60 protein-coding genes (2 of these 60 running past the window's edge) are annotated in these 57,263 nt (G+C 46.5%); 51 read left to right on the forward strand and 9 right to left on the reverse strand.

Annotation, left to right across the window (positions count from 1 at the left end):
* Together LCM00_RS10250 and LCM00_RS10255 are read left to right on the forward strand one after the other, a co-directional pair.
* Positions 1-481, forward strand: the 3' portion of a protein-coding gene (locus LCM00_RS10250; protein WP_224901123.1) for a hypothetical protein. 128 nt of this gene lie to the left of the window's left edge; only the last 481 of its 609 coding nucleotides appear in the window; its start codon lies beyond the left edge, outside the window; the stop codon is at positions 479-481.
* 130 nt (positions 482-611) lie between these two features.
* Positions 612-1,511 carry a 5'-3' exonuclease gene (locus LCM00_RS10255; protein ID WP_224901125.1) on the forward strand — a complete coding sequence of 300 codons (900 nt, stop codon included), beginning with the start codon at positions 612-614 and terminating at the stop codon, positions 1,509-1,511.
* 54 nt (positions 1,512-1,565) lie between these two features.
* Here the strand turns inward: LCM00_RS10255 and sspL are convergent, their stop codons facing one another.
* Complete coding sequence (sspL, locus tag LCM00_RS10260) at positions 1,566-1,703, reverse strand: small, acid-soluble spore protein L (RefSeq protein WP_022544111.1); 138 nt, start codon at positions 1,701-1,703, stop codon at positions 1,566-1,568.
* A 118-nt stretch (positions 1,704-1,821) separates the two neighbouring features.
* Here sspL and LCM00_RS10265 point away from each other — a divergent pair, with 118 nt between their 5' ends.
* Positions 1,822-2,319, forward strand: coding sequence for a divergent PAP2 family protein (locus LCM00_RS10265; protein WP_224901127.1), 498 nt, complete (start codon positions 1,822-1,824; stop codon positions 2,317-2,319).
* A 29-nt stretch (positions 2,320-2,348) separates the two neighbouring features.
* On the forward strand, positions 2,349-2,618 hold the full coding sequence (locus LCM00_RS10270) for a DUF6123 family protein (RefSeq protein WP_224901130.1): 270 nt from the start codon (positions 2,349-2,351) through the stop codon (positions 2,616-2,618).
* A gap of 112 nt (positions 2,619-2,730) precedes the next feature.
* Here the strand turns inward: LCM00_RS10270 and LCM00_RS10275 are convergent, their stop codons facing one another.
* From LCM00_RS10275 to LCM00_RS10285, 3 genes are all read right to left on the reverse strand, one after another.
* Complete coding sequence (locus LCM00_RS10275) at positions 2,731-3,654, reverse strand: DMT family transporter (protein ID WP_224901133.1); 924 nt, start codon at positions 3,652-3,654, stop codon at positions 2,731-2,733.
* Positions 3,651-4,058, reverse strand: a complete 408-nt coding sequence (locus LCM00_RS10280; protein ID WP_224901136.1) for a reverse transcriptase-like protein — start codon at positions 4,056-4,058, stop codon at positions 3,651-3,653. The genes LCM00_RS10275 and LCM00_RS10280 overlap by 4 nt, the downstream gene beginning before the upstream one ends.
* 140 nt (positions 4,059-4,198) lie before the next feature.
* A complete protein-coding gene (locus tag LCM00_RS10285) occupies positions 4,199-4,900 on the reverse strand; it encodes a queuosine precursor transporter (RefSeq protein WP_224901139.1) in 702 nt (233 codons plus the stop codon).
* A gap of 193 nt (positions 4,901-5,093) precedes the next feature.
* Between LCM00_RS10285 and LCM00_RS10290 the strand changes: the two genes are divergently transcribed.
* Both LCM00_RS10290 and LCM00_RS10295 read left to right on the forward strand, forming a co-directional pair.
* Positions 5,094-5,750, forward strand: a complete 657-nt coding sequence (locus LCM00_RS10290) for a ribonuclease H family protein (RefSeq protein WP_224901142.1) — start codon at positions 5,094-5,096, stop codon at positions 5,748-5,750.
* A 41-nt stretch (positions 5,751-5,791) separates the two neighbouring features.
* Positions 5,792-5,968, forward strand: a complete 177-nt coding sequence (locus LCM00_RS10295; RefSeq protein ID WP_224901145.1) for a zinc-finger domain-containing protein — start codon at positions 5,792-5,794, stop codon at positions 5,966-5,968.
* Positions 5,969-6,068: 100 nt separating this feature from the next.
* On the opposite strand, the gene cspD is transcribed toward LCM00_RS10295, so the two are convergent.
* Positions 6,069-6,269 carry a cold-shock protein CspD gene (gene cspD / locus LCM00_RS10300; RefSeq protein ID WP_009791749.1) on the reverse strand — a complete coding sequence of 67 codons (201 nt, stop codon included), beginning with the start codon at positions 6,267-6,269 and terminating at the stop codon, positions 6,069-6,071.
* A gap of 291 nt (positions 6,270-6,560) precedes the next feature.
* Here cspD and LCM00_RS10305 point away from each other — a divergent pair, with 291 nt between their 5' ends.
* From LCM00_RS10305 to mntR, 8 genes are all read left to right on the forward strand, one after another.
* Positions 6,561-7,538, forward strand: coding sequence for an HD-GYP domain-containing protein (locus tag LCM00_RS10305; protein ID WP_224901148.1), 978 nt, complete (start codon positions 6,561-6,563; stop codon positions 7,536-7,538).
* A 106-nt stretch (positions 7,539-7,644) separates the two neighbouring features.
* A complete protein-coding gene (locus LCM00_RS10310) occupies positions 7,645-7,932 on the forward strand; it encodes a hypothetical protein (protein WP_224901151.1) in 288 nt (95 codons plus the stop codon).
* Between the two features lie 196 nt (positions 7,933-8,128).
* The gene (locus LCM00_RS10315) at positions 8,129-9,052 is read left to right on the forward strand and encodes a metal ABC transporter solute-binding protein, Zn/Mn family (protein WP_224901154.1); all 924 of its coding nucleotides are present in this window, start codon (positions 8,129-8,131) and stop codon (positions 9,050-9,052) included.
* Between the two features lie 11 nt (positions 9,053-9,063).
* The gene (locus LCM00_RS10320) at positions 9,064-9,813 is read left to right on the forward strand and encodes a metal ABC transporter ATP-binding protein (protein WP_224901157.1); all 750 of its coding nucleotides are present in this window, start codon (positions 9,064-9,066) and stop codon (positions 9,811-9,813) included.
* A gap of 10 nt (positions 9,814-9,823) precedes the next feature.
* Positions 9,824-11,137, forward strand: a complete 1,314-nt coding sequence (locus tag LCM00_RS10325) for a metal ABC transporter permease (protein ID WP_224901161.1) — start codon at positions 9,824-9,826, stop codon at positions 11,135-11,137.
* Positions 11,134-12,015 carry a metal ABC transporter permease gene (locus LCM00_RS10330; protein WP_224901164.1) on the forward strand — a complete coding sequence of 294 codons (882 nt, stop codon included), beginning with the start codon at positions 11,134-11,136 and terminating at the stop codon, positions 12,013-12,015. The genes LCM00_RS10325 and LCM00_RS10330 overlap by 4 nt, the downstream gene beginning before the upstream one ends.
* 324 nt (positions 12,016-12,339) lie before the next feature.
* A complete protein-coding gene (locus LCM00_RS10335; protein WP_224901167.1) occupies positions 12,340-14,529 on the forward strand; it encodes a DNA topoisomerase III in 2,190 nt (729 codons plus the stop codon).
* Between the two features lie 240 nt (positions 14,530-14,769).
* Positions 14,770-15,198 (forward strand): transcriptional regulator MntR, encoded by a 429-nt coding sequence (gene mntR, locus LCM00_RS10340; RefSeq protein ID WP_009791612.1) that lies wholly within the window; start codon positions 14,770-14,772, stop codon positions 15,196-15,198.
* Positions 15,199-15,848: 650 nt separating this feature from the next.
* Here mntR and LCM00_RS10345 read toward each other — a convergent pair.
* Positions 15,849-16,058, reverse strand: a complete 210-nt coding sequence (locus LCM00_RS10345; protein WP_224901170.1) for a DUF3892 domain-containing protein — start codon at positions 16,056-16,058, stop codon at positions 15,849-15,851.
* A gap of 113 nt (positions 16,059-16,171) precedes the next feature.
* On the opposite strand from LCM00_RS10345, the gene LCM00_RS10350 reads away from it, so the two are divergent.
* Both LCM00_RS10350 and LCM00_RS10355 read left to right on the forward strand, forming a co-directional pair.
* Positions 16,172-16,852 carry a class I SAM-dependent methyltransferase gene (locus LCM00_RS10350; RefSeq protein WP_224901172.1) on the forward strand — a complete coding sequence of 227 codons (681 nt, stop codon included), beginning with the start codon at positions 16,172-16,174 and terminating at the stop codon, positions 16,850-16,852.
* 15 nt (positions 16,853-16,867) lie between these two features.
* Positions 16,868-17,560 (forward strand): AIM24 family protein, encoded by a 693-nt coding sequence (locus LCM00_RS10355; RefSeq protein WP_224901175.1) that lies wholly within the window; start codon positions 16,868-16,870, stop codon positions 17,558-17,560.
* A 72-nt stretch (positions 17,561-17,632) separates the two neighbouring features.
* On the opposite strand, the gene metA is transcribed toward LCM00_RS10355, so the two are convergent.
* Positions 17,633-18,538 (reverse strand): homoserine O-acetyltransferase MetA, encoded by a 906-nt coding sequence (gene metA / locus LCM00_RS10360; RefSeq protein ID WP_224901178.1) that lies wholly within the window; start codon positions 18,536-18,538, stop codon positions 17,633-17,635.
* Positions 18,539-18,701: 163 nt separating this feature from the next.
* On the opposite strand from metA, the gene LCM00_RS10365 reads away from it, so the two are divergent.
* From LCM00_RS10365 to LCM00_RS10460, 20 genes are all read left to right on the forward strand, one after another.
* A complete protein-coding gene (locus LCM00_RS10365) occupies positions 18,702-20,390 on the forward strand; it encodes a formate--tetrahydrofolate ligase (protein ID WP_224901180.1) in 1,689 nt (562 codons plus the stop codon).
* Positions 20,391-20,404: 14 nt separating this feature from the next.
* Entirely contained in the window at positions 20,405-20,929 is a 525-nt protein-coding gene (locus tag LCM00_RS10370; RefSeq protein WP_224901183.1) for a hypothetical protein, read from the forward strand.
* Between the two features lie 62 nt (positions 20,930-20,991).
* Positions 20,992-21,474, forward strand: coding sequence for a glutathione peroxidase (locus LCM00_RS10375; protein WP_224901186.1), 483 nt, complete (start codon positions 20,992-20,994; stop codon positions 21,472-21,474).
* A gap of 279 nt (positions 21,475-21,753) precedes the next feature.
* Positions 21,754-24,852 carry a GNAT family N-acetyltransferase gene (locus LCM00_RS10380; RefSeq protein WP_224901189.1) on the forward strand — a complete coding sequence of 1,033 codons (3,099 nt, stop codon included), beginning with the start codon at positions 21,754-21,756 and terminating at the stop codon, positions 24,850-24,852.
* Positions 24,849-25,709, forward strand: coding sequence for an amidohydrolase family protein (locus tag LCM00_RS10385; protein ID WP_224901193.1), 861 nt, complete (start codon positions 24,849-24,851; stop codon positions 25,707-25,709). The genes LCM00_RS10380 and LCM00_RS10385 overlap by 4 nt, the downstream gene beginning before the upstream one ends.
* An 81-nt stretch (positions 25,710-25,790) precedes the next feature.
* Positions 25,791-26,639: a DegV family protein gene (locus LCM00_RS10390; protein WP_224901195.1), complete on the forward strand. Its 849-nt coding sequence runs from the start codon at positions 25,791-25,793 to the stop codon at positions 26,637-26,639.
* 141 nt (positions 26,640-26,780) lie between these two features.
* A complete protein-coding gene (locus LCM00_RS10395; protein ID WP_224901198.1) occupies positions 26,781-27,425 on the forward strand; it encodes an HD domain-containing protein in 645 nt (214 codons plus the stop codon).
* Positions 27,422-29,302 (forward strand): ABC-F family ATP-binding cassette domain-containing protein, encoded by a 1,881-nt coding sequence (locus LCM00_RS10400; RefSeq protein WP_224901201.1) that lies wholly within the window; start codon positions 27,422-27,424, stop codon positions 29,300-29,302. Before LCM00_RS10395 ends, LCM00_RS10400 begins: the two co-directional genes overlap by 4 nt.
* 93 nt (positions 29,303-29,395) lie before the next feature.
* Entirely contained in the window at positions 29,396-30,526 is a 1,131-nt protein-coding gene (locus LCM00_RS10405; RefSeq protein ID WP_224901204.1) for a conserved virulence factor C family protein, read from the forward strand.
* A gap of 206 nt (positions 30,527-30,732) precedes the next feature.
* Positions 30,733-32,445 carry a dihydroxy-acid dehydratase gene (gene ilvD / locus LCM00_RS10410; protein WP_224901207.1) on the forward strand — a complete coding sequence of 571 codons (1,713 nt, stop codon included), beginning with the start codon at positions 30,733-30,735 and terminating at the stop codon, positions 32,443-32,445.
* Positions 32,446-32,520: 75 nt separating this feature from the next.
* Positions 32,521-32,955 (forward strand): BrxA/BrxB family bacilliredoxin, encoded by a 435-nt coding sequence (locus LCM00_RS10415; RefSeq protein WP_224901211.1) that lies wholly within the window; start codon positions 32,521-32,523, stop codon positions 32,953-32,955.
* 116 nt (positions 32,956-33,071) lie between these two features.
* Positions 33,072-33,848 (forward strand): class I SAM-dependent methyltransferase, encoded by a 777-nt coding sequence (locus tag LCM00_RS10420; RefSeq protein ID WP_224901214.1) that lies wholly within the window; start codon positions 33,072-33,074, stop codon positions 33,846-33,848.
* Between the two features lie 338 nt (positions 33,849-34,186).
* Positions 34,187-35,368, forward strand: a complete 1,182-nt coding sequence (locus LCM00_RS10425; RefSeq protein WP_224901217.1) for an LL-diaminopimelate aminotransferase — start codon at positions 34,187-34,189, stop codon at positions 35,366-35,368.
* Between the two features lie 28 nt (positions 35,369-35,396).
* A complete protein-coding gene (locus tag LCM00_RS10430) occupies positions 35,397-35,987 on the forward strand; it encodes a YpjP family protein (RefSeq protein ID WP_224901220.1) in 591 nt (196 codons plus the stop codon).
* Positions 35,988-36,091: 104 nt separating this feature from the next.
* Positions 36,092-36,673, forward strand: a complete 582-nt coding sequence (locus LCM00_RS10435; RefSeq protein WP_224901223.1) for a TerD family protein — start codon at positions 36,092-36,094, stop codon at positions 36,671-36,673.
* A gap of 82 nt (positions 36,674-36,755) precedes the next feature.
* Entirely contained in the window at positions 36,756-37,529 is a 774-nt protein-coding gene (locus LCM00_RS10440; protein ID WP_224901226.1) for a TerC family protein, read from the forward strand.
* 180 nt (positions 37,530-37,709) lie between these two features.
* On the forward strand, positions 37,710-38,906 hold the full coding sequence (locus LCM00_RS10445; protein ID WP_224901229.1) for an HpcH/HpaI aldolase/citrate lyase family protein: 1,197 nt from the start codon (positions 37,710-37,712) through the stop codon (positions 38,904-38,906).
* Positions 38,848-40,224 (forward strand): phosphoribosyltransferase family protein, encoded by a 1,377-nt coding sequence (locus tag LCM00_RS10450; RefSeq protein WP_224901231.1) that lies wholly within the window; start codon positions 38,848-38,850, stop codon positions 40,222-40,224. Before LCM00_RS10445 ends, LCM00_RS10450 begins: the two co-directional genes overlap by 59 nt.
* Positions 40,217-41,326 carry a cysteine protease StiP family protein gene (locus tag LCM00_RS10455; RefSeq protein ID WP_224901234.1) on the forward strand — a complete coding sequence of 370 codons (1,110 nt, stop codon included), beginning with the start codon at positions 40,217-40,219 and terminating at the stop codon, positions 41,324-41,326. The genes LCM00_RS10450 and LCM00_RS10455 overlap by 8 nt, the downstream gene beginning before the upstream one ends.
* Complete coding sequence (locus LCM00_RS10460) at positions 41,323-42,168, forward strand: HAD family hydrolase (protein WP_224901237.1); 846 nt, start codon at positions 41,323-41,325, stop codon at positions 42,166-42,168. Before LCM00_RS10455 ends, LCM00_RS10460 begins: the two co-directional genes overlap by 4 nt.
* Here the strand turns inward: LCM00_RS10460 and LCM00_RS10465 are convergent.
* Positions 42,128-42,394, reverse strand: coding sequence for a hypothetical protein (locus LCM00_RS10465; RefSeq protein ID WP_224901239.1), 267 nt, complete (start codon positions 42,392-42,394; stop codon positions 42,128-42,130). The genes LCM00_RS10460 and LCM00_RS10465 overlap by 41 nt on opposite strands.
* A gap of 257 nt (positions 42,395-42,651) precedes the next feature.
* On the opposite strand from LCM00_RS10465, the gene LCM00_RS10470 reads away from it, so the two are divergent.
* The 9 genes from LCM00_RS10470 (at position 42,652) to LCM00_RS10505 (ending at position 51,297) form a co-directional block, all read left to right on the forward strand.
* On the forward strand, positions 42,652-44,295 hold the full coding sequence (locus LCM00_RS10470) for a YceG family protein (RefSeq protein ID WP_224901242.1): 1,644 nt from the start codon (positions 42,652-42,654) through the stop codon (positions 44,293-44,295).
* 3 nt (positions 44,296-44,298) lie between these two features.
* The gene (locus LCM00_RS10475; protein WP_129611958.1) at positions 44,299-45,405 is read left to right on the forward strand and encodes a toxic anion resistance protein; all 1,107 of its coding nucleotides are present in this window, start codon (positions 44,299-44,301) and stop codon (positions 45,403-45,405) included.
* Between the two features lie 75 nt (positions 45,406-45,480).
* Positions 45,481-46,092 (forward strand): TerD family protein, encoded by a 612-nt coding sequence (locus LCM00_RS10480; RefSeq protein ID WP_148974344.1) that lies wholly within the window; start codon positions 45,481-45,483, stop codon positions 46,090-46,092.
* 53 nt (positions 46,093-46,145) lie between these two features.
* Positions 46,146-46,724, forward strand: a complete 579-nt coding sequence (locus LCM00_RS10485) for a TerD family protein (protein WP_129611956.1) — start codon at positions 46,146-46,148, stop codon at positions 46,722-46,724.
* A gap of 1,032 nt (positions 46,725-47,756) precedes the next feature.
* Positions 47,757-47,954: a hypothetical protein gene (locus LCM00_RS24755; protein WP_318247607.1), complete on the forward strand. Its 198-nt coding sequence runs from the start codon at positions 47,757-47,759 to the stop codon at positions 47,952-47,954.
* On the forward strand, positions 47,951-48,970 hold the full coding sequence (gene thrS, locus LCM00_RS10490) for a threonine--tRNA ligase (protein ID WP_318247608.1): 1,020 nt from the start codon (positions 47,951-47,953) through the stop codon (positions 48,968-48,970). Before LCM00_RS24755 ends, thrS begins: the two co-directional genes overlap by 4 nt.
* A gap of 308 nt (positions 48,971-49,278) precedes the next feature.
* Positions 49,279-49,983 (forward strand): anthrax toxin lethal factor-related metalloendopeptidase, encoded by a 705-nt coding sequence (locus LCM00_RS10495; protein ID WP_224901245.1) that lies wholly within the window; start codon positions 49,279-49,281, stop codon positions 49,981-49,983.
* 25 nt (positions 49,984-50,008) lie between these two features.
* Positions 50,009-50,803: a thymidylate synthase gene (locus LCM00_RS10500; protein WP_224901248.1), complete on the forward strand. Its 795-nt coding sequence runs from the start codon at positions 50,009-50,011 to the stop codon at positions 50,801-50,803.
* A complete protein-coding gene (locus tag LCM00_RS10505) occupies positions 50,800-51,297 on the forward strand; it encodes a dihydrofolate reductase (RefSeq protein ID WP_224901251.1) in 498 nt (165 codons plus the stop codon). The genes LCM00_RS10500 and LCM00_RS10505 overlap by 4 nt, the downstream gene beginning before the upstream one ends.
* Positions 51,298-51,461: 164 nt before the next feature.
* On the opposite strand, the gene LCM00_RS10510 is transcribed toward LCM00_RS10505, so the two are convergent.
* Entirely contained in the window at positions 51,462-51,680 is a 219-nt protein-coding gene (locus LCM00_RS10510; RefSeq protein ID WP_224901254.1) for a hypothetical protein, read from the reverse strand.
* 212 nt (positions 51,681-51,892) lie between these two features.
* Here LCM00_RS10510 and ilvA point away from each other — a divergent pair, with 212 nt between their 5' ends.
* The 6 genes from ilvA to LCM00_RS10540 all read left to right on the forward strand — a co-directional run.
* A complete protein-coding gene (ilvA, locus tag LCM00_RS10515) occupies positions 51,893-53,161 on the forward strand; it encodes a threonine ammonia-lyase IlvA (RefSeq protein ID WP_009795646.1) in 1,269 nt (422 codons plus the stop codon).
* A gap of 100 nt (positions 53,162-53,261) precedes the next feature.
* Positions 53,262-53,609 carry a DUF5658 family protein gene (locus LCM00_RS10520; protein WP_224901257.1) on the forward strand — a complete coding sequence of 116 codons (348 nt, stop codon included), beginning with the start codon at positions 53,262-53,264 and terminating at the stop codon, positions 53,607-53,609.
* A gap of 108 nt (positions 53,610-53,717) precedes the next feature.
* Positions 53,718-53,969, forward strand: a complete 252-nt coding sequence (locus tag LCM00_RS10525) for a YpmP family protein (protein ID WP_224901507.1) — start codon at positions 53,718-53,720, stop codon at positions 53,967-53,969.
* A gap of 147 nt (positions 53,970-54,116) precedes the next feature.
* Positions 54,117-54,959 carry a DegV family protein gene (locus tag LCM00_RS10530; protein ID WP_224901260.1) on the forward strand — a complete coding sequence of 281 codons (843 nt, stop codon included), beginning with the start codon at positions 54,117-54,119 and terminating at the stop codon, positions 54,957-54,959.
* A gap of 129 nt (positions 54,960-55,088) precedes the next feature.
* Positions 55,089-56,075 (forward strand): nucleoside hydrolase, encoded by a 987-nt coding sequence (locus LCM00_RS10535; RefSeq protein WP_224901265.1) that lies wholly within the window; start codon positions 55,089-55,091, stop codon positions 56,073-56,075.
* 152 nt (positions 56,076-56,227) lie between these two features.
* A protein-coding gene (locus LCM00_RS10540) for a spore germination protein (protein ID WP_224901268.1) crosses the window boundary here: on the forward strand, positions 56,228-57,263 show its 5' portion. Its footprint extends 488 nt past the window's final position; the window shows 1,036 of its 1,524 coding nt (coding positions 1-1,036); its start codon is at positions 56,228-56,230; the stop codon falls past the right edge of the window.

The raw sequence follows: 57,263 nt of genomic DNA on the forward strand, positions 1-57,263 counted from the left end.
GATTCTGTTTTCACCATCTGGCGAATGGTTCTTTGAACCCTTGAGGGCTGCTTATGGCGTTTTCATTGCCGGCCTGCTGCTGCTTGCAGCCATATGCATAACTGCAGCTGTACTGCTTAGCAAGCAGAAAATGACAACAGGATTGAAAGGGTTATTGGCAGTCAGTGCTGCTGTTGGAGTGCTGTTCATCCTGCTTAGTACGGATGGCTATCATTATGCAGACCAGAACGGCATAACAATCGACCCTATTTTTTCACTGAAGGAAAAAACGTACACGTGGGATGAAGTGGCAGCTGCAGAGCAGACAGCCAAACTATCAGGAGGAATAGCAACTGATGACAAATTCATTGTGACCTTCAAAGATGGAAAGAAATATTCCATGGTGCTGAATAACAATGTAGTCAAAGCAAGGGTCGCCATGCAGTATGTACTTAAAGAAAAGGGCATAGAGGTTGTCAAGAAAGATCCTCCGGCAGAGTAATGGAGCTGAAAGAGGAAAGGCCTGTCCAGGGCCTTTTTTCCGTTAAAGAAACCTAAATCTTAACAGGAAAGCCGTGCCTTCATTCATGTTATAATAGAGAAATATGAAAAGAGAAAAGGGGCTGTACAATATGAATGAAAATAAACCTTCGCTGCTGCTTGTTGATGGTATGGCGCTGTTATTCAGGGCATTCTTTGCTACGGCTGTCACCGGACAGTTTATGATAAATTCAAAAGGGGTTCCGACCAATGCGATTCAGGGATTCCTGAAGCATTTTTTCACGGCAGTATCATCTTTTAAGCCAACACATGTGGCAGTTTGCTGGGACATGGGCAGCAAAACCTTCAGGACTGAAATGTTCAGCGATTATAAAGCAAACCGCTCAGAAGCTCCGATCGAACTGCTTCCGCAGTTTGATCTGGTGAAAGAAGCTGTAGAAGCTCTGGATATCCCCAATATCGGGCTGGCTGGTTTTGAAGCCGATGACTGCATCGGCACGATTGCGAAAAAGCTACAGCCGGAGGCCAGGGTTTCAATCCTGACGGGCGACCAGGATATTTTGCAGCTCCTTGACGAAGATATTTCGGTCATTCTGCTTAAAAAAGGCTTTGGCAATTATCTTGTCCATACAGCAGACACATTTTATGAAGAAAAAGGGATTATGCCAAGGCAGATGATTGATCTCAAAGCTTTTATGGGAGATCCAAGCGATAACTATCCTGGTGTTAAAGGAATCGGCGAAAAGACAGCATTAAAGCTTTTGCAGCAGTTCGAACATGTGGATGGCGTCATCGAGAATCTTGATAAGCTTACAAAAGCGCAGAAAGCTAAGATCGAAGAGGGGCTGGAAATGCTCCATCTAAGCAGGCAGCTGGCAGAGATTAAATGCGATGTTCCAGTCGAATGCGTGCTGGAAGATGCTGTTTATAAAATCAATCGCCAGAAGGCAATGGAAAAGTTCAGTGATCTGGAATTAAGGGGGCTGTACAGGCATCTCGAAAAGCTTGAGGAAAGCAAGAGCTTTGCCTGAGTTCAGGATTATACAAGAATGGAGGAGCTGCTATAGCTGCAGCTCCTTTTGCTGTTATTTCGTGTTTTTCTTTTTTGCAGCATTCTCTAGCTTGCTTTTGGGCTCTTCAGCAAACTCGGCATCCTGTCCGTAGCCTTGGGGATTAACGCCAGGGGCTTTTTTCCCTCTGTTGGCATGGCCGTTTTTACTCATATACATTCACCTCCGGAAAAGTGGTGCAGCTGCTGATTTCTGCACCTGCAGCTTTAGTATTTGCCAAACGAATATTTAAACCCGCTCATCTTCACAATATAAAATGAGGTGATGGCCATTGAATAAAGGAGTCATTGTAGCATTGCTCAGCATCTTTCTTGCCCAGGGCATGAAAATACCGCTCCACTTTTTAAAAAAAAGGGAATGGAAGCCGGGTTTGTTCTTTCAGACAGGCGGGATGCCGAGCTCCCATTCAGCGGGAGTGTCTTCCCTGACTACGTTCATCGCCCTGAAACGCGGGCTGCCGACAATTGATTTTGCTTTGTCTCTTGTGTTCGGCCTGATTGTCATGTACGATGCCCAGGGAATTAGGAGGCAGACGGGCGAGCTGACCTTGAAGGTTAACTCTATGGAAGAGCTGATGGATAAAGTCCACAAAGATGAAGCTGTGGAATTCAGTGAAGAAAAACCGAAAAAGCTTAAAGAAATGCTTGGGCATCAGCCTCAGGAAGTGCTTGGAGGCGCCCTGCTTGGAATCCTGACCGGTTCGGCAGGCTATCTGCTTTCAAAAAAGGATAGAAAATTGTCGAAATTTAAGGTAAAATTTAGAAGATAGGATGACAAGATTCAGGGAGCTGCAGCATATTGAAAACAGTTGAAGAATATTTGAATCACCTAGAAAGCAAAGGCTTTCAATTCCGTGAGGACGCAAAAGGATTTGTATACTTTGGCAAGCAATATACGAATGCCTCGGATGAACTGGCGAATGCCGCTATCGAAATAACATTAAAAGCACAAAAAGCCTTTGATGGGAGCTTTTATGTGTCCCTGCTGGAAATGCTGATAGCAAATGGGATCACTACCCGCAAAGAAGCGCTCCATTTCATTAAACAAAGAGAGCTTTTGGCTATATAAGCCAGAAGGGAGGCCGAGGCCTCCCTTCTTTTTTAACTAATGGTACAAGCTGTTGCAGCTGTAGGGACGAATAAGCCCTGGCATACAGCTGGCCTTTTTGCTATTTTCTTTATTATGCTGATTTTTGCTCACAGGCAACTGCTTTTTTTTCCTTTCTCGAAGGCATTTCTGCATAGACCATCCCTGCAAAAATTAAGGCGCATCCAGCAAGAGCTGAAATCGTCAAGCGGTCCCCTGCCCAGAAATAGCCGGCTGCCGCTGCAAAGACTGGCTCCATTGCAAAGATAAGCGCGACTCTAGTGGGAGTGGTGAATTTCTGGAAGGCAGTTTGTGCCAAAAAGGCGAGAGCGGTGGCAAATATGGAAGTCACCAGCAAAGCTGTAACAACATTTCCTTCGAGGATGATATCAGGATTGAGGGCTGACTGCCAATCCTCGAATAACAAAGCAGAAACACTTGAAAGACCTGCCACAGTCAATATTTGCACAACAGTCAAAAGAAGGGCCGGATGGTGTTTGCTGAATTTGCCGGTGAAAATGATATGAAGGGCAAATCCTGCAGCACAGACAAAGGTCAGCATATCCCCTTTATTCAGGGAAGATGCATCTGTCATGGCAAGCAGATAGAGGCCGGCCGCCGCCGTTGCCACTCCGATGACACTGTTGCCGCCTGGCTTGATTTTCAAAAGAGCAAATCCCAATAAAGGGACCATCACTACACTTAAGCCTGTAATGAAGCCTGCTTTTGAAGAGGTTGTATAAAGGAGGCCGGCTGTCTGGAAGGCATATCCTGCAAACAGCCAAAGGCCTATAAATATGCCGGAGGACACGAGCTTCCAATTGAGATGGACCAGCTGCTGCCGTTTAAAAATAAAGAGCCACACCGCAAGAAGCGTCCCGGCAATAAAAAAACGGATCGCATTAAAAGTGAAAGGCCCCAGAAATGAAATGGCATTCTGGACCAGCACAAACGTCGCACCCCAAACGAATGCGACCAGAAGAAGACAGATATCTGCTAAGGATCGGGACTGTTTCATCCGGTGCTCCCTTCTTTCCCATTGCCGCGGACCGCTTTCCTGGCCAGTTCATCAGCTGTTTTATTTTCACTGCTTGGAATCCACTTCATAAAGAAAAGGTCGAACTGCCTGGATAGGACGAGAGCTTTTTCAAGCAGGCCGCTGTAAAGGGGGTTCTTGACGAATTCCTTCTCGACCGCTGCATTAACAAGCTGGGAATCTGTCCGAAAAGAAACGGTCCTGTAGCCTTTTTGCAGGCAAATTTCCAGTGCGCGGATGAAAGCATGATATTCTGCCTCATGGTTGCTCATCTCACCGAGCGGTATGCTATGGCGTTCAACAGTACCTCCACCCTTAATGAAAATCCCGGCGCCGCTTGGTCCCGGGTTGCCGGCGCTTGCACCGTCGATATATACTTCGATCATCGCAAATCCTCCATATAAAAGAATAACCTTGCTTATCCCGCATGAGAACGGGTAACACTATATGTAAGTTTAGCACAGAAACGGCTTTTTCTTATCACCGTGAATGCAAAAAAAAAGAGCGCCGCGGCACTCTCTTCATTCTATTGATCAACAGCTGTCTGCGCCTTGCTTGTTTTATGCATTTTCTTGGCAATATACCCAAAAGGCGTATCCAGGATGGCAACAATGAATTTCAGCAGGTAAGTTGTAATGAATATCTGGATCCATTCATTGAATGGAAAAACCCCTGCAAAAGCAATCCCGGTAAAGACGAGTGTGTCAATAAATTGACTGATGATCGTACTTCCATTATTTCTGATCCAAAATTGATTGTCTTTAGGGAACTTCCTTTTCAGGAATTGAAAAATGTATACATCCAGAAACTGGCTTGCAAGATAAGCTGCAAGGCTTCCCAGCGCTATTTGCGGAAGAAACGAGAAAATCGTACTTAATGCACCTTGTGCCATATCGATTTCATGCGGCTGGAAAAGCAGTACCATCTGCATGATCACTGTCATGGACAGAAGTGTCAAAAATCCAAGCCAGACCGCTTTTTTTGCCTCTTCTTTACCGTACTTTTCGTTCAGGATGTCTGTGACAAGGAAGGCGGTGCCATACATCGCATTGCCAAGGGTGGCAGTCATCCCGAATATTTCAATTGTTTTTATGACCTGCAGATTGGCAAGTACAGTAGAAAGGCCTATCCAGACAAAAAGTCCGGTTTTGCCGAAAATGCGGTAAAATAATAGTACGAAAGCAAAATTAACTAGTGCAAAAATGAAGCCAAACCATTCGTTAAACATAAGATCCTCCTAGTTTTGATAGTGCGGGAAGTTGCGAACCGCCATATATTTAGTTGTCCTTGACCATTATAGCGTGAATATAGAAGGAAAGACACATCTTAGCAAAAGTGAAAGTTTTAGCAATTTTGTGATACTTGTGCCCGGCTTGAATAGGCTAAACAAATACTTGATACTGTAGCGAAAGGCGGATACTATGAAATACAAGTTAGAGTGGCTCTACAGGCTGAAAGGAACAGACGGAATCCGGTTCACCTCTGACTGGATGGACGGGGAAACTGCACTGGAACTCGGCGGAGACCTCGAAAAGGGAGGAAAGGCCCTAGATCTTGAGTTTTTTGATGAGATGGGGACTGGCTGGTCCTTAAAGGAAATGAGGAAGCTGCTGGCCGAAGTGGAGGCTGAGCCTCACGATATAACAGTATACTTTGATGGCGGATTCAATAAAGATACGTATCAGGCGGGACTGGGAGCAGTCATTTATTATAAGCAGGGAAAAAAGAAATTCCGCATCCGGGCAAATGAAAGAATCAGCGAAATGGATACAAATAACGAAGCGGAGTACGCAGCGATGCATTATGCTGTTACACTGCTGGAAGAAATGGGAGCTCATCATATGACATGCCGTTTCCTGGGGGATTCACAGGTCGTGCTCAAGCAGCTTGAAGGAGAATGGCCCTGCTATGAAGAAAGTTTGAACAGATGGCTTGACCGGATAGAAGAAAAGATAACCAAGCTGGGACTAGAGCCGAAGTATGAGCCCATACCGAGGTCAGAAAATAAAGAAGCGGATAAGCTGGCCAGCCAGGCGCTGGAGGGAAAGCTGATCAACAGCAGAATGCAGATCATTTAAAAGGCGGAATGACTGTTCTGCAGAGGAAAGGAAGGAAAGAGTTGGAACGGAAGGATATTTATAAAGAAACAGAAGAGCTTATGGAACAGTACTGCAATGGCTGCTTTCTCCACAAGCATCACAAGGAAGAAAAAGGGAAGAGGTTCGCTCATCGATTCTGCATTACTCAATGTACAATCGGGGAAAAAATAAAAAAATGCGGCAGCAGACTGTCCTAAACACAGTCTGCTGCCGCTTTCATTACCTATGTAAAAAAGGCAGGCAATATGCCCGCCTTTTTTAATTCGCCTCCAAGGGCCAATTATCTATAAGTGCTGATTAAAGTTTTACAACATTAGCTGCTTGAGGTCCGCGGTTTCCTTCAACGATTTCGAAAGAAACTTCCTGGCCTTCTTCCAAAGACTTGAAGCCGTCGCCTTGGATAGCAGTGAAGTGAACGAACACATCGTCTCCGCCTTCAACTTCGATAAAACCAAAACCTTTTTCGTTATTGAACCATTTAACTTTACCGTTTTGCATGTGAACTTTTCCTCCTAAGCCTTTCAAGACACAAATTGTGTCGAAATAAATATTATCACTAGCAGAATCATTAACTAGTTCTGGAAAACTCAGAAAATTATTCTGTTAAATGATGTCTATAATATACACGAAGGAAAATTTCCAGTCAAGGAATAATGCAGAATTTTTACAAAAATCTCAATAATTTTTTGAATCTTTTATATTTATAGAAAAAGGAACAAAAAATGATAGGTGGCGTTTCCTGTTTTTGTTAAAATTGAAGCTGTATAATAGTTCTGCATGCGGGGTGAGATGGTGAGAAACTTTAAGGAGCTCGGCAGGGAGAAGCCTTTATCTCCAGCAGAAATCGATCGGCTTCTTTTCCAGCTGAAAAGAGACAGGCCGGGGCCTCCGGCGTTTGATTCAGGCTGCATGAGCGATGGAGAAGGCGGAAAGAATGCTGCCGTGCTGATCGAAGATGCAGTGAGGCAGATGGAGAATATATTTGCCGGAGCAAGATTAGGGAAAGGGGTCGGAATAAATGCAATCAAAGCGGATATATTGCCTGCCATCCGGACACTTACGGAGATTCCCGGGGTGTCCCATGTTTTCCATCTGCTCGACAAAAAAGACAGATATACCTCCAGCCATGCTGTATGTGTCAGTATGATAGCCGGGATGATCGGGCGCTGGCTTGGTATTGGCGGAGCCTTGATGGAGGATTTGCTTCTAGGATCCATCCTTCATGATATAGGTAAAATTAAGATTCCAGATGATATTCTATCAAAACCCGGAAAGCTTACCCTATCAGAATATGAAGAAGTGAAACTTCATTCTGTGTATGGATATGAAATGGTAAGGGATCTGGAAGATGTCAGCCCAAAAGCGGCCCTTATTGTTCTCCAGCATCATGAAAGAGAAGATGGAAGGGGATATCCGCTTGGCCTGAAAGGGAGGGAAATAGAGCAGTTAGCTAAAATTACAGCTATTGCCGATGTTTTCCATGCCATGTCGTCTGCACGCATTTACCATGAAGCCCTGCCTTTTTATCAGGTCATGCGCAAAATGAAGGATGGCGCTTTCGGTTCATTTGAACCTGGTTTTATGCTTATTTTCATCCAAAACCTGATGAACAGCCTGGCAGGATCGATGGTAAGGCTGACAGACCAGTCAGAGGGCAGGATCCTGCTGATCCACCCATATGATCCATTATCCGCACTTGTGCAGACAGAAGACCGCCTCATTGACTTAAGATACAGCAGGGAGCTGCAAATCGAACGGATATTATGAATAAGAGAGATTGCTTGTCATTTTCAGCCTTTTTTCTCATAAATTATAAAACAGCCGACTTCATCCTCAATAACGCCGGCTGAAAAACAAAGAAAAAGGTGAGAAGATGTTCAGGTTCTTAATAGGGAATGAGGAATGGATATTAAGATTCTCCCCGAATATTGAACTGGATCCTGAAATCAAACAGGCTATCTACAGTTCGCTCATACAGCTTGGCGAAACCTTTGTGCAAAGTTCACACGGAGACTCCTTTTCTATCATAGATGAACAAATCGGCATGATCATTTTTACTCTCGAGAAAATTCCGTCCCTGATCCTTACTGTATCCCATGTAGTTCCAAAAGAAAGATGGTATACACAGTGCAATCTGTCTATAAAGCCATTTCAACCATAAACCGGCGAAGCCGGTTTATTTTTTTTGCCGGATAGATTGACAAATTTTACACTGAGGTTAAAATGTTTACCGAGGGAAACTTTTATGTTTGTGTTTAAAATTTATAGTTTCGTATAAAAAGTGTGCACATCGTTAAAAGTGGCGCATACAATTTAGGACTGAGGATGAAGAAATAAAGAAGGAAGAGGTGTTCAAGTTGAAAAAATGGATGATGTTAGCTTTTGTTTTTAGTCTGATGGTGCTGGGAGGATGCTCCGGGAAGACTGCCGAGAGTGAAGGAGAAGGAGAGAAGCTTTATGTCACTACAACGATCGGACAGATAGCCGATGCTGTGAAAATAATAGCGGGGGATAAGGCGGAGGTGCATAGTTTGATGGGGCCTGGCACAGATCCCCACCTCTATAAAGCAACACAGGGAGATATGGAGAAACTTCAAAAAGCTGACATCATTTTTTACAGCGGTCTGCACCTTGAAGGGAAGATGCTCGATATCTTCGAGAAAATGAATGAACAGAAGCCAACATATGCCATTGCTGAATCTATAGAACAAGAGAAGCTTTTGGCTGCAGATGGGAACAATGCCCATGACCCCCACGTATGGTTCGATATCGATCTATGGAAAACAGCTCTGGAAAAGGCAGAAGAAGGACTGATTAAGGCAGATCCTGATAATGAACAATACTACCGGGAAAATGCAGATACTTATTTTGCAGAAATGGATGAATTAAAACGATATGCTGAAAAGGAAATGGCAGGGATTCCGGAAGAACAGAGGGTGCTGGTTACGGCCCATGATGCTTTTGGGTATTTCGGAAGAGCATACGATATGGAAGTAATGGGCCTTCAGGGATTGAGCACTGATGCCGAATACGGACTCGGTGATGTTCAGGCCCTTGTTGATGCACTGGTCTCGCGCAATATAAAGGCAGTTTTCGTAGAATCCAGCATCTCGGAAAGGTCCATCAACGCGGTCATTGAAGGCGCAAAGGAAAAAGGCCATACCGTTTCCATCGGAGGAGAGCTGTTCTCTGACGCGATGGGAGAGGAAGGAACAGAGGAAGGAACTTATCTGGGGATGTACAGGCACAATGTCAATACCATTTCAAAAGCGCTGAAATAGGGGGGGAAAACATGAAACCAGTAGAAATAAAAAATCTGACAGTCGCATATCAAAAGAAGCCGGTTCTGACAGAAGTAAGCTTTTCGGTTGGGGAAGGAAGCCTGGTGGGAATCATCGGGCCAAATGGAGCCGGAAAATCTACGCTTATTAAAGCCATACTGGGCCTGATTCCGAGAGCCTCGGGAGAGATAAAGGTTTACGGCAGAGAATACCGGCCCAAAGACAGGCTCGTTGGATATGTGCCGCAAAGGGGTACAGTCGATTGGGATTTTCCGACGAATGCGCTTGATGTTGTCCTTATGGGGCGATACGGCCATGTCGGCTGGTTCAAGCGTCCAAAAAAAGCCGATGTGGAAGCGGCAAGAGAATGCCTCCGCAAAGTAGGGATGGAAGCTTTTCAGCACAGGCAGATCAGCCAGCTCTCAGGAGGACAGCAGCAGCGGGTCTTCCTTGCAAGGGCACTTGCACAGGATGCAAGCGTCTATTTCATGGATGAACCATTTGTCGGGGTGGACGCCTCTACAGAAAGGGCCATCATCAGCCTGCTGAATGAATTGAAGGCCCAGGGGAAAACGGTGCTGGTCGTCCATCACGATCTGCAGACTGTAAAAGAGTATTTTGATTCTGTCATTCTGCTTAATATGAGGACCATTGCCCACGGTCCCGCAGAGGAAACATTTACAATGGAAAATCTGCACAAAACATATGGCGGCAAGCTGGCCTTCCTGGAAAAGGGCCAAGTGATGGTCGAGCAAAAGTGAGGTGCCTTAAATGAATGAACTAATGCAAATGCTGGGCAATGCGAATACACAGTGGGTCCTGTTCGGAACAATGCTCCTGGGTGTGGCAAGCGGAGTGCTTGGAAGCATAGCCCTTCTTAGAAAGCAAAGCCTGATCGGAGATGCGGTTGCACATGCAGCATTGCCGGGGATATGTATTGCTTTTATGCTCACAGGAGAAAAATCTCTGCCTGCCCTTCTTATCGGAGCTGCAATCACCGGTCTGCTTGCTGCCTATTGCATCCAATTCATCACTTCCAACTCCATACTAAAAGAGGATAGCGCGATTTGTCTGATATTGTCCGTATTTTTCGGATTCGGGATTGTCCTGCTGACTAAGATTTCGCAATCACCGGCAGGCAATAAAAGCGGGTTGAATGATTTCATCTTCGGGCAGGCCGCTTCCATGGTAGGCGGTGATGTAAAGCTGATGGCAGGGGCATCTGCCGTGCTCATTGTGGTAACTGTTCTTTTTTTCAAAGAGCTGAAGGTCCTGACATTCGATCCTGATTTTGCGAGGGGGCTGGGCCTTCCTGCCGGGTGGCTGAACTTTATGTTTTTGACACTGCTGGCTGGTGCCGTTGTTATCGGTATTCAGGCAGTCGGAGTGATCCTTATGGCTGCCATGCTGATCACACCAAGCGTTGCTGCGAGGTATTGGACAGAGTCACTTGGGAAAATGGTCTTTATTTCAGGAGGATTCGGTGCCTTATCAGGAATGATCGGAACCCTTCTGAGCACGCTGGGGCAGGGGCTTGCAACAGGGCCGTTCATTGTAGTTACGGCTACCGGATTATTTCTTTTCTCTGTCCTGGCTGCCCCGCAGAGAGGATTGCTGACAAAGCTGGCAAAAAGAATCGTCTTTAACAGGAAGACGAAGAAGAGCCAGGTGCTGAGGGCAATGTACAAACTGACAGAATCTGCATACAGGGAGACAGGGAAGGAACAAATGATCATTGCTGAAAGCAGGATATCCGGTGAGCTCGCTTTCTCAAAATCACATACTATGAGGCTGATGAGCGACCTGTACAAGGAGCATTTAATCTCAAAGGATTCAGGCGGCTGGATGCTTACGGACAAAGGTGTTCTCGAAGGCTATATCCTGACACTGAAAGGCCGCATAAATGAACTGTGCCTCATGCACAGTGAAGAATTTAATGAGGATCAGAGGGAAGCACTGGCAGAAAGGCTGATCGAAAGACCGTCTGATCCGATTGCCAAAAGAGCGGAAGGGCTGCTTTGGCAATATAATATGATGCCGGCCCTATCACCTTTTTCCGTTTCTGAAAGGAGAGAGAATCTATGAGCTATGAATTGTGGATTTTGGCAGTAGGATCACTGGCAGGAATCACCTGTGCCATCACCGGATGCTTCCTGATATTGCGGAAGCTGTCCATGCTTGCCGATGCCATCAGCCATACCGTGCTCCTTGGAATCGTCCTTGCTTTTTTGATCAGCCAAAGCATGAACGGATTTTACATGCTCCTTGGAGCAGCAGCAACTGGGCTGGCAACAGCCTTCCTTGTCCAGACCTTTAACAGCAGCGGAGTGCAGGAGGATGCTTCAATCGGTGTTGTGTTCACCTTCCTGTTTGCTTTAGGAGTAATCCTGGTCTCGCTTTTTGCAGAAAATGTCCACCTGGATGTCGACCATGCATTGATGGGAGAGATTGCTTTTGTTCCCTGGGATGTCGTCCAGATTGGAATGCTTCCTGAAGTCCCGAAAGCCTTTCTGATGCTTGGGGGTGTCCTGCTGTTTAATCTGCTGCTGATCGGATTATTCTACAAGGAATTCAAAATTACATCTTTTGATCCCCAGATGGCAGCAGCGATTGGGATTCCGGTACTGTTCATCCATTACCTGCTGATGGGGATGGTATCAATTACGACTGTAGCTTCTTTTGACAGCGTCGGAGCAGTCCTTGTCGTTGCTATGCTGATTGCACCTGGAGCATCTGCATACCTGCTGACAGACAGGCTTGGGACCATGCTTATATATAGTGCTTTGATCGGAGCAGCTGCGGCTATCGGCGGGTATTTCGCTGCCAGCTGGCTGAATGCGTCCATTTCGGGAAGCATGGCAGCTGCCAATGGAATAATTTTTGCCCTGGTTTTCCTGTTTTCGCCTTCCAAAGGCTTTATAATGAAAAAACGGAACAGCATGCGGGTCCATACAGCAGAATAATGATGCTGCAAAGATCCTTGGTTTGCAAGGAGCTTTAAAGAAAGAAAGTTTAATAGTATAATAGAAGAAGCGCCGGGAAGGGCGCTTTTTTCTGCTGGCTTAATTTATATGCACAGCAGCTTCCTCAAGGCCTTCATCCCCCATAGAAACTCCCCATTGAAATCAATTCTGAAAAAAAGTGCCTGGTCCAATCTGCCAGGAGCTAAATGGTGCCGGAAAAGCCTGGAATCATGTATAATCTTTTTTTCGGGCCCTGCTGCCGTTTGGGTAAAGCAGCAAAATAATCAAGTCGGACTTGCGCAGTCCCGAGCAAGGAGAATGAATATGAAGCTGATTATTGCAGAGAAGCCTGATCAGGGAATGAAGCTTGCCGCCCCATTTTCATTTAAGAAAAAAGAAGGCTATCTGGAGATTTCGCCAAACCACCTGTTCCCAGAGGGTGCTTTCATGACTTGGGCCATTGGCCATTTATGTGAACTCGTTCCCCCTGAGGAATATGATCCTAAATGGAAAAAGTGGTCGCTGAGCACTCTGCCGATACTCCCGGAGCAATTTAAGCACCGTGTATCCAAGTCAAAGTGGAAGCAATTCAAAGTCATTAAAGAACTGGTACACCGTAAAGAAGTCAATGAAATTATCATCGCGGGTGATGCAGAAAGAGAAGGAGAAGCAATTATCCGAGTCATTCTGACCCAATGCGGCAGCAGAAAGCCGATGAAACGGCTATGGATTTCATCTCTCACCGCCAAATCTGTAACAAATGGCTTTGCCAATCTCCTCGATGAATCGAAAACTAGAAATATATATTATGAGGCGCTAAGCAGGGCATGTGCCGACTGGCTTGTCGGCATGAATGCTTCCAGGGCATACACCCTGCTGCTCCAGCAAAAAGGGATCCAGGATGTGTTTTCGACCGGAAGGGTCCAGACCCCGACCCTTGCACTGATTGTAAAAAGAGAGAAAGAAATCGAGAACTTTAAGTCAGAGCCTTTCTGGGAAGTCATGGCTACTTTCAATATGGAAGGAAAGACTTATAAAGGGAAATGGCATAAAAATGGGAATTCCCGTCTGGATAATGAAGGGATGGCCAGGAAAATCCAGCAGTTTGCAGCAGGAAAGAACGCCAGGATTGAATCGATCGATAAAGAGAGGAAGGAATTCCTGCCCCCTTATTTATTCAATCTCTCGTCCCTGCAGGCCGAAGCGAATAAACTTTACAAATATTCCCCGCAAAAAACATTGGAAATCGCCCAGAAGCTTTATGTAAAAGGAATTATTTCGTACCCCCGCTCGGACTCAAGCTTTGTCACTAAAGAGGAAGCGGCGGCATTTCCTGAAACACTGGAAAAGCTTTCAAAAATGGATGCTTTTAAAGCCTATTTTCCGCTTCCTGCTTCATCCATACTGGATAATAAGAGATTTGTGAATGAAAAGAAAGTGACAGACCACTATGCCATCATTCCTACAGAACAGGCAGCCGATCCGTCAAAAATGGGTGCCGATGAAGCAAGGATATATGAGCTGATTGTAAAAAGGCTGATTGCCGCCCATTATGAAAAAGCCGTCTTTGATTACACGACTATCCATACACTGGCGGACGAGAGGGCTGCCTTCCTTTCAAAAGGCAAGGAAATGATACAGGAGGGCTGGAGGAAGGTCCTGTACAGCCAAAAGAAGAGTACAGCAAAAGATGAAGATGAGCAGGATCTTCCGTCCCTGGAATCCGGCGAAAGAGGGATCGTGCAGGATACTGAGGTTAAAGAAAGCAAGACGCAGCCGCCAAAGCGGTACACGGAGGGGCAGCTTATCACCCTGATGAAAACCGCCGGGAAGCATTTGGAGGATTCTGACCTCGTTAAAGTAATGAAACAGACTGAAGGGCTTGGCACTGAAGCGACGCGTGCGGGTATCATTGGGATTCTTAAGGACCGGATGTATATTGATGTCCGCAAGAACCAGGTGTATGCGACAAACAAAGGAAAGCTCTTAATCGATTCAATCGGAGAAAGTGTGCTCGGGTCCCCTGAAATGACCGCCAAATGGGAGCAGCGCCTGAATGAAATCGGTGAGGGGGCAGCATCGCCCAAAGAATTCATGGAGCAGGCGAAGAAGCTGTCAATCAAGCTGATTAATGATGCGACAGAACAGAGTGCCCAGTGGAGCTTCGATGGATATGACTTGGAGGAATTTAAGGATAGAAGGCCAGGGAAGAAAGGAAAAAGGGGCGGTGCCGGCACGAAGGTCGGCAAATGCAAGCTTTGCGGCGGCGATGTTGTCGATAAAGGGACCTTTTATGGCTGTGCGAATTATAAAGCTTCTGAGTGCCGTTTCACCATATCCAAAAAAGTGCTTGGGAAAACTGTAAGCCAGGCAAATGTCCGCAAGCTTTTAAAAGATGGGCAGACAGATCTTATCAAAGGGTTTAAAAAAGGCGAAAAGGAATTTCAGGCCAGGCTCGAATGGGGAGAAGGCAGGCTGAATTTCGTTTTTGAAAACAGCATAAAACAGAAATAAATGCAGGGGAGGAGCATCAGCTTCTCCCTGGTGTTTCGCTTGACTGACTTGTTTGTCCTCTCCATCTATAGTAAAATTTTTATTGGACATTTTTTACTGGGCTGCAATATGGACCTTTCTGTTTGCAGGAAAGCATAGGCCGGTGGATAATTTTTTAACAGAAAGATAGCAATGAAGCTGAAACCGAGTGCAGATTTCTGTCCGGCAAAAAGCTGGTTTTAATACTTAGGAGGTTATCGGATGCCTACTCCAAGCATGGAAGATTATATAGAACAAATATACATACTGATAGAAGATAAAGGTTATGCACGTGTATCCGATATCGCCGAAGCTTTGTCCGTCCATCCATCTTCAGTTACTAAGATGGTGCAGAAGCTGGATAAAGATGAATATCTTGTTTATGAAAAATACAGAGGGCTGATCTTGACTCCAAAAGGCAAAAAGATCGGCAAAAGGCTTGTATACCGCCATGAACTTCTGGAACAGCTGTTAAGGATCATCGGCGTGAAAGAAGAGAATATTTATGAAGATGTAGAAGGTATAGAGCATCATTTAAGCTGGGATGCCATTGACCGGGTGGGTGACCTTGTCCAGTTCTTTGAAGAAGATCAGGGGCGAGTGGATTCTCTCCGCGAAATAGCCAGGAAAAATGAGCAGACTGAAGGATAAAGACGAAAAAACGGCAAGGTATGAGAGTATACCTTGCCGCTTTTTTGTCTTTAAGGTTTTGCTTATAAATGGAGTCTGTTGATTTGCGTTCCAGGCACTTCGCTTTCCGCGGGGCGAAGTTGAGCCTCCTCGCGCTCCGCGCTGTGGGGTCTCAACATTTCCGCTGCAATCCCGCAGGAGTCTTCGTGCCTTCCACTCCAATCAACGTGCTTTAGAATTTAATTTCCATCAATTTTTATTACAATATATTCTCTCTACAAACCTGGTCAGCATTTAGATCTTGGCTGTGGTTAAATCTTACACCTGATTTTAAAATATTGGCATCCGCTCTTAACATGAGACAAAATGTAAGTAGATTTGAGAATTATTTGCTTATAAATGGAGTCTGTTGATTTCCGTTCCAGGCACTTCGCTTTCCGCGGGGCGGCGCTGAGCCTCCTCGTCGTACCTCCTGCGGGGTCTCAGCTCTGCCGCTGCAATCCCGCAGGAGTCTTCGTGCCTTCCACTCCAATCAACAGGGCTTTAGAATTAAACTTCCATCAAATCTCTATTACCACATATTCTCTCCACAAACATAGTCAGGAGGAGTGATACTTCTACAATCGTTTGTTTTTGCTTCATGCACTCACATCCCTATGTCATTTGTTTTACTAGCTAAAGCTCGGAAAATCCTCTAACAAATTCACCGTGTTAACATCGTTTTCCATCAGGCTGTGTTCCGCCTCTGCAAGCTCGATGAGCCCTTCTTCTGCCTCCATCAATGCTTTTCTGAACGATATGATTCGCCCGCCTGATGTCTGGAAAGACATAATCTCTCCCAGATGGTTTCTTTGGACAGCTATTAATTTTTCCGGCTGCATGTAAAGCCCCTCCTTTAATTTCCTTAGTACAAAGGATTACCAGCCGCCCTTATAGAAATACAAGAATGAAACCTTTTTTGAATATATACGTAATTAAAGTGAGGGATCATCAGATGGAATTTAATTGGGCCTCTGAAGCTGAAAGGCTTTGGGATGAGAAATCCGGCTCCTGGAGCCGGCAGAGCAGGGAAATGTGGGAATCAGGCAGCCGGAAAGACATTGCAGGCTTTTTCAGCGGGCATGTCCCTGCGGGTTCTTCGGTATGCGACCTTGGCTGCGGCGATGGCTTTGGCACACTGAAGCTTGCCAGTGCCGGCTATAAAGTAACAGGTGCAGATGTTTCAGAGGAAATGATACATAAAGCCATCAAGGTTAATGAAGGAAATGATGCAAGTTTTATCAAAACCGATATTGCGTCTTTGGATGTTCCTGACGATGCTTTTGATGCAGTGCTGGCCATTAATTCGCTTGAATGGACAGAAAGCCCCTTTGCAGTACTCCGGGAAATGCAGAGGGTGGTCAGGCCGGGAGGTTATGGTTGCGTCGGCATTTTAGGCCCTACTGCGAAGCCCCGGGAAAACAGCTATGAAAGGCTTTACGGCAAGAAAGCTGTCTGCAACACAATGATGCCATGGGAATTTGCAAGGCTTGCTGCTGAAAATGGATGGAGCAGGACAGCCGGGTTCGGTGTTTATAAAAGGAGTGCAGAACAGATTCACAAAGGCTCCTTAACAGAAGAACTGCAGCAGGCATTATCTTTTATGTGGGTATTCATGATCAAAAATAATAAATAAGAGGAGAGTAATAGGATGAGCAGATATTCAATCGAAGAATTCGTCAGCCAGACAAAGCAGCAGGACAAAGGGGAAGGCCTGTTTGAGCTTGAAACCCCGAGGATGCTTGAAATCAACCTGACAAATCAGATTTGGGCAAAAACCGGTGCGATGGTTTCCTACAGGGGAAACATTAAGTTTGAAAGAGAAGGGATCCTGGAGCATGGTCTCGGGAAAATGTTTAAAAAGGCGCTGACAGGTGAAGGGACGTCGCTGATGAAAGCTACAGGAAGTGGCAAACTCTATCTGGCAGACCAGGGGAAAAAGATATCAATCCTCAACCTTGGCGGTGAAGCGATTTTTGTAAACGGAAATGACTTGCTGGCATTCGAACCCGGCATCAGCTGGGACATCAAGCTGATGAAAAGGATTGCCGGCATGATGGCAGGCGGGCTTTTCAATGTCCGCCTGGAAGGGCGCGGCATGGTCGCAATCACCTCCCATTATGAGCCGCTGACACTGCTTGTAACGCCGGATAATCCAGTGTACACAGATCCAAATGCTACTGTAGCCTGGTCAGGCAGCCTTCAGCCGGAATTTGTGACTGATATATCCTTTAAAACCTTCCTTGGGAGAGGAAGCGGGGAATCGATACAGATGAAATTCTCGGGCAATGGGTTTGTTGTAGTGCAGCCGTTCGAGGAAGTCTACTATAGCCAGCAAAGCTGATAGAACAAAATAAATGAAAATGGCTGCCTCTAAGAGTGCAGCCATTTTGTCATTCTTACAGCAAGCAGGACGTTACCACTCATATGGTGTTTCCTGGTATACATAATAGTTCAGCCAGTTCGAAAAAAGCAGGTGCGCGTGGGATCTCCATCTGTTCTTTGGGGGCAGCATAGGGTTGTCTTCCGGAAAATAGTGCAGTGGAAGGTCTGGCAGCAGCCCCCTTGCTTTGTCCCTCTCATATTCATCAGCCAGTGTTCTTGATTCATACTCCAGATGGCCGGTGACCATGATCCTTCTGCCGTCTTCTGAGCTGATGATGAATGCACCGGCTTCTTCTGAAACCGACAGAAGCTTCAGGGACGGATGCTCGTTGATTTTTGCAACAGAGACGTCTGTATTCCTTGAATGGGGAGCAAGGAACTGATCATCAAATCCTCTCAAAAGCTTGACTGAAGGATCGTTTACTGTATGAGAGTATACGCCTGAGCATTTTTGGGGGAGAATCTCCTTGCCGATTCCGTAATAATGATAAAGCGCAGCCTGCGCACCCCAGCAGATATGCATGCTGGAGGTCACGTTCTCTTTCGCCCAATCCATGATCCCGGTCAGCTCTTCCCAATAGTTGACTTCCTCGAAATCCAGCAATTCAATCGGCGCCCCGGTTATGATCATTCCATCGAATTTTTGATGTCTGATTTCCGGGAACGTTGTATAAAACTGCTCAAGATGCAATTCGCTCGTATTTTTTGACTCATGGGTAGCAGTCTTGAGGAATGAAATATTCACCTGCAGCGGTGTGTTGCCGAGAAGCCTCAAAAGCTGTGCTTCTGTTTTTTCTTTTTCAGGCATGAGATTCAAGATGATGATATTAAGCGGACGGATGTCCTGCTGCCTTGCCCGGCTGTCATCCATGATAAAGATGTTTTCTTTCTCCAGGATCTCACGGGCAGGCAGCAGAGGCGGGATACAAATGGGCACGGGCCTTCCTCCTTTTTGAAATATTCAATTATCTAATTATAAAAGCAAACGTCATGATCAGGCAATGCCGGGCAAAAGTTTCATTATTTAAAATTCTATCACTTATTATTGGACGCGGTGGTACAATATAGAAGGAAACTTTGCATATTTCGGGGGGACAAGAATGAACGTGAAACCAAAGGTAAAGTCAGATATCGAAATCGCTCAGGAATCAGAACTGAAACCGATCAAAGAAATTGCAGCCGGCATCGGACTGGAAGAAGATGATTTGGAGTTTTACGGGAAGAACAAGGCCAAGCTCTCATATGAGGCAATGAAAAGGCTGCAGACAAAAGAGTCTGGAAAAGTCATACTTGTTACAGCCATCAATCCAACTCCTGCAGGGGAAGGGAAGTCTACAGTGACTGTCGGCCTTGGTGATGCCCTGACAAGACTTGGGAAGAAAACAGTGATTGCGATGAGGGAACCTTCACTTGGCCCGACGATGGGCATCAAAGGGGGCGCCACTGGCGGCGGATATGCACAGGTACTGCCTATGGAGGATATCAATCTTCATTTCACAGGCGACCTCCATGCCATTACTTCAGCAAATAATGCGCTCTCTGCCTTGATTGACAACCATCTCCAGCAGGGTAATGAACTGGGTATCGACCAGCGGAGGATTGTCTGGAAGCGGGCAGTCGATTTGAATGACCGGGCCCTTAGAAAGGTGATCGTCGGCCTTGGCGGCCCAATGCAGGGAGTGCCAAGGGAAGACGGATTTGATATTACGGTGGCTTCGGAAATCATGGCCGTTTTATGCCTGGCATCCGATCTGGCAGATTTGAAGTTAAGGCTTTCCAGAATGGTCATCGCCTATAATGATCAAAAGGAACCTGTAACAGCTGGGGATTTAGGTGCAGAAGGCGCACTTGCCCTGCTTTTAAAGGATGCCATCAAGCCGAATCTGGTCCAGACGATCGAACATACACCAGCTTTGGTGCATGGAGGGCCTTTCGCCAATATCGCCCACGGATGCAACAGCGCGGCCGCCACAACAGCTGCCTCAAAGCTGGCCGATTATGTGGTTACAGAGGCTGGGTTCGGTGCAGATCTTGGCGCGGAAAAATTCCTTCATATAAAAACAAGAAACGCGGACATTCAGCCTGAAGCTGTGGTGATTGTAGCCACAATCAGGGCGCTAAAGATGCATGGCGGAGTAAAAAAGACAGATCTTGCAGAGGAAAATGCCGCTGCATTGGAAGAAGGATTCGCCAACCTGAAGAAGCATGCTGAAACGATTAAGAGCTTTGGCCTTCCATTTACTGTGGCCATCAATAAATTCGTAACCGATACAGATCTGGAAGTGAACACACTGCTTGGACTCTGTGAGAAAGAAGGCTTCCCTGCTGCCCTTACAGAGGTATGGGAAAAAGGCGGAGAAGGCGGACTGGCATTGGCGGAAACTGTTTTAAAGCTTATTGACAAAAAAGAAAGCAGCTTTGCTCCGTTATACAGCCTGTCAGATCCGCTTGAAGAGAAAATCAGGACAATCGTCCAGAAAGTATACGGGGGAGCTGACGTAGAATTTGCAGGCAAAGCTAAAAAGCAGCTTGCTGATTTTGAGAGCTTTGGGTGGGGGCGTCTTCCGGTATGCATGGCGAAAACCCAGTATTCTCTGTCAGATGATCCGGCAAAGCTGGGAAGGCCTGAAGGATTCACAGTAACGGTCCGCGAGCTGAAGCCGTCCATCGGTGCAGGTTTCATCGTAGCCCTTACAGGAGATGTCATGACAATGCCGGGACTTCCGAAAGCTCCAGCTGCTTTGAAAATGGATGTGGATGAGAACGGAAATGCCGTTGGCCTATTTTAAAAGGGGTGTTCTGCTTGTTTGACCCTACTGCGTATGAAAATATGAAGATCGTCCTGGAAGGCCTTCTGTATGATAGGGACCTTGCCGGTGAAATCAGCATTATAGACCGCAACGAGCTGGTCAATATTGCCAAGCTTTCAAGAAAATTTGAAATCACTTTTCAGGACAGGGAGTCTGTCAAAGCTTCATGCACCTTTATCATGGAAGCGGCGCTCGAAAATCTTGCGGCAGAGCTGCATCCCGCCCTCCTTTCTGAAAAGCTCTCAGGCTGCAGGATCACTATCCGATTTTCCTTCAGCCAAAGAAATGAGCCGGAACAGACAGCCGGGATCGGCAAGCTGATGAAGGCCATTTGGGGAGAAAATAGAACAATCACCCAAACGGTTTCCTATGATCCCTTAAGCAAGCCGGACATTGTGCAGAATATAACGGAAATCACTTTTGGCAGACTCATTTATGAAGATCAGATTGATGATCTTGCGCTTCTGTCCAATCATATGGCCGAATGCCTGAGGAAGCTTGAGGATGTGCTCTCTTAAACAAGTGTTTAAACTGGCATTATAGGCAGATCGTGATTACGATAAGAGCAGGAGGTGCGATGATGTCTATATATCAATTTAATGCGATGAAAGCAGATGGCTCGAATGTTCCGCTGAGGGAGTATGAGGGAGACGTGCTCCTCATAGTCAATACAGCCAGCAAATGCGGCTTTACACCACAGTTCAAGGAACTTCAGGAAATCTATGAAAATCTGCATAGGGAAGGCCTTGAAATCCTCGGTTTTCCCTGCAATCAATTCATGAATCAGGATCCTGGCAGCAACGAGGAAATCCAGCAGTTTTGCCAGCTGAACTATGGGGTGTCATTCCCGATGTTCGCGAAGGTGGATGTGAACGGGAAAAATGCCGACCCCATTTTTCAATATTTAACAGAAGAAGCGCCTGGCATGCTTGGCATGAAGGCTGTAAAATGGAATTTCACCAAATTCCTTGTGAGTAAAAAAGGAGAAGTAGTCAAGCGGTATTCTCCCAATACAAATCCAAAAGAAATCCTCGGCGATATTGAGGAAGAATTGGCAAGATAAATGCTTCCAGTCTGAAACTGGACGTGCGGAAGGCTCTGCTGAGGCAGGGCCTTTTTGTCTTGTGTTTTTCTGTTTTAAAAATTTAGAATTATCTTTACTTTGGTTCTTTTACCTAATACGATAAGAATGGGCGTGCCAAAATGTTCCACCTATGGAGAACAAGGCAAATAACTGCCCCGATTGAAGGAGGAAAAAGAAGATGGACAAAGCAGGAAAAATACAAATTCAATTGAGCGATAAGATGGAAGGCACGTAGTTAAGAATCGGGGAGGAAGAGACATGGAAAAGGTGATCAATAAGATACAGGTGGTCCGCTACCAGCCGGGATTGGCGGATGCTATTGCGAAGATGTGGAATATGAGCCGGGAAAGCTGGGGCGGCGACAACCGGGTGATGACAGGGGAGCAAGTGAAGACGAAAGAGGAAAACTCGGATAATATCGAGCTGTATATCGCCCTGGATGGGGAAGAGGTCGTGGGCTATTGCGGCCTTTCTGAATATAAGGAAGATGAAGGTGCGCTTTATATTCCTCTCCTGAATGTACGGCCGGATTATCATGGCAGAAAAATCGGCAAGCTCCTTGTTCTTGAGGCACTTGAAAAGACAGTGGAGCTCGGATGGCCGCGTCTGGACCTGTATACCTGGCCTGGCAACACAAAAGCCGTTCCATTGTATAAAAAATGCGGCTTCTTTTGGGAAGACAGGGACGACTCCACTCACTTGATGAACTTCATTCCCGCTGTCCTGAATACACCGCTTTTGAAGCCGGTTTTTGAAAAGCTGGACTGGTACAGCTCAAGCACCAGGAAAATTGAAGTGAAACCTGATGGTAAAAACGAATTTGGCTTCACTTATTATGATTATGAGTGGGAACATGAGGGAACTCATGCAAGAGTTCAATTTGAACGTTCAGGCAGGGGTATGCGCCTGATTGAAACAGATGAGTTCCTGGCTGAGCTGGTATTGAACGAGCACCAGCTGATTGAGGGGCGGAAGGAATCAATTTCCTTAAAGATAGTCAATAAATCCGGAAATCCGCTTGCGGTTGAAGCAGCCGGGAAGGACAGCGGGCGGGTGAAATGCAGCTTAACAGCATCTGCTATGGTCTCTGGTGAAGAGGTCATCACAGGAGTAGTGGACATCAGCGAAGGGGAAGCGCCTGACTCCTGGAAGACACACCCATCTGCAGTTGTGGATTTGTCTATAAATGGCCTGAACTGTTCACTAAGGCTGGGAATCCTTCCTAAAAAGCCGGCTGATGTCACTGCCTCGCTTCTTGGACATCTAAGCTACCAGGGCAAACAGGCAGAAGTTGCTGTCGAGGTTAAAAATAACCTTGCGGAAGAGGCAAAAGTGGAAATCCAGTTTCCGGAAACAGAGAAGCTCATTCCTGAACAGAAAGAAATTGTGCTGAATTTAAAACCGAAAGAACGGAAAAGCTTCTTCCTTCCCGGTGCGGTAAAGAAGCATGGTTTTTCCGAACACCTCCTGCAGGTAGCTCTAACTGGCTCAAGAGGAGGCCGATTCCAATTCGAAAAGAAAGCCGGCCTGGCACTGAAGGGTTTTGGCAGCCAATTTGGCGGCGAGACAGAGGAATACTGGCATATCTTTAATGGCAACAGCCAGGTGAATATCAGAAAGCGGGACTATACTGTGAAAGGTGGCCGAAGCGAGAAAATGGATCAGCCATTTGCATTCTTCCAGCCGAAACTTGGAAAACCCTACACCGCGGAATTCACCAAAAAGAAGCCTGTTTCTGCAGAGTGGTATAAAGATGGGGCAGCAGTAACCCATAAGCTGGAATTTCTTTCGGAAAATATGCCCGGTATCAAGCTTGCTATCTTTACATCCCTTTATGCCGAAGGACTTGTAAAGAGGTGGATGGAATGTGAGAATGGCAGGGAAGAGCCGGTTGAACAGCTGTATATCTCTCAGTCTATGTACCATGAAGGCAGGGAGATGGTGTTTCCGCTCGATGGAGAAGCAGTTGCGTTTTCAGATATGAAGGAGCTTCTGTATGGAGATGTCAACTTTAGCTCCCTGTCAGGAAACTGGTATTTCGCAGGACAAGGAGGAGAACCAATCGGGCTTGCATGGCCGGAAAGCGCCAGGGCGGTTCCGGATAATTGGCAGCTTTCGGTCGAATTCCAAACAGGTGAGATTCAGGCGAAAGAAAAGGCGGTCCTCGATCCTCTTTATCTATCAATTGGGGCCTTCCAGTCCTGGGAGGAATTCGCAGCATTTGCGTCACACTCCCCTTCAGCTGATAAAAAAAGCACAGCTCCTGAGAAGGAGATGAATATCACGTCTGTATTCTGCGATGATGAAAAATATGCGGCAGACCTGACTTTAACCAATCGCAGGCTCCAGCCATTCGAAGGGAAGCTCTCCATTTCAGTTGATGGCAGTGTCAAGGCATCTGAAGAGATTATGCTTGAAGGCGGAAAAGATTATAAAACCAGTGTTACACTGGGCGAAAAGGCAGGAATTTCTATAGTATCTGCAGTTCTTGAGGAAGCCAGCAGCTGCGAAAAAATCGATGAAATCGTCCTGCTGCCTGGTGGAGAGGTGCAAATTTCATGGGAAGAGGAAGCTGGATTAAAAGTGGCAAAAGCAGTGAACGGTCCAGTGGAAATCAAATCGGCTCCAGGGTTCTACCCTGGTCTGTTCTCCATCTCTGTGAACGGGAGAAAATGGCTGGACCACTCCTTCCCTTCACTGCAGGCAAAAGGCTGGTGGAATCCCTGGGGCGGAGGAATGAAAACAATTCCTTCAAAGCTGAACGTTTTCTCTATCCTGAAGGGGCAGACAGAGGCGGAGGCAGCCGCTGTTATGGATAGTTCAGGAAATTCGTGGCAGGGGCTCAAAATCACAACCAGGCTTGGGGAGCATCCTGTATGGCAGGGGCTCGTATTTTCACAATATTATCTCATGCTCCCAGGTGTACCCTTGATCGCATCTTTTCTCCGGATAAAGGATGCGGGCGGCAAGCTCCTTGCTGGTGAGTATGCTGTCACAGATGCATTCCTGAACGGCGGAAAACTTCAAGATCTTTCTATCAGGCCGGACGGAATTGAGGAGAATGGCATTTATACAGCAGGAAAGGACGAGAATGTTCTCTTTTTGGGGAATGGCTCATCCATCTGCAGCACACATGCCGAAGAAAAGCTGTATATGGTGACAAACAGCATGGCTGACCATAATGAGGCATATATGAATAAAGAGGCATGCCAGCTTATATCAAGGCAGCCATTCAGCGCCAGAGTGCGGGATAGCCGGACGAAACCGGTATTCATGCTGTTTGACAGCAGGGAGTTATCCGGGAAGCTGCTTGACAGGCTGCAGAAAATCAGTTTCAGCAATGAGGAGACAGAATGAAAATAATAGACGCACATATGCATTTTTCACAAATTAAATCTTTTCACGAAACAGCAAGGGACCTTTCGTTTGTTGATTATTCCTATAAAGGGATTGAGGCGGAGTACCGGGATGCCGGTGTCGTGCTCGGGATCGGCATGGGCCTTGCGGAAACAGCCGGGATGGGTTTCCCGGATCATGATGCAAAAACGCCGATGATGCTGGATTTGGCTGCATCCCAGCCTGATACAATAGTGGCCTGCGCCGGCATAAATCCATTCAATATGGATTCTGAGGCGCTTGAAAGGCTGGAAGAGGTGATTCAGCGCCCCGGGACTGTCGGATTTAAAATCTACCTTGGCTATTATCCTTTTTACGCTTACGACGAAGTGTATGAACCAGTCTATAAGCTTGCTGAAAAATACAGTGTGCCGGTTGTCTTCCATACTGGCGACACTTATTCAGAAAGAGGGCTGCTGAAGTACTCACACCCTCTTGCCATCGATGAAGTGGCTGTCAGTCACCGGAACGTCAATTTCATGATGGCACACTTCGGTGATCCCTGGACCCTGACGGGAGCTGAAATCATCTATAAAAACCCGAATGTTTTTGCAGACCTTTCGGGGCTCATAGTCGGGACAGAAGAAGACCTGAAGAAAAGGAGCGGAGGGCGTTTCCTTGACCACCTTCGCCACGCGATAGAGTTCGCAGATTCATATGATAAATTGATCTTTGGGACCGACTGGCCCTTGATCCCTATAGCTCCATATATTGAGTTTATCAAGGACCTGATCCCTGAAGAGCATCATGAAAAGGTATTTTACCAAAATGCTTTGAGACTGTTTCCAAAAATCGCGGCTTTTCTGCCGGAGGAATAACAGCGTGCGGCTATCCTTTTTCCTTGGATAGCCGTTTATTAAAAAAATAGAGATACATAATCACCGTAAGGAGGAAACCTAATGGGAAAAGTGGCATGGGTTACCGACAGCACAGCATGCCTGGATGAAGAATTAGCGGCGCACCCTGATGTCTATGTTGTACCGATGACAATCATCCTGGATGGGCAGGAATATATAGAGGGGAGGACCATAAGCGCTGAAGACCTGTTCAGGCGGCTGAAGACACTTTCTTCTCCTCCAAAGACCTCACAGCCTTCTGTTGGCTCCTTTCAGGCTCTTTTTGAAAAGCTGGAAGGAAGCTATGATTCTATCGTGGCTGTCCTTGTATCGGCGAAGCTCAGCGGGACTGTTTCATCCAGCCAGCAGGCAGCGCAGCTTGTGAATATACCTGTCTATACAGTCGATTCGGGTATCCTGTCCTATCCTTTGACGAGGCTGATAAAGGAAGGGATGCTTTTGATAGAATCAGGGACCGGAAGCAGCGAAGCAGCCCGCAGGATCGAGGAAATCGGATCCACATCGGAGACATTAGTCCTTGTCGGGAGCCTCGAACAGCTTCACCGCAGCGGCAGAATGTCAGGGCTTCAATTCTATTTTGGCAGCCTATTGAGCATTAAGCCGATCATAGCCATAAGCGGCGGGGCACTCAGCATAAAAGAAAAGGCAAGGAGCATCAGGAAGGCCAAAGAACGGATGAAGGCCATGCTGAAGGAAGCCTATGAACAGCATGGCTTCAAGGAGGTTTTCATTCTGTATGGACTATATGACGCAGAGGCAAAGGAGTGGATGGCTGATCTAAAGGCCAGCTTTCAGGAAATCGAATTCAGCGCTTTCCCTCTCGGGGCCACCATCGGGGTTCATGCCGGCGAAAATACCATTGGATTCAGCTGGTTTAATGGGCTGAAATAATTCAGTATTTGGAAAGCCTTGCATAGCAGCAAGGTTTTTTCTTTTGTTGTTTTGCTCAGAAAAAGACAGATATAGCTGAGAAGAAACATCCTCCTCCTTTTCATGATAAAATAAGCATCAGCAGGAAAGAGGTGCGTTTTAATGGAAAAAATAATATCGCAGGCAGAGCGGTATGTCCGTGCTGAGCTTGGCCGGGATGCTTCAGGGCATGACTGGCATCATATAGATAGAGTCAGGAAAAATGCGTTATATATACAGCGGCAGGAGAAACGGGGAGATGCTTTCATCATTGAAATGGCAGCCCTTTTGCATGATATACCCGATGCTAAGCTGAATGCCGATGAGGAAAAAGGATGGGACAGGCTCCACAGCTTTTTTGAAGAGGCAGGGATTGCAACTGGGCTGAAAAAGCAGCTGGAAGAGGTCATCGCCTCTGTTTCCTTCAAAGGAGGCTCCGGCAAAAAGGCAGAATCTCCTGAGGCAATGATTGTCCAGGATGCTGACAGGCTTGATGCCATTGGCGCAATCGGGATTGCCCGGTCATTTGCCTATGGAGGGATGAAAGGCCATCCCCTTTATGACCCTGCGCTTTCAGCCAGGGAAGAAATGACACAGGAGGAATATAGGAATGGAAAATCCTCCACAATCCATCATTTTTATGAAAAACTGCTGAAGCTCAGCGATCTGCTGAATACAGATACAGCTAAAGAGATGGCAAAAAAGCGCCATGAATTTATGCTATTATACTTAAATGAATTTTACAGGGAATGGAATGGTCAGGCATGAAAATGATTTCAATTGAAAACTTATCAAAATCTTACGGGGAAAAGCAGCTCTTCCGGGATGTTTCCTTCACGATAGCTGAAAAAGAAAGGGTCGGGCTGATTGGCGTTAACGGAACTGGAAAGTCTTCTTTGCTTAAGATCGTGGCTGGAGTAGATGTTCCGGATTCAGGGGAGATTGTATGCCCAAAAGATTATAAGGTGTCTTACTCTGAACAGAAGCCTGAGCTGGATCCCGGACTGACAGTGCTTGAGCAGGTATTTGAAGGAGATGCCCCGATATTCCTCCTTCTGAGGGAATATGATCAGGTTATGGCCGGACTCGGAGAATCGCCTGAGGACACGGGACTGCAGGAGAAGCTTTTTGCCCTTCAGAAAAGGATGGATGAGCTTGATGGCTGGGAAGCGGATGCCAGCGCGAAGGCGATCTTAAACAAGCTCGGCATTGAGGAATACAGCAGGAAGATCGGGGAGCTTTCCGGAGGGCAGAAGAAGAGGGTTGCCCTTGCACAGGTGCTGATCCAGTCTCCGGATCTTCTTATTCTTGATGAGCCGACCAACCATCTTGATTATGAAACCGTTAAGTGGCTGGAGGATTATCTTAGCCGATTCAATGGCGCGCTCCTGCTGGTCACGCATGACCGTTATTTTCTCGACCGGGTAACCAACAGGATGTTCGAATTGGATGGTGGAAGTCTTTACAGCTATAAAGGCAATTATGCCGCATTCCTGGAAGCAAAGGCCGTCAGGGAGGAAAACGAGGCAGCTACTATTGAAAAGCAGAAAAATCTTTTCCGCAGGGAACTGGAATGGATCAGAAGAGGTGCAAAAGCAAGAAGCACCAAGCAAAAAGCCAGGATTCAGCGCTTTGACCAGCTGGAAGACACCCTGTCTTCTGTCAAAGCATCGGAAAAGCTTGATATGGCTTTATCCGGAAGCAGGCTCGGAAAACAGGTTTTTGAGCTGAAAGATGCTTCAAAAGAGCTTGGCGGTACGGTCGTGCTTGATGATTTCAGCCTATTGGTCAAGCCTGGCGACAGAATCGGAATAATAGGGAGAAACGGGACAGGAAAATCCACGCTTCTGAATGTACTAGCCGGCAAAATCCCCCTGGATTCAGGTGAGCGCATCATCGGCCAGACAGTCAAGGTAGCTTATTATACGCAGGAAAGCGAAGACATGGACGAAAACAAAAGAATGATCGAGTATTTGAAGGAGACAGCCGAGATCGTGCATACATCTGATGGGAAAACGATTTCGGCAGCACAGATGCTCGAGCGCTTCCTTTTCCCGTCAAGCACCCATGGAACACCGATCAGGAAGCTTTCCGGCGGTGAAAAGAGAAGGCTTTATCTTCTAAAGATCCTTCTGTCAGAGCCGAATGTCCTTTTGCTGGATGAGCCGACAAATGATCTGGATACACAGACACTGACCGTGCTTGAAGACTATCTCGATGATTTTGCAGGGGTGGTCATAACTGTTTCCCATGACCGCTATTTTCTTGATAAAGTGGCAGAGCAGCTGCTCATCCTTGAAGGAGGGGGCAGAATCGGCTCTTACTATGGGAACTATACAGAGTATATTGAGAGCCAGCCTCAGCAGGCAAAGCCAAAGAGCGTGAAGCAGGAACCTAAGCCTAAGCAGGAGGCAAAGCCAAAGAAGAAGCGCATGTCTTACAATGAGCAGAGAGAGTGGGAAAGCATCGATGGAAAAATTGCAGCTGCCGAAAAGCGCCTTGAAGAAATTGCAGGTGAGATGGCAGTAACGGGCAGCGATTTCATGAAGGCAAATGAACTTCTCGAGGAAGAAGCAAGTTTAAATGAACAGCTTGAAGAGCTTATTGAAAGATGGAGCTATCTGGCCGAGCTTGCAGAGGGCTGAGAGCAAGTACAGCAGAAGCAGAGGGCCGGCAATGGCCGGGCCCTGTATGTTAAGATGAAACAAAATTTATCTACTCATGAGGAGGAACCATCATTGAAAATAAAATCGATTGAGCCTACGCCAAGCCCGAATACGATGAAAATCATCCTTGATGAAGAATTGCCTATGGGCAAGAGCAATAATTATAAAAAGGACAAGACAGAAGGAGCGCCAAAGGTTGTTTTAGATATCCTTCAGGTAGAAGGAATCAAAGGGGTATATCATGTAGCAGATTTCCTCGCGGTCGAACGAAATGCAAAATTTGACTGGAAAGAGCTTCTCCCCCAGGTCCGTAAGGCATTCGGCGAGGAAGCAGAAGAATCAGGCGGTGAGGCAGCCCTGAATGAACATTATGGCGAGGTAAAAGTCCAGGTGCAGATGTACAAAGATATTCCGATGCAGATCAAACTGACTGACGGAACTGAAGAGAAGCGCTTTGGACTGCCGGAAGCTTATGTACAGGCAGTCCGGGGTGTGCAGCAGCCTGATGATAATGTTGTCATGAGCAGAAAGTGGAAGGAGTTCGGTGTCAGGTACGGGGATATGGACCAGGTCGGGCAGGATATTCTTGAAGAATTGCTGGCAGCCTATCCTGAAAGCAGGCTGAAGAGCCTTATCGAGCAAGGAAAGCATGGCGCAGCTGCAGACAGCAGGCCTGCAAGGACAAAAAGGAAGCTGGTCCCAGAGGATCTTGACAGCGAGGATTGGCGGATACGCTATCAGCTGATGGAACAGATGGAAGATCCGGGGGTGGAGGATTATCCTGTCCTCGAAAAGGCGCTTGAAGACGAGAAGGCTTCGATCCGCAGGCTGGCAGCCGTTTATCTCGGAATGATTGAAGACAAAAGTGTTCTTCCATATCTATATAAAGCTTTGAAGGATAAAAGTGTAACTGTAAGGAGAACGGCGGGTGACTGCTTATCAGACCTTGGCTTTGCTGAAGCAGAGGAAGCGATGATGGATGCCCTCCAGGATACGAGCAAGCTTGTCCGCTGGCGCGCTGCCATGTTCCTGTATGAAGAAGGTACTGAAAAAGCGCTCCCGGCTTTAAAGGATGCTGAAGAAGATCCTGAATTTGAAGTCAGCATGCAAATCAAGATGGCCATTGAACGGATTGAACAGGGTGAAGAGGCCAAGGGTTCTGTGTGGAAGCAAATGACCGAAGCCAGGAACCAAAGCAGCTGACCTGTTAGCATTCGTTTATCAATGAAAAGAAGGGTCCGGAACGAAATGTTCCGGACCCTTCTTCCATTTTTGCCGGAGTTGTACTGTATTGCTTTAGTGCTAACTTGCTTTTTAGCAATAAAAAATCATTTAATTTTGTGAAAATTATTGCAATTGCTGAAAAAGTCCTCTATATTGAAAAGAAAATCTTTCAGGAGGGCTTGTAATTGGGAAGAGATCTTAGAATAAAAAGCCATGTAATCAGCGAGGATGAAAGACGCGCTCCAAACCGTGCAATGCTGCGGGCAGTGGGATTTACAGATGAAGATTTCAAAAAGCCGATGATCGGCATTGCAAGCACATGGAGTGAAGTCACTCCGTGCAATATACATATCAATGAACTTGCATTCAAGGCGAAGGATGGAGCAAGGGAAGCCGGGGGAGCTCCGCTTGTATTCAATACGATTACTGTATCTGACGGAATTTCCATGGGGACAGAAGGGATGAGGTACTCCCTTCCGAGCCGTGACCTGATTGCTGATTCTATTGAAACGGTCGTTGGCGGTGAAAGCCTGGACGGCTTTGTTGCCATTGGGGGCTGCGACAAAAATATGCCCGGCTGCCTGATGGCCATTGCAAGGATGAACCTGCCTGCCGTGTTTGTGTATGGGGGCACAATCAAGCCTGGCAAGCTGCAGGGGCAGGATATCGATATTGTGTCTGTATTTGAAGGGGTAGGACAGTTTAATGGCGGGGCCATTGATAAAGCTGGACTCAATGAGATTGAATGCCATGCATGTCCTGGCGCAGGCTCCTGCGGAGGAATGTACACAGCCAATACGATGGCGAGCGCGATCGAGGCACTGGGGATGAGCCTTCCGGGCAGTTCCTCCAATCCGGCAGAAACGGATGAAAAGCGCCAGGATTGCCATGAAGCAGGAAAGGCAGTCTACCGCCTTCTGGAGCAGGATATCAGGCCAAGGGATATTCTCACGAAGAAAGCGTTTGAGAATGCGATCACTGTCGTGATGGCCTTGGGCGGATCGACAAATGCCATCCTCCATTTGATGGCTATCGCCCACTCTGCTGAAGTGGACCTGTCACTTGAGGACTTCAACCGCCTCCAGAAAACCGTTCCCCATATCGCCGATTTGAAGCCGAGCGGAAAATATGTCATGCAGAACCTGCATGAAGCCGGTGGAGTGAGTGCAGTAATGAAGATGTTATTAAGGGAAGGGCTTCTTCACGGAGATTGCCTGACTGTTACAGGGAAGACGCTCGCTGAAAATCTGGAAGAGGCAGAAGACCTGAAAGCCGGCCAAAAGGTCATCTACCCGCTCAACGCTCCTCTGAGGGAAAACGGGCCGCTCGTAGTCCTGAAAGGCAATCTTGCCCCGGAAGGCGCTGTAGCGAAGGTATCAGGACTGAAGGTCACCAGGCACACAGGGCCTGCCAAAGTGTTTGATGATGAGGAGTCTGCTACAGATGCTGTCCTGAAGGGTGACATTCAGGCCGGTGATGTACTGGTTATCAGGTATGAAGGGCCAAAAGGAGGGCCTGGCATGCCTGAAATGCTTTCCATTTCCGGAATACTTGTAGGAAAAGGGCTCGGAGAAAGCGTAGCATTACTGACAGACGGGCGCTTTTCTGGGGGGACTCACGGCCTTGTGGTAGGACATATTGCTCCGGAAGCACAGGTTGGCGGGCCGATCGCACTCATACAGACGGGTGATACAATTACGATCGACAGCACCGAGCAGACACTTGAAGTGGATGTCTCTCCTGCTGAGCTGGAAGAGCGGAAGAAATCCTGGAATCCTCCTCCGCTTCTGGCACGCGGAGCCCTTGCTAAATATACAAGGCTTGTTTCATCCGCCTCCAGGGGGGCTGTCACTGACCATTTTGAGGAAGAGCCCGCAGCCAGGCCGCTTAAAGTATAAAATGCCGTCCGATTGCAAATCGAGCTGACATTATAGTATGCTATCATTGCAAACGTTTAAAGGAGGCAAACAAACATGTCTATGGCATATGAAGAATATATGAGGCAGATGGTAAAGCCGATGCGTGCAGAACTTACACGGGCAGGCTTCAATGAGCTGGCTACAGAAGAAGAGGTTGAACAGTTTATGGAGAATACAGAAGGGACAACGCTCGTTGTTGTCAACTCTGTCTGCGGATGTGCGGCCGGACTGGCACGCCCTGCTGCGACCCAGGCTGTCATGCACGCTGAAAAAAAGCCCGATAACCTTGTGACTGTATTTGCCGGGCAGGATAAAGAAGCGACAGCAAAGATGCGCGAATATTTTGAGGGGATCGAACCTTCTTCCCCAAGCATGGCTTTAATGAAAGGGAAGGAAGTTTTACACTTTATCCCGCGCCATGATATTGAAGGCTTTCCGATGGAAACCATCATGGAAAATCTTCTGGGTGCATTTGAAGAAAACTGCTGAAGCAACACAGGAAAGGATGCCTTAAAAGGCATCCTTTCGCATTTTTTGCATTTTCTCAATTTGCTGTCCATGAGGACTGATAGCCAATTATCATTTTAGTCAGGAAGGTAGAAACGATGTTTGTAACAACAGCGGGCAGGACAAGCCCTGTCATGATTCAGGAGGCGAAAGAAGCGGCAGCTGAACTGGGAGTCCCTTTTCATCCCCGAAAGAGCCTCTCTGTCTCTTCACTGCAGGAGCAGTGGCAGGATGATTGCATTGTATATGGCAAAAACAGACTTGAATTATTTCCATATGGTGAAAGTTCACCGTATTTCTTTCATCCCAATTCTGCAGCATTCAGGATAAAAAGGCTGATGAGAGGCGAGCCTGATCCCTTTTTGGAAGCGGCAAAAATTGAGCCCGGGGACACTGTGGCGGACTGCACGCTCGGCCTGGCTTCAGACAGCATCATTGCAAGCTATGCAGCAGGTCCTTCCGGTAAAGTGACCGGTGTGGAAGGCAATCCCTTTCTTGCTTATCTTGCAGAGAAGGGGCTTAAAACCTGGAAGTCCGGAGTTCCGCAAATGGATGAGGCGATGGAGAGGGTCGAGGTCATCAGTGCTCTCTCCCTTGACTACTTGAAGGGCAGGCAGGACCAGTCCGCAGATATCGTTTACTTTGACCCCATGTTCGAGGAAAAACTTGTGGACTCCGACGGAATCAAGGAACTGGCTAAGTTTGCTGTGTATGGACTCTCCGGAGAACTGATAGAAGAAGCCAAAAGGGTTTCGCGGAAGAGGGTCGTCCTGAAAGACCATTTCCGAAGCGAGAGATTCAGCACCTTCGGCTTTGAGGTCTACCGGCGGAAATCCTCCCGGTTTCACTTCGGGGTCCTTGAAAGAAAAAGATAAGCAGGCATCATTAAAGCGCAGGATTTCAGCCCTGCGCTTTGAATTTATTTTCCGTTTCCCTTAATCCGTAATTGTCAGGAATACAAAGTATCCCAGCGTCAGCAGGCATACAGCTACAAAAACAATTTCCCAATTCATTATTCTCCTCCTCAGACTATGTATTCATTTACCATTAGTCTTATATCATTCCCAATATTTTCTCTCTTTAATCGCTTTTTTCTAGGAAACTTTCTTTTTTTTCAAAAATTTATCTCCCGGCTTTTTCTTTTTCCCTAAAAAAAGAGTATAATATTTTCTAAGTAAGCTTCAGGCTTCAAAGAATGCTGGAGGGTTCTAGTATGAAGATTTCCATGGCAGAGAGAATGGATGCATTTAGGGAAAGTGTATTTGCAGAATTATCCCGGCTGAAGAAAGCGAAAATCTCAGCAGGTGAAGATGTGATTGATTTGAGCATCGGCAGCCCTGACCTCCCGCCTCCGTTATTTGTCAGAGAGGCGATTGCTGAGGGGGCGCTGGACAGCACCCAGTACGGCTACTCCCTTGCAGGGACAGAAAGCTTCTGCAATGCAGTCAGCTCCTATTACCAGAAGAATCACGATGTATACATAGATCCCAAGGAACAATGCTCCCTCCTTATGGGCTCCCAGGATGGTCTTGTCCATCTCCCGCTTGCTTTATGCAGCCCGGGCGAATATATACTGATGCCCGATCCTGGATATACCGCATATGCAGCAGGTGCCGCCCTTGCAGGTGCAAAGATATATCCAATGCCTCTCATGAAAGAAAAGCAGTTTCTCCCGGATTTCTCAGAAATACCGGAAGAAATAAGGAAAAAGGCGAGACTGATGATCTTAAACTTTCCCGGCAATCCTGTTCCCGGCCTTGCAAATGAAGCGTTTTTCAGGGAGGCAATAGAGTTTGCCAAAAAATACGAGATTGTCATATTGCATGATTTTGCATACTCTGAGCTCTATTTTGAAGAAAAACCGGTAAGCTTTTTAGCTGTCGAAGGCGCATTTGAAACAGGGATAGAAATGAATTCCCTTTCTAAGAGCTTCAACATGGCAGGCTGCAGGATTGCCTATGCAGCTGGAAATGAAGACATCATCCGCATGATTTCAGATCTGAAATCCCATCTGGATTACGGAGTATTCCATCCCATCCAGACCGCGGCTGCCAGGGCTCTTGCAGATCAGTCGAATTTCCTGGCCGAATCAAGAGAGGTCTACAGGAAGCGGAGAGACGCCCTTGTAGAAAGCCTTCATAAGGCAGGCTGGGATGTTGAAAGCCCGAAAGGTTCAATGTTCGTATGGGCAGAAATCCCAAACGGCATCTGCTCCAGGGAGTTCAGCATCCTCATGCTGGAGGAAGCTGGAGTGGCTGTTACACCGGGAAGCGCGTTCGGCGAAGCCGGCGAGGGATTCGTACGGATTGCACTCGTGCAGCCTGAAGACAGGCTCCGGCAGGCCGCTAAGAAAATAAGCTCTTCCGGAATATTAAAAAAAGAATCTATCGTTTGAAAATAGTCTTATATGAGGAGGGATAAAAATGCCTAAGTGGCTGCGCAAATCGTTTGTGGTGATGGTAACCATCCTTACCTTCGGGCTGGTTACGCCTTCACAGGCATTTCTGTATGATAATGCAAACCAGGACAGGTCTCCGAAGCGCGATATTCTGGAGGCCCAGGCCGAAGAACTGGAACTTGCTTCGCCTGAAGAGGATGAGGCATCGATCAGGCAAAGGTTTGTCCAGACTGCTGTCCAGGAGGCAGAGAACCAGTCATATATTAAATTCGGGGGAAAGATTAAACCCGTCATTGAAGATGAGTTCCGCGAAGTCATCCTGCCGAATATTGAAAAAGCAGTGGAGGAAACAGCTGCAAGGATACCGGGCAGCGATCTTGGCAATCTGGAAATTACAGAATGGCCAGGCGGGGGGAATTCAGAAAAAATCTTCCATATTGTCAACCGGCAGTCCAATGAAGATGTCCTCCGTTTCCATGTCAGGAGGGACCACCCGCCCCAGGAGGGATACTGGTTCAACTTCCATTACCATACCTCTGAGGATGCCTTCCAAAAGCATCATGAGCTGGGCTCCATCTACTGGAATAAAAATACTCCGCCAAAATGGCTGAGCTGAGATTTGAAATGTAAGCAAAAATATGAAAAAATATGCTTGTAGTTTTGAAACTTTTTAAAGATTAAAACGTAAGCATACTATCACAATAATTGGAGGTAGAAAAAATGGCAGTAAGTTTATCAAAAGGACAAAAGGTAGATTTGACAAAATCCAATCCGGGCCTTACCAATGTAATCGTAGGTGTTGGCTGGGATGTAAATAAGTATGACGGGGGAACAGACTTTGACCTTGATTCCTCGGTTTTCCTTCTGGGAGAGAATGGCAAGGTTACTTCCGAAGCGGATTTTGTTTTCTATAACAACACAACAGGCGGAAATGGCTCTGTCGTACATACGGGAGATAACCGGACAGGCGAAGGAGAAGGCGATGATGAGCAGGTAAAGGTTGAACTCGGTGCTGTGCCGGCTAATGTCCAGCGCATCACATTCACCATCACGATCCATGATGGCGAGGCGCGCAGCCAGAACTTCGGACAGGTATCCAATTCTTATGTCCGCATCCTTAACGGCGAAACAAATGAAGAGCTGATCCGTTATGACCTTGGAGAAGACTTCTCCATCGAGACAGCTCTTGTTGTAGGAGAACTGTACAGGCACGGCGGAGAGTGGAAATTCAGCGCGATCGGGTCCGGCTATCAGGGCGGCCTTGGCGCACTTGCAACTGACTTCGGCCTGCAGGTTGGATAACCCCTTTTTTATTGAACTTTGAGACTCGGCTCTGCCGGGTCTTTCGTTAGCACTTATATAGGTAATGGAGGAACTTCAGGAGATGACAATTATTCAAAGTATTATTGATACATATGCCGCATTTTTTGACTGGCAGATGTGGGCCGAGGTCCTGACTGACCCGGTAAGCTGGGGTCTTATTGGAACCCTGGTCATATTAGAGGGGCTGCTGTCAGCCGACAATGCGCTGGTTCTGGCTGTTATGGTAAAGCACCTTCCGCCTGAAAAGCGCAAAAAGGCACTTTTCTATGGTTTGCTTGGTGCGTATGCTTTCCGTTTCATTGCAATCGGGATCGGTGTATTCCTGATTAAGCTTTGGTGGGTAAAAATCCTTGGTGCCGGCTACCTGGCATGGCTTTCAATCAAGTATTTTATCGACAAGAAGAAAGGCCTCGGCGATGATGAGGAGCTCGAAGGGATGAACCAGGGCGGCTTGCTGATCCGCCTGTTCGGTACCTTCTGGGGTACAGTTGCAGCAGTTGAATTGATGGATATCGCTTTCTCTGTAGACAGTGTCCTGGCAGCATTCGGTGTCTCTCAGGAAATTTGGGTTCTTCTTCTCGGCGGAATGCTTGGTGTCCTTATGATGCGTGGCGTTGCAGGGGTGTTCCTAAAGCTTATTGACAAAGTGCCTGAGCTGGAAACAAGTGCCTATGTGCTGATTTTGATCATTGCCCTAAAGATGCTTTTAGGCGTATTCCATATTCATATTGACCATATCTACTTCTTCCTCCTGCTGATTGTTGTCTTCGGTGCGACTTTCATCGTCCACTTTATGAATAAAAAGAAGGCTGAGCAGGGCCAGAAAAGCAACTGACAGATGTATAGAAACAGGGAAAGGGAACTGACAATTGTCCGCTCCTTTTCTTTTTATCCTTTTTTGGCAGTTTAAAAGCTTCTTAGATTGGACAGGTATGCTTAGGGGGATGCTTGATAAATCCCTGCAGCCAAGTGCTTCCCTCTTTTATTTTACTATGCATTGGATAGGAGAATTGAAATGAAATTATTTGCTGATTTGGAAGCCCGGGAGATTGACAGGCTCTTTTATAAAAAACCAGGGTCTTTCTCTAAACGTTCCCCAAAAGAGCTTTTGTCCTATTGTTTAGGCGCAACACTTTATATGCCTGCAACAAGGCCCAATATTCATCAGGATCTGCTTTCAAAGAAGCATTCTGGCCTTACTTCCATGGTGATCTGCCTGGAAGATGCCATTGGCGATACAGAAGTGGAGCAGGCCGAAAAAAGCCTGCTGGCAGAGCTCAAGCTCCTCCATCAAGAGCTTGGGAAGGGATATTTCCAGGAGGACGATCTGCCGCTTATTTTTATTAGGATCCGCAGCCATGGGCAGCTGGTGAGGCTGTTTTCCAGGATGGGCCAGGAGATAAGCATGCTGACAGGAGTTGTCATTCCTAAATTTGACCCTGTGGAAGGTGCACAATCACTGGCAGAAATCAGCCGCAGGAATAGAGAAGGCCACGTTCTATATGCCATGCCGATTCTGGAAACGAAGAAAATCATCCAGAAAGAAACAAGAGTTGGTGAGCTTCTGGACATAAAAGCACTTCTTGAACAATACAGGGATATAATCCTCAATGTCAGGATAGGTGCGACCGATTTTTCCGGCCTGTACGGCATCAGGAGAAATTCGGATAACACCGTTTATGATATTGCGGTCATACGGGACTGCATTGCTGATATTATAAATGTATTTGTGCGTGCAGACAGCCATTTCACGGTTTCTGGGCCGGTCTGGGAATACTTTTCCTCTAAGGACAGAATGCTTAAGCCTCAGCTGAGGCAGACGCCCTTCCTGGAGAAGTATGGGGAAGCAGGCATCAGGATGAGGACGGGGCTGATCGATAAGCATATGGACGGCCTGATCCGTGAAATTATGATGGATATTGCCAATGGCCTGACAGGAAAGACTATCATCCATCCTACCCATATAAGGCCGGTGCAGGCTTTGAATGCCGTTACCCTTGAAGAGTACGAGGATGCGCGGAATATTGCCGCGAGCGCGGAAGGAAGCATTGGTGTCATGAAGAGTGTTTATTCAAACAAAATGAATGAAATCAAGCCGCATTTATATTGGGCGCAGAAAATTTTATTGAAATCTGAAATATACGGGGTGCTTCATGAAGAATACTCATACATTGACCTGCTCGAAAAAGAAGTATTTGCTTCCAGTTATTGAGGGGCTGAACGTTGAACTTGATATAACTGAAAATCCATATAACATACCAGTTGATCATTTTTTTACAATGGCTGCCCGTATCAATAAGAAGAGGTCATTCCTTTTTGTTAGCAAACTGCTGGGGAAGCATCTGCCTATCCATCCGGAAAAGGGTCTGATCACTGGAGAGCTGCTGGCCGCACGGTATGCCGAATTAAAGGAAGGCTGGCCGCTGCCTGAAACAGAAGAGCTTCTGGCAGCCTTTTTGCAGGAGCAGGCAGGAAGCAGGCCGTCGATCCCCTTTATTGATAAGAAATATAATCCGGTGATCATCGGGTTTGCAGAGACTGCAACCGCGCTTGGACACAGCTTTTATAATGCCTTTAAGGCAGCAGGATATTTTCATACTACAAGAGAAATACTTCCTGAAGCGGTCTCCATAATAGACTTTGAGGAAGAGCATTCTCATGCAACCTCCCACCGCTGCTACACGGACAGGGGGCTTCTCGACAACCAGCGTGAAATTATCCTGGTCGATGATGAAATGACCACAGGCAAAACGGCAGTCAATATCATCAGATCCATCCAGGCAGAATTCCCGAGAAGTCAATATACTGTCGCTTCGATATTGGACTGGCGTTCACAGGAAAATATGGCAGCATTCCAGGCGCTTGAAAAAGAACTTGGAATCACCATCAACAGTGTAAGCCTCTTAAAAGGGGAAATGCAGGCTGCAGGAGAACCTGCCATTCACACGAAGATAGAAGACAGAAAGCTGGATGCAGACGGGTACAGCATCAGTTTCATCAATCTGAGGGAATCGGGGCTTTCTTTTGAAAAAGCCGGAAGTTCTTCGGTTACACTTGGAGGCAGGATCCGCAATACCCCCTACCTCAAAGGTACAGGCAGATTTGGGCTCCAAAAGGGCGCGGATGAGCCTGAAAAGGAGCTGGAGGCTGCAGCCGCCCTCCTGGCTAAAAGCAGAAAAGGAGAAAAAACACTCGTCCTGGGAACAGGAGAGTTCATGTACATCCCTATGAAAGTGGCATCGCAAATGGGGGAAGGGGTCTTTTTTCAGTCCACTACACGAAGCCCTGTCCATGTTCTGGACCGCGAAGGGTACGGGGCAAGGGAAGGACTGTCATTTCCCAACCCTGAGGATGCTGATATCAGGCAATTTGTCTATAATATCACCCCCGGATTTTATGATGAGCTCTTTATCCTCTTTGAACGGGAACCGGATCGGGAAGCGCTTGTCCCATTGCTGGAGGAACTGAAGAAAACAGAGGTCAAGGATATAAAAATCGTTTATTTTAATGGAGGGTACAACAATGGCTGAAACAGCAGCAGCTTTTGGCTCCTACAGCATGGAAGATGTCATCTTTCTGCTGAAGGACCTCAGTGCATACGAACTGGAAGGGGCAACTGAAAACAGGGAGAAAAAGATTCAGTCAGGCCAGCATTACAGCGAGACGCTTCCAATTGAGTACATTCCTCCAGCCCATTATATAGAGCTGTACCGGAAAACGCTTGAAGACTATAAGGAAAAGGTGGCGCTTTGCACAGCGGTAACGGCGGAAAAGCTGCTCAGCAGAAAAGGAAACAAGATTGTCCTCGTTTCCCTTGCTAGGGCAGGCACCCCGGTCGGGATCCTGATGAAGCGGTATATAGAGCATGTATACGGGACAACCCTTCCCCATTACAGTATCTCCATCATCCGGGACAGGGGAATTGATGAGAATGCACTGAAATACATAATAGAAAAGCATCCCGGCTGCAAGATTCAGTTTGTGGACGGCTGGACAGGCAAGGGGGCTATCTCGATTGAATTGTCAAAAGCATGCAGCAGTATGAATGAAAAATATGGCTGGAATCTTGATGACACCCTTGCTGTCCTCGCAGATCCAGGCTATTGCACCAGCCTGTACGGAACAAGGGAAGACTTTTTGATTCCAAGCGCCTGCCTGAATTCGACTGTTTCCGGTCTTGTCAGCAGGACGGTCCTCAATGATTTAATCGGGCCTGATGATTTCCACGGTGCAAAATATTATCGCAGTCTTGCAGAAGCAGATGTTTCCAATGAATATATCAGCATAATAGAAGCGCAATTTGATTCTGTTGTGGAGGAGGCGAAAAAACTTTGTGAAGGCTATTCTGCCGATGCTGAATCCGAACCTGATTTCAGGGGGATGGAGGAAGTACTGGCAATCAAAGAGGAATATGATATTGAAAGCACGAATTTTGTTAAGCCCGGCGTTGGTGAAACAACACGCGTGCTGTTAAGGAGAGTGCCCTGGAAAATACTGATGAGGGACCCTGAAAGCCCTTATGTCAGGCATATCAAACTGCTTGCTGAAGAACGCGGGGTAGAAATCGTCCGGTATCCTGACATGAGCTATACATGCTGCGGACTGATCAAAAAGGTTGGCGGCCAGTCATGAATATGTTTGCAACAGATCTTGACAGGACTATGATTTATTCAAACAGAGCACTTGAAGATCTTGGCTGTGAGCAAGATCTCCAATTGTCAGCCGCCGAAATGAAGGAAGGGCAGCCTGCTGCATTCATGACTGCAAGGTCGTTTACCCTGTTAAGAGAGCTTGCAGAGGAGGCACTCGTTGTGCCTGTCACGACCAGGACATATGAACAGTATAAAAGAGTAGGGATATTTGGAAGAGATATCCCTGTCTCCTATGAGGTCACTTCAAATGGAGCTCAAATCCATTTTAAGGGAAAACTGCTGGCTGAGTGGACAGAGCTGGTAGATAAGCGGCTTAAAGAGGAATGCGCTCTTCAGGAGGAAATAGCTGAGTTTGCTGCAGGATGCAAATTTTCCGGAACACTGAAAAAGGCGGGAGATTCCTTTTTTTACTATATCCTCGAGGAGCGCATCAGCCTCCAGGAAAAGAAAAAGCTGGAAGAGGATGTCCGCCGTCTGGGATGGCGGATATCTCTGCAAGGCAGGAAGCTTTATTTTATGCCGATCCCTGTTTGCAAGGGTGAGGCGGTTAAATTCATCAGCAAAAGAGAGGGAGCAGATATTCTTGCCGGTGCGGGAGATTCCCTTCTCGATTATGATTTCCTGAAGGTATGCCATCATGCGTTTGTCCCGGATCATGGAGAGCTTTCTATGGAGATGCCTCATGGATTCAGCTGCCATTTTTCGGAGAACAGGGGCATACTTGCCGGAGAAGAAATCCTCCTGAAGGCATACAAGCTGCTTCTTGGCCGGGAAGCTGCCGTCAGAGGAAATCCCGACCGCGGCCGGACTGCCCTTTTATAAAGAAATGAAGCAATAGCAGGAGCAGGCTCCCAAATGCATAAAAAGCAAGAAAAATCGCAAGCGCATAAGGCGGCGAGTGGTGAAGCGGGTATGTCATGATAGCGAGCATAGCCGACCATAACAGGAGGTCAATGAATTGGTAAGCGCCTGAAGTCATGATTTGGCGGACAGCCTCCAGTTCGTTCCTGCAGCTTTCATAGGAAGGTCTTTTAATCAGGAAGCGCAAGGGATCACCTTCTTTTATTATTTGTACTCAACTATATGCAGGGAAAAGCCCGTTGGTGATTGTGCCGGAGAAGAGTGAATATAACTTGTTTTGATGTTATTGAAACTTTTTTCGGGCTGATCCGTATATTCTAATAGAGCTAAAAGCCAGTGCTGAAGGCTATCGTTGTTAAAACTTGCACCTGATATGATATGATGAAAGAAATTTACATAAGCCATTAGGGCTAAATCTTTCGCTCCTAGAGGGAAGGGATAATCATGTATCCAACTTACAATAAATTAAAGGTCAATCTGCTGCCTGTGTCTGCGGACAATTGGCTGACTGCAATTAAAAAGCGAAGCTCAGACCGTCCGCATTACCAGGCAGGCGACGGCATCATCCAGATCAGCCAGGTTGCTGCCAGGTTTCTGGGCATTCCTGCGGATGAAGATGAATACTATAATCAGCTTTATGATTATATACACTCACCTGATAATGGACTTATCCTTTTAAGCAGCGATACTCTTGATAAAACGATCGACAACCAGCATTTCCAGGCCATTCAAAAGGTATTGAACATCAACAGGGAGCAGAAGCTTTCAATCAACCGCTTCATCGCCTTCCTTGATGGTGAGCAGCTTCTCATAAAGCCTGATAATCCCCTTGTCCATAGAAAGGTAAGGGAGGCATTCACTAAAGTCATTGAGATGTTTGCCGGGAGGGAAAAAGATGGCCTTGAAAGCCCGGACTTTCGAAGGGTGCTTGTAGATCTTGTGAAATGGTCCATTAACCATCTCTCCCAGCCGCTAAGCGGCAGCAATCCGGAAGAAAGCATGCCGAAATTTCTCTGGTATGGAGAAGCAAGCAAGAGCCAGCAATATTTCCTGTCATTCATCTTTTTTCTTGGCTGTGATCTCGCGGCTTTCAGCCCGGATGGCCAGGATGTCCTTGCGCTCGCCGACCCGGGCAAAGAAGAGACATTTGTCCAGCAGTATCCGGGGCAGAAGGCAGCTGAACCTTTTCCCAGAGAGAAAAGGAGGAGGAAATCAACGGTGGCCTATAAAGCCTCAAGAGAAATCGAAACCATCCTTAACCACGAAGGCTCAGGCCTTTATAAGGCATGGCAGCTGAGGGACTATAAACCTTCAGCTGTGACGCTGAAAACAACGTATGATGAACTGTTTATCCTTGCCAAAGAAAAAGCGATGATCAGGCCGAATTTTGAAGTCAGCGGCGGTGAAGTGAAGATCCCTTCCATTTTTTCGAAAATCAACGGAGTGAGCAAAAGCCGGAAAGAATATTGGGACCGCTTGCATGCACTTGCGGAGAATGACTGCAGCTTCCTGATCAGACAGTTCCCTTTTTCAAATCCCCTGACAAGCGACTTTCGCTTTCATTACAGAAATGCCCTTGGGAAAGACGGGAAGCTCGATCCTGACATCATTATGGGCTCTCACTACTGGAAATACGGCCATCTTCCCGGCGGCCTCCAGAAAGGGATCTCACACGCAATCAGGAATCTATGCGCAAAGCCGGAGCTTAAGCCCAGCCATAATGAGAGCCAGGAAGAAATCAGCATCTATTTATTTACACAGGCAATGCAGATGCCGGCCAGCATCCTGAAGCTTCTGCAGAAGTTTGACTACTCTCAGGATGTGCCTAAGCTGATTCTCTATAACAATGAAATGAATGGTACGATGACAAGGAGCGACGCAGCCCTCCTGCTTCTCCTGAACCAATTTGGAGTTGATATCATCGTGTATAATCCGCCAGGCCACAATGATCTTGAAAACTATGTCAATGAAGGTGTCTTTGATTCGCACTGGCTGGAAGAAGTGGTCTTTGACCAGGACTATAAAGAGCCTTCACTGATCAAGAAAGTGTTTCTGCAAGGGCTATTGAAAAATTTGAAAGGAGACTAAATCATGAATGATCCGCAACGAGCCAATGCGGGACTGGTTACCCAGGAACCGGCTGATGTGCTTACAGAAACGAAGGTGCCGGAAATAAAGCTGGCACTGAGGCAGGAAGCGGAAGTACAGAATCTTGCCAGATCGATCGATGAACGTGATCAGATACAAATACTGGAATTTGGTAAAGAACCAGCTCAGCAGATTTCCCGCTTCTCTGACCAGATTCTCGGCAATATGAGGGCTACCAAGGTGGAAGACTCAGGTGTCCTCCTGAAGCAGCTAGGTAAAATCATGGACAGGTTCGACAAAAAGGATTTTGAACAGACTTCAGGCGGTTTGTTCGGAAAGCTGTTCAAGCGCGGGGAAAAAATGATTGAAAAGCTCTTTGGCAAATATCAGACAATGGGCAAGGAAATTGACAAAGTTTATGTGGAGATTTCCAAGTACCAGAGTGAAATGGTGGACTCCACCAATATGCTTGAGCAGATGTACGACCAGAACTACCAGTATTATCTAACGCTTGAAAAGTATGCAGTTGCAGGCGAAATGAAGGCAGAGGAGCTCAAAAGCACCCAGCTTCCTCAGCTGGAAGCAAAAGCGGCATCTGGAGATCAGATAGCCTCCATGCAGGCCGATACACTCCGCAATAGCATCGACCTTCTCGAGCAGCGTGTCTATGACCTGGAAATGGCGAAGATGGTGGCACTGCAGACAGCTCCCCAAATCCGCCTTCTCCAAAGAGGGAACACGAAGCTGATTGGGAAAATCAATTCAGCGTTTGTTACAACTATTCCGATTTTTAAAAACGGCCTGATTCAGGCGGTTGCGGCAAAGCGCCAGAAGCTGGTTGCAGATTCCATGAGCGAACTTGACCGCAGAACCAATGAGATGCTCGTCCGCAATGCCCAGAATATTTCAAACCAAAGTGCAGAAATAGCCAGGCTTGCCGGAGGTCCGAGCATCAAGATTGAAACGATTGAAGAATCGTGGAACATCATCATGAAGGGGATGCAGGAAACGAAATCGATTGAAGATGAAAACAGGCGCTTGAGGGAAGAAGGCACAAAGAGGCTCGAACAGCTGCAGGAAAACTTCAAAAATATGAAAAACCAAGGCTGATAGCGCTTTTTTCAGCCTGACTCCGGGATGTTAAATAAAAATAATACAGAAAAGTAAATTTATGAGGTGAAATGAATGGCGATTAATTTGCAAAAAGGACAAAGAGTAGATCTGACAAAAGGAAATCCGGGATTATCGAAAATTATGGTCGGCCTCGGATGGGATCCGGTTGAAAACAAAGGAGGAGGCGGACTTCTCGGCTCTCTTTTCGGCGGAGGAGGAGGCGCCAATGTCGATTGTGATGCTTCAGTCATCATGCTTGGTGAGAATGATAAATTAAGGAATAACAGCGATGTAATCTATTTTGGGAACCTGAAAAGTTCTGATGGCAGTGTACAGCACACCGGTGATAATCTGACTGGAGAAGGAGATGGAGATGATGAGCAGATCAATGTAGATCTAAGCCGCGTCCCTTCACACGTCCAGAAGCTTGTTTTTGTAGTGAACATCTATGATGCTGTTAAACGCAAGCAGCATTTCGGCATGATCCGCAATGCGTATATCCGCATTGTGAATCCCATGGGCAGGGAAGAGCTTATCCACTATAACCTCACTGACGATTACAGCGGCAAGACAAGCCTGGTAGTCGGAGAATTGTACAGGCACGGAACTGATTGGAAATTTGCTGCAGTCGGAACAGGCACAAATGCACCAGGACTGTCTGATGTGGTACGCTCTTATACTTAATAAGCTGGACTATTAGATAATAATTGAAAACTATTAACAGAGGTGAAGAAAAAATGAGCATCAATCTTTCTAAGGGGCAGCGCATCGATCTGACCAAAAGCAATCCGGGCCTGACAAAAGTGATCATAGGGCTTGGCTGGGACACTAACCGCTATTCAGGAGGCGGCGACTTTGACCTGGATGCGTCTGCATTCCTGGCTGATGAAAATGGAAAAGTCGTCCAGGACCACGATTTTATTTTCTATAACAATCTTGTCCACCCAAGCGGCTCTGTGGAGCATACAGGGGATAACCGGACAGGGGAAGGCGACGGCGATGATGAGCAGATCAAAATCGACTTCAGCAAGGTCCCGGCCCATGTCCACCGCATTGCCATTACTGTCACAATCCACGATGCCGAGAGCCGCAGCCAGAACTTTGGCCAGGTATCCAATTCTTTTGCCCGTGTAGTGAATGAAGACACAAACCAGGAAGTGCTCCGATTTGATCTGGGAGAAGATTTCTCCGTTGAAACGGCCGTTGTCATCTGTGAGCTGTACAGGCATGGAGGAGAATGGAAATTCAATGCTGTCGGCAGCGGTTTTTCCGGCGGTCTTGCTGCCCTGTGCAAAAATTTCGGCCTTGCCGTTTAATTCTTATATACCCAAAAGCCCGGCATGCTGCCGGGCTTTTGCTTTTGGAAAAAATGAGAAATAACGCTTGTTATGAAACGGGTTTCATGCTTTATAATTTTTAGGAAGAAAAGGGCGCCGCTTATCAGGAGCCGGCGTGACGCTGCAGGCGGCGTAACGGCATCAGTGAGCAGTAAGCTCTTTTCTATTGAAAATAAAAAATAGCATTGACAATATAAAAGGTACTGGAATATAATTCATTTAATCATTTTTTATAATTCCAATAAGCTGGGAAAAGGATATGAATCATTTCCGCTGCTTCTGACAGAGAAAAGGGCCGCCGGCTGAAAGCCCTTAGGAGAAAGAAATGAATTTACCGCCTTGGAGCTATCATGGGCAAAGTCCGTCTTTGGCCAACCATGATCGGGAGACCGTTATCCTGTTTGAGCGCCGCATGCGATGCATGAGGCGGAATTAGGGTGGAACCACAGCCGCAATTGTCCCTTATACAGGGAAAATTGCGGCTTTTTGTTGTTCTTAAAGGTTTTTCAAGGTGTTTGCGCTTTTTTCCTTATAAACAAATATAATATCGCGAAGAAAAGGACATGAATCATTTCCGCTGCTTCTGACAGAGAAAAGGGCCGCCGGCTGAAAGCCCTTAGGAGAAAGAGATGAATTTACCGCCTTGGAGCTATCATGGGGAAAGCTGAAGTCTGCAAAACCATGATCGGGAAACCGTTATCTTGTTTGAGCGCCGAATGCAATGCATGAGGCGGAATTAGGGTGGAACCACAGCCGCAATTGTCCCTTGGTACAGGGAGAATTGCGGCTTTTTTTATTTTGGTTGTGATAGTATACCTTGTTGATTTTGGGCTCATTCGTGTGAAACTTTGTTTCACATGCATTTCAGCACAGCTGAAATGCAGCCGGATATTCATTCTGCCGCCATGAAAGCTCGCTTTCTTGGCGGCAGAATGAATATCTGGCTAAAATGAGCCCAAAATCAACAACAATGTTTAACAAAGCCTTTATTTTAGATTAGGAGGAATTAAAATGTCAATTAAAGCAGAAGCAGAAAAGAGAAATCACAGAAAACTGGGGGCTGAGCTTGACCTATTCATGTTCAGGGAAGAAGCACCGGGAATGCCCTTTTATCTTCCAAAGGGGATGCAGGTAAGAAACATTCTGGAAAACCTATGGAAACAAAAACATCAAGTAGCAGGCTATCATGAGGTCAGACACCGATCATGATGAAGCAGGCTTTATGGGAGCAGTCGGGGCACTGGGACCACTATCATGAGAATATGTATTTTTCAAAAGTTGATGAACATGATTATGCGATAAAGCCGATGAGCTGCCCTGGTGCTGTATTGATTTTCAGCAGCAAAAGGAGGAGCTACCGGGAGCTGCCTATCCGGTATGCTGAGCTGGGGCTCGTTCACCGCCATGAACTATCAGGTTCACTTAATGGGCTTTTGCGGGTAAGATCCTTCACACAAGATGATGCCCACCTGTTTGTAAGGGAAGATCAAATAAAAGAAGAAGCAGCAAAAGTGCTGGAGCTGGTGCACGAATTTTATTCTCTGTTCGGCTTTGAATATAAGGTAGAGCTTTCTACTAAGCCTGCTGAATCCATGGGTTCGGAAGAAACTTGGAATCTGGCAGAAGCTGCATTAGAATCGGTCCTGCAGGAAAAGGGCATCCCTTTTGAAATTAATCCTGGCGACGGAGCATTCTATGGCCCGAAAATCGACTTCCATATCACTGATTCACTGGGAAGAAGCTGGCAATGCGGAACTGTTCAGCTTGATTTTCAAATGCCAGAGCAATTCGGCTGCCAATATATCGGCGAAGACAATCTGGCTCACAGGCCAATCATGATCCACCGTGCCATTTACGGATCGATCGAAAGGTTCCTTGCCATCTTGATCGAGCATTTCGCAGGAGATTTTCCTTTCTGGCTTGCACCGGTCCAGGCCATGGTACTTCCGGTTTCTGAGGCTCATATCGGCTATGCAATGGAAGTCAGATCCCATCTTGAGAAAGCCGGCTGCAGGATTGACATTGACAGCAGGGCAGAAAAGCTGGGCTTCAAAATCAGGGAAGCAGAGCTTCAGAAAGTTCCTTATATGATCATCATCGGAGACAAGGAAAAAGAGGAGGGGGGAGCTGCCTTGAGGAGAAAGGGGGCAGGAAATCTTGGAGTATTTGATCTGCAGGAACTGCTGGACAGATTTAGGGATGAAAATAGACCCGGAAGTAAGTAAGGGATAGAACGGGGGTCTTACAGGACCCCTTCTTTTCCAAGTTACTGATTCGGAAAAATTAAGAGGATTAGAGCCTCAAGATAAAAGAGACAAGCCATTCTAAAGCTAAAGATCCTGAACATCAATTCAGCTTAACAGCAAGCCTCTGAAAATACCCATCCTGCCGCGCTTCTGTAAAACTTCCTGAAATTGCCCATGAATCGCGGCCTTTTTACCCAAAATGATATGCTATAATATTTTCATATATACATAGATAGCAGGCAGCAAATGGGGCAGGAAGCGTCTGAGAATGGACAGAAGGTGATAGCATGAGATTCAGGATTTTTTTTCTGCTTATAGTAGTGGCTTCCCTGGCGCTGATGGGAAATTCCCAGGCAGCGATGGGAGGTATAAAACTTAAAGATTTCCCTGGCAACTCTGAGCTTGCCAGCTCCCTGTCTCTTCATTCAGGACAGGATCTGGGCAGGATTATTACTCTTCCTTTGGAGGAATTCGATCAGGAGGAAGCGGCAAGAATGATAGAAAGACTGGATCAGCTTCCCTCATCCTTGCTGTCTAAAATCAGAAAAGAAGGCATCTCGCTTAAGCTTTTTACAGGACAGCTCACAGATAATCCCACTGCAAGCCATCTGGCAGGCTTGACTCCCAGGGGCTATCAGAATAAAGAAACGACCTGGGATGATGTACCCGGAATCGGCGGGGGACGGACTGTCCTTGTAAAGATCGGCTACAGCGGCAAAGGCATGGGGCATGGATCTGTCAATCTGGAGCTCCATGAGCTGGCACATTCGGTTGACCGCTTTGTCTTAAGCGAGATCCGCTTCAACAGAAAGTTCCAGGGTATCTGGAAAGAGGAGAAGGCTAAGCTGTTTCCCGGCCAGCCTTACTTCCTTTCATTCCCTGAAGAATATTTTGCTGAAACGTTCGCCATGTATTATATGGGCGGGGAAGAGCATTTGAGGTTAAAAGAAATGGCCCCGCTCACCTGGCAGTTTTTCAGCACGCTAAATTAACGATTCATATTAGGAGGTCAATGGAATGGAGCAGTATTTACAGCTTTGCAGGCATGTACTGGAAAAGGGTACAATCAAAGAAGACCGGACGGGAACCGGCACAATCAGCACTTTCGGGTATCAGATGCGATTCGATCTGCAGGAAGGCTTCCCATTGGTCACAACAAAGAAACTGCATCTCAGGTCGATCATCCATGAGCTTCTTTGGTTTCTGACTGGAGACACCAATGTGAAATATCTTCAGGATAACGGGGTCAGGATCTGGAATGAGTGGGCCGATGAGGAAGGGAATCTCGGGCCTGTATATGGCCATCAATGGAGATCCTGGACCGGTGCGGACGGGAAAACGGTTGACCAGATCAGTGAGCTGATCAGCTCAATCAAGAATAATCCTGATTCAAGAAGGCTGATTGTTAATGCGTGGAACGTATCTGAAATCGGCAATATGGCGCTGCCTCCCTGCCATTGCCTTTTCCAGTTCTATGTGGCGGACGGCAAGCTGTCCTGCCAGCTTTATCAGCGGTCTGCCGATGTATTCCTGGGGGTGCCGTTCAATATCGCTTCATATGCCCTCCTGACACATATGGTCGCCCATGTCTGTGATCTGGAGCCCGGAGAATTCATCCATTCGTTCGGCGATGTTCATATCTACCGTAATCATGTTGAACAGGTAAACCTTCAGCTTTCAAGGGAGCCTTTCAAGCTGCCACAGCTGAAATTCGCCCGCAAGGTTGAGGATATCTTCAGCTTTAAATATGAAGATTTCATCCTGGAAGGCTATGAATCACATCCTCATATTAAAGGAGTTGTCAGTGTTTGATTTCTCTGCTTTGGGCCATGGACGAAAACTCTGCCATCGGCAACAACAATGATCTGCCCTGGCGCCTGCCGGAGGACCTGAAGTATTTCAAGCGGGTTACGATGGGCCATTCGATTGCTATGGGCAGGAAAACCTGGGTTTCTATAGGCCGGCCTTTGCCTGGCCGGGAAAACATCGTGCTGACGCGGGACAGTGGATTCTCCTGCGAGGGCTGCACCATTTTCTATTCTTTTGATGAATTTCTTGCAGACTGCAGGGAAAAAAGTGATCAGGAGATCTTCATCATTGGCGGGGCTGAAATCTTTAAGTTGGCCCTCCCAGCTGCCGACAGGCTTTATCTGACGATGATCCATGATAAGTTTGAAGCTGATACCTTCTTTCCTGAGATTGATTGGAAGGAATGGCAATTGGAGAGCCGGGATAAAGGCGCCCGCGATGAAAAAAATCCCTACGATTATGAATTTTTGGTTTACACAAGAAAAGAACAGCCATGAGGCTGTTCTTTTTCTTTGGCTTTGTTAAACATTGTTGTTGATTTTGGGCTCATTTTAGCCTGATATTCATCCTGCCGCATTTCAGCTGTGCTGAAATGCGTGTGAAACAGAGTTTCATGCGAATGAGCCCAAAATCAACAAGGTACACTAACACAGCCTTTTCTTCAGATTTCTTCCAGCTGTTCAAGCATGCTGCGGAATTGACTAGGATCGCAGAAATCTTCTTCGTGAAAATTGTTTTTCACCCATTGAATCAGGTCTTCTCTATTATTGAAAACTTCACCGCTTGTATCCGCCTTCCTGATCATATAGCGGCCATTGTCTTCATCGGCCGTTACTTCCACAGGCAGCCTGCTGTCAAGGCTGCAGAGCGAAAATTCCATTGTGTCCGCCCTCCTTCGGCTTTTTAATTCTATATTCCCTTAATGGCGAAAAAATGCCCAGCTCGGCAATCTTTTTAATAGTATATGCATAATAAGGAACCCGACTCTCTTTTCTTGTAATATAAAAAAGGTAAATTTTTTGACTATTCTGTTGATTAATGATTCTGCCGTGGTATAATGTACAAATTATAACGGCAGAAATGAGGTAGGATATGGAACAGAAATTAATGAAAAAAAAATGGGTGCAGCTGGAGGATATACTTATTGCATACCAGCAGCTCAAGGATATCGTTGCCCATACGCCGCTGCAGAAAAATGACCGGCTGTCGGAAAAGTATAATTGCAATGTGTATTTAAAAAGGGAAGATCTCCAGCATGTAAGGAGCTTCAAACTTCGAGGCGCCTATTACAGCATGAAATCACTGGGAGAAGAAAAGCTTGCAAAAGGAGTCGTCTGTGCGAGTGCAGGCAATCACGCCCAGGGTGTCGCTTTTTCCTGCAGGCAGCTGGGGATCAAAGGCAAAATCTTTATGCCGGCCACAACCCCACGGCAGAAGGTGAGCCAGGTTGAACTGTTTGGAAGGGGACATGTGGATATCATTTTGACAGGGGATACCTTCGATGACTCTTATAAAGAAGCCGTAAAATGTGCAGAGGATGAGCAGATGGCTTTCGTCCATCCATTTGATGATGAGAAGATCATTGCCGGGCAAGGCACTGCCGCTGTTGAAATACTGAATGACTGTGAAGAGCCGATCGATTTTGTTTTTGCCAGCATAGGCGGCGGCGGATTGATGGCCGGCCTCAGTACATATTTCAACAGCGTCTCGCCCCTGACAAAGATGATCGGCGTTGAGCCTGCCGGTGCAGCTTCCATGAAGGAGTCCTGCCTTTACGGCTCTGTGACCCCGCTTGCTGATATCGACAAATTTATTGACGGGGCCGCTGTTAAAAGTGTCGGAGAAAAAACCTTCGATATTTGCAGCGAGCTGGTTGAAGATATTGTATTGGTCCCTGAAGGGAAGGTCTGCACCTCGATTTTGGAGCTGTATAATGAGCATGCAATCGTAGCGGAGCCAGCAGGCGCCATGCCGATTGCCGCCCTTGATCTCTATCGTGAAGAGATAGCCGGAAAGACAGTTGTATGTGTCGTAAGCGGCGGAAATAATGATATAGGGCGGATGCAGGAAATCAAGGAAAGATCGCTTCTATATGAAGGGCTTCTGTGCTATTTTATCGTGAATTTTCCCCAGCGGGCTGGTGCACTGCGGGAGTTCCTCGATGAGGTCCTCGGACCTTCCGATGATATTACAAGATTTGAGTACACGAAGAAAAACAATAAAGAAAACGGGCCGGCACTTGTCGGCATTGAACTTAAGGATAAAGAAGACTATGCCGGCCTGATAAAAAGGATGAACAAAAAAGCCTTTGCTTTTACGGAAATCAATAAAGACAGCAATCTTTTCCACCTGCTGATTTAAATAACCCCCCTGTGCCCCGGGGGGTTTTTAATTGCATTAATGTTCTTAATAAAGTACAATTTTGTTATCAAAAAAGTTTTGAAGTTTCTTCTTTTTGAGAATGGGAGATCATGATAATAATTTAAAAAGGATAGGAAGCGGTGAGTCCATGAGGGGCATATACATCTATTTAGGGGTATTGAATGCGCTGGATGCACTGGCCACCTCTCTGGGGCTGAATGCAGGGCTGATAGAAGAAGCTAATCCGGTGATGGGAGGTCTGTATGAAAAAGGCCCGCTGCTCTTCCTCCTGGTCAAATTATCATTCAGCGCGCTTCTAGGCTGCTTTGCTTATCTGAAATATATGCCTGAAACGAAGCTTCTGAAAGTCCTGCTGCTGTTCTCTTCTTTTTTATATACCTCAGTATGCCTTCTCCACCTATACTGGATAGCAAGCCAGTTTCCATAAAACAAGCTGAACTTTTTGAAAAAAAGCAGGAACAGCGCATATTTAGACACACTTCGGGGCCTTGATGAGGTATAATATAACAAACGGGTGAAAAAGAGGATTGATATTTTGCTATTCAAAAGCCTAGAGTTCAAAAATGCTGTTGGACAGAAGGTTAAGGTCATTGAAATTCCAGTATTGGAGGAAGATAGCCCAAATTTCTTTATGATCCAATTCCGTTTAAAAACATTCATCTCGGCCGTTCACAAAGACACCAGCAGGAGAAGTGTGCACTCATTCAGGGAATATTTGAAAAGAGTCCTGAAATGGAAGGATTATGAACACCTGTTTAATGTAGTTGAATTAAAAAATAATGCTTAATTCCTTGCGCCGGTTTTCCGGCGTTTTTATTTTGCCTGAATCACTCAATGAAGAAATCCGGCTGCCATTTAAACCGCTTTCTATTTTATTTGCTGTCCAAATCCATGTATAATTATATTTATAAGTGGATTGTTGGGAAGTGATATTTTGGCAAAGGTAAAGATAGTGACAGATTCAACAGCAGACCTGCCGGCAGCACTTGCAGCCGAGCTTGGAATTGAAGTGGTGCCCCTGTCGATCAGCATAGATGGCGAAACCTATCTCGACAGGATAGATATAACCCCTTCTGAATTTATGAAAAAAATGAAAACTTCTGCAGAACTGCCAAAAAGCTCGCAGCCGCCTCCAGGGAAGTTCGTTGAGCTTTATGACCGTTTTGGGGCAGAAGGCTATGAGGTATTGTCGATACATATGACAGGCGGGATGAGCGGTACTGTCCAATCAGCAGAAAGTGCTGCAAAGATGTCTTCCGCTAAGGTAACAGTGATTGATTCCCGATTTATTTCAAAAGCACTTTCTTTTCAGGTAACAGAGGCGGCAAAGATGGCCAGCGAAGGGCTCGGTATGGATGAAATTGTAGAAAAGCTTGTAAAAATAAGAGATAAGACTCATTTATATGTTGTAGTCGATACTCTCGAAAATCTCGTCAAGGGCGGGAGGATCGGAAAAGGGAAGGCTCTCATCGGATCCCTGCTGAATATCAAACCGATCGCTTCGCTTGAAGGCGGAGTTTATACGCCTGTAACGAAGGCAAGAAGCTATACACAGGTGGCTAAATATCTCGTAAAGCAATTTGCAGAAGATGTTAAAGGCAGGACAATAAAAGGGGTAGGGATCTGTCATGCAGAAGGCCTCGACCTTGCAATGAAGGTCAAAGAGGGTCTCATTGAATTGACAGGCTACGAAAATGTTGAAATTGCGGAAACGACCCCAATCATCAGCACGCATACCGGCCCGGGTGCAATTGGCTTTATGTATTATTATGAATGAAGAAAAGCTGGATATTTCCAGCTTTTTTTTATTTTAGGCCGCTTATCAGCTGCCTTTTGCAGAAACCCTTCAAAAAATTGCCATTATAGACAGGTGGTTGAAATATCTTAAATAGGAGGGGGAAATACTATGGCCAAAAATAAAAATGTCCTGTTTTTCAGCGACTTTGGAATAGATGATTTTGTGGCAGCCATTTATGCACTGTTTTCTAAGGAAGTCAATATAGTCGGTATCGTTGCCGACTATGGAAATATCTCCAGGCTTGATGCGCTCCGGAATGCAGTTTATCTGCGGGAGGTCACTGGTATTGCTGATATCCCGGTATTCAGCGGTGCCGAGCTGCCGCTGACAGGAGAAAACCCTGTCTATTATCCTGATGTCCACGGATTGGAGGGGCTCGGTCCGATTTCACTGCCTGAATATGAAGTGACAGATGAGTTTTTTGAGAACTTTGATGGCATAAAAGGAATCATTTCCAAATACGAGGACGACCTTATCATTGTAAATGTAGGAAGGCTTTCTTCTCTGGCTACAGCATTCATTTTATATCCCTCTTACATGTCCAGGGTAAAGGACTTCTATATTATGGGCGGGGCTTTTAATGTTCCCGGTAATGTCAGCCCTGTGGCAGAAGCCAACTTTTACGGCGACCCTTATGCGGCCAATATCATTATCAGGCAGGCGCCAAAGCAGATTCACATATTCCCGCTTGATGTGACCATGTCAGCCATTGTCACTCCTATGCTAATAGACCGCCTTGATGAATATTATAAGGAGATAAACAGCAGGCCAGGTTTGCTTGTAAAGCCGATGGTTGACTATTATTATAAATTTTATAAAAAAAGAGACCCTGATATAAGCGGGAGCCCTCTTCATGATGTTTTTACACTTTGGGCCCTAACTGAGGATGCTGCAGTTGAGTATAAGGAACTGCCTGTCATCATTCAGGTTGATAAAGGGGAAGGACAGGGACAGAGCATTGGAGATTTCCGCAAGTTTATAGAAAAAGCCGAATACCCTATCCACAAAATTGCCATTTCCTTCGATTACGCAAAGTTCATCACAAGCTTTTACACCACAATGAAAAATCACTATAGCGAAAAGCCGCCATCATAGAAATATAGCACTTTACGCGCCAGCCTCTTCTTAGGGCTGGCTTCTTTCATTTCTGCCTTTTTGGGCCCGAGAGGATGCAATAGCTTTCTATGTCGGCTGATATTTTACCTTTATTGGGAAATGCTATAAAAAAACAAAAAAAGGTGTTCTTTATGTTCAGAAGCAGACGAGGGAAAAACATTACAAAAGATCAAAAACAGACCCGCTCTCATTCATTGACGGTTGATGAGCTGCAAAAAGAACTCAGCCAGGAACTGAATGAAAGCCCTGACTTGCATGTCCGCCTGCTCTGGAAGGAAGAGCAGAAAATAGCGGTGATATTTGTGAAAACGCTGACAGATCCCATGATTTTAGATGAAAGGATCCTTTTGCCGCTTCAAAAAGCAATTGGCCCTCTGGAGCCTGATAGTATTGCCAACCTTCTCCCGATAGGGGAGCTGAGCACCGCGAATCAGCTGAAAGAAATCGCAGCCGCTCTTTTGAACGGCAATACCTATATTTATATAGAAGGACAGCCTTTTGGGAATCTTGCTGGAACCGGCAAGACGGCAGAAAGGTCCATTGAGAAGGCGGAAACAGAATCTCTTGTCTATGGCCCGAAGATCTCTTTTACCGAATCGCTTGAATCCAATGTCAACATTATCCGAAGAAATTTGAATGGAGCAAATCTCTGCATCGAGGACTTGAAAGTCGGAGGGAGAAGCAAGCTGAAAGCCAAGCTTTTCTATATCAAGGATGTAGCTGACACAGATAATGTCCTGACCTTCCGGCAGCGCATCAGTGACCTGGAGTCAGATTATGTTCCGGATACCACTGTCCTTGCTCAGTATATCGAGGATAACAGCTGGTCAGTCTTCCCGCAGATTCTGACGACAGAACTGCCGGACAGATTCTGTATTTCACTCATTAAGGGACAGGTTGGTGTCCTTCTTGACAGGAGCCCGAGCGCCCTGTACGGCCCGACAACTTTTTTCAGCTTTTTTGAAACGACAGAAGATCTTTATATGCGCTGGAATATGGGGACATTCCTGCGCCTGCTGCGCTTCTTGTCCATCTTTCTGTCTGTCCTGTTGACGCCGGCTTATGTGGCGGTATTAACCTACCATTATGAGGTCATCCCTTCTCCATTGCTTGTTTCTTTGGGACAGTCGAGGTCAAATGTACCATTTCCTCCTGTATTTGAGGCTC

It is taken from the genome of Bacillus infantis, from assembly GCF_020171945.1.
Taxonomy (GTDB): Bacteria; Bacillota; Bacilli; order Bacillales; family Cytobacillaceae; genus Bacillus_AB; species Bacillus_AB infantis_A.

What these genes read in the sequence shown, in the direction of transcription:
- LCM00_RS10280 (WP_224901136.1), bottom strand. Translation starts at nt 4,058, where the DNA reads ATGATCGAAGTATATATCGACGGTGCAAGCGCCGGCAACCCGGGACCA.
- LCM00_RS10535 (WP_224901265.1), top strand. Translation starts at nt 55,089, where the DNA reads ATGGCCAAAAATAAAAATGTCCTGTTTTTCAGCGACTTTGGAATAGAT.
- LCM00_RS10325 (WP_224901161.1), top strand. Translation starts at nt 9,824, where the DNA reads ATGAATGAACTAATGCAAATGCTGGGCAATGCGAATACACAGTGGGTC.
- thrS (WP_318247608.1), top strand. Translation starts at nt 47,951, where the DNA reads ATGATGAAGCAGGCTTTATGGGAGCAGTCGGGGCACTGGGACCACTAT.
- LCM00_RS10455 (WP_224901234.1), top strand. Translation starts at nt 40,217, where the DNA reads ATGGCTGAAACAGCAGCAGCTTTTGGCTCCTACAGCATGGAAGATGTC.
- LCM00_RS10355 (WP_224901175.1), top strand. Translation starts at nt 16,868, where the DNA reads ATGAGCAGATATTCAATCGAAGAATTCGTCAGCCAGACAAAGCAGCAG.
- LCM00_RS10415 (WP_224901211.1), top strand. Translation starts at nt 32,521, where the DNA reads ATGTCTATGGCATATGAAGAATATATGAGGCAGATGGTAAAGCCGATG.
- cspD (WP_009791749.1), bottom strand. Translation starts at nt 6,269, where the DNA reads ATGCAAAACGGTAAAGTTAAATGGTTCAATAACGAAAAAGGTTTTGGT.
- ilvA (WP_009795646.1), top strand. Translation starts at nt 51,893, where the DNA reads ATGGAACAGAAATTAATGAAAAAAAAATGGGTGCAGCTGGAGGATATA.
- LCM00_RS10255 (WP_224901125.1), top strand. Translation starts at nt 612, where the DNA reads ATGAATGAAAATAAACCTTCGCTGCTGCTTGTTGATGGTATGGCGCTG.
- LCM00_RS10445 (WP_224901229.1), top strand. Translation starts at nt 37,710, where the DNA reads ATGAAATTATTTGCTGATTTGGAAGCCCGGGAGATTGACAGGCTCTTT.
- LCM00_RS10350 (WP_224901172.1), top strand. Translation starts at nt 16,172, where the DNA reads ATGGAATTTAATTGGGCCTCTGAAGCTGAAAGGCTTTGGGATGAGAAA.
- LCM00_RS10510 (WP_224901254.1), bottom strand. Translation starts at nt 51,680, where the DNA reads ATGGAATTTTCGCTCTGCAGCCTTGACAGCAGGCTGCCTGTGGAAGTA.
- LCM00_RS10305 (WP_224901148.1), top strand. Translation starts at nt 6,561, where the DNA reads ATGGTGAGAAACTTTAAGGAGCTCGGCAGGGAGAAGCCTTTATCTCCA.
- LCM00_RS10385 (WP_224901193.1), top strand. Translation starts at nt 24,849, where the DNA reads ATGAAAATAATAGACGCACATATGCATTTTTCACAAATTAAATCTTTT.
- LCM00_RS10430 (WP_224901220.1), top strand. Translation starts at nt 35,397, where the DNA reads ATGCCTAAGTGGCTGCGCAAATCGTTTGTGGTGATGGTAACCATCCTT.
- LCM00_RS10450 (WP_224901231.1), top strand. Translation starts at nt 38,848, where the DNA reads ATGAAGAATACTCATACATTGACCTGCTCGAAAAAGAAGTATTTGCTT.
- LCM00_RS10485 (WP_129611956.1), top strand. Translation starts at nt 46,146, where the DNA reads ATGAGCATCAATCTTTCTAAGGGGCAGCGCATCGATCTGACCAAAAGC.
- LCM00_RS10390 (WP_224901195.1), top strand. Translation starts at nt 25,791, where the DNA reads ATGGGAAAAGTGGCATGGGTTACCGACAGCACAGCATGCCTGGATGAA.
- LCM00_RS10520 (WP_224901257.1), top strand. Translation starts at nt 53,262, where the DNA reads ATGGGAGATCATGATAATAATTTAAAAAGGATAGGAAGCGGTGAGTCC.
- LCM00_RS10375 (WP_224901186.1), top strand. Translation starts at nt 20,992, where the DNA reads ATGTCTATATATCAATTTAATGCGATGAAAGCAGATGGCTCGAATGTT.
- LCM00_RS10330 (WP_224901164.1), top strand. Translation starts at nt 11,134, where the DNA reads ATGAGCTATGAATTGTGGATTTTGGCAGTAGGATCACTGGCAGGAATC.
- LCM00_RS10500 (WP_224901248.1), top strand. Translation starts at nt 50,009, where the DNA reads ATGGAGCAGTATTTACAGCTTTGCAGGCATGTACTGGAAAAGGGTACA.
- mntR (WP_009791612.1), top strand. Translation starts at nt 14,770, where the DNA reads ATGCCTACTCCAAGCATGGAAGATTATATAGAACAAATATACATACTG.
- LCM00_RS10335 (WP_224901167.1), top strand. Translation starts at nt 12,340, where the DNA reads ATGAAGCTGATTATTGCAGAGAAGCCTGATCAGGGAATGAAGCTTGCC.
- LCM00_RS10475 (WP_129611958.1), top strand. Translation starts at nt 44,299, where the DNA reads ATGAATGATCCGCAACGAGCCAATGCGGGACTGGTTACCCAGGAACCG.
- LCM00_RS10400 (WP_224901201.1), top strand. Translation starts at nt 27,422, where the DNA reads ATGAAAATGATTTCAATTGAAAACTTATCAAAATCTTACGGGGAAAAG.
- LCM00_RS10320 (WP_224901157.1), top strand. Translation starts at nt 9,064, where the DNA reads ATGAAACCAGTAGAAATAAAAAATCTGACAGTCGCATATCAAAAGAAG.
- LCM00_RS10435 (WP_224901223.1), top strand. Translation starts at nt 36,092, where the DNA reads ATGGCAGTAAGTTTATCAAAAGGACAAAAGGTAGATTTGACAAAATCC.
- LCM00_RS10460 (WP_224901237.1), top strand. Translation starts at nt 41,323, where the DNA reads ATGAATATGTTTGCAACAGATCTTGACAGGACTATGATTTATTCAAAC.
- LCM00_RS10285 (WP_224901139.1), bottom strand. Translation starts at nt 4,900, where the DNA reads ATGTTTAACGAATGGTTTGGCTTCATTTTTGCACTAGTTAATTTTGCT.
- LCM00_RS10440 (WP_224901226.1), top strand. Translation starts at nt 36,756, where the DNA reads ATGACAATTATTCAAAGTATTATTGATACATATGCCGCATTTTTTGAC.
- LCM00_RS10290 (WP_224901142.1), top strand. Translation starts at nt 5,094, where the DNA reads ATGAAATACAAGTTAGAGTGGCTCTACAGGCTGAAAGGAACAGACGGA.
- LCM00_RS10470 (WP_224901242.1), top strand. Translation starts at nt 42,652, where the DNA reads ATGTATCCAACTTACAATAAATTAAAGGTCAATCTGCTGCCTGTGTCT.
- LCM00_RS24755 (WP_318247607.1), top strand. Translation starts at nt 47,757, where the DNA reads ATGTCAATTAAAGCAGAAGCAGAAAAGAGAAATCACAGAAAACTGGGG.
- LCM00_RS10365 (WP_224901180.1), top strand. Translation starts at nt 18,702, where the DNA reads ATGAACGTGAAACCAAAGGTAAAGTCAGATATCGAAATCGCTCAGGAA.
- LCM00_RS10425 (WP_224901217.1), top strand. Translation starts at nt 34,187, where the DNA reads ATGAAGATTTCCATGGCAGAGAGAATGGATGCATTTAGGGAAAGTGTA.
- sspL (WP_022544111.1), bottom strand. Translation starts at nt 1,703, where the DNA reads ATGAGTAAAAACGGCCATGCCAACAGAGGGAAAAAAGCCCCTGGCGTT.
- LCM00_RS10395 (WP_224901198.1), top strand. Translation starts at nt 26,781, where the DNA reads ATGGAAAAAATAATATCGCAGGCAGAGCGGTATGTCCGTGCTGAGCTT.
- LCM00_RS10495 (WP_224901245.1), top strand. Translation starts at nt 49,279, where the DNA reads ATGAGATTCAGGATTTTTTTTCTGCTTATAGTAGTGGCTTCCCTGGCG.
- LCM00_RS10275 (WP_224901133.1), bottom strand. Translation starts at nt 3,654, where the DNA reads ATGAAACAGTCCCGATCCTTAGCAGATATCTGTCTTCTTCTGGTCGCA.
- LCM00_RS10420 (WP_224901214.1), top strand. Translation starts at nt 33,072, where the DNA reads ATGTTTGTAACAACAGCGGGCAGGACAAGCCCTGTCATGATTCAGGAG.
- LCM00_RS10380 (WP_224901189.1), top strand. Translation starts at nt 21,754, where the DNA reads ATGGAAAAGGTGATCAATAAGATACAGGTGGTCCGCTACCAGCCGGGA.
- LCM00_RS10345 (WP_224901170.1), bottom strand. Translation starts at nt 16,058, where the DNA reads ATGCAGCCGGAAAAATTAATAGCTGTCCAAAGAAACCATCTGGGAGAG.
- LCM00_RS10310 (WP_224901151.1), top strand. Translation starts at nt 7,645, where the DNA reads ATGTTCAGGTTCTTAATAGGGAATGAGGAATGGATATTAAGATTCTCC.
- LCM00_RS10480 (WP_148974344.1), top strand. Translation starts at nt 45,481, where the DNA reads ATGGCGATTAATTTGCAAAAAGGACAAAGAGTAGATCTGACAAAAGGA.